Source organism: Pantoea sp. RIT-PI-b, from assembly GCF_001187905.1.
Taxonomy (GTDB): Bacteria; Pseudomonadota; Gammaproteobacteria; order Enterobacterales; family Enterobacteriaceae; genus Pantoea; species Pantoea nemavictus.
This window is the reverse complement of record NZ_LGIS01000028.1, coordinates 1-56,729: the sequence shown is the minus strand read 5'-3', so window position 1 is coordinate 56,729 and position 56,729 is coordinate 1. Positions and strand designations below refer to the sequence as shown.

The 56,729-nt window shown below is 50.2% G+C and carries 55 protein-coding genes and 6 pseudogenes; 34 read left to right on the top strand and 27 right to left on the bottom strand.

Features of this window, described 5'->3' with window-relative positions; genetic code table 11:
- Positions 1-827 precede the first annotated feature (827 nt).
- Positions 828-2,417, top strand: a complete 1,590-nt coding sequence (locus AC790_RS18620) for a diguanylate cyclase (RefSeq protein WP_049852729.1) — start codon at positions 828-830, stop codon at positions 2,415-2,417.
- Positions 2,418-2,536: 119 nt separating this feature from the next.
- Positions 2,537-2,725, top strand: coding sequence for a biofilm development regulator YmgB/AriR family protein (locus tag AC790_RS18615; RefSeq protein WP_072093451.1), 189 nt, complete (start codon positions 2,537-2,539; stop codon positions 2,723-2,725).
- 305 nt (positions 2,726-3,030) lie between these two features.
- Here the strand turns inward: AC790_RS18615 and AC790_RS18610 are convergent, their stop codons facing one another.
- Positions 3,031-4,812: a sensor domain-containing phosphodiesterase gene (locus AC790_RS18610; RefSeq protein ID WP_049852728.1), complete on the bottom strand. Its 1,782-nt coding sequence runs from the start codon at positions 4,810-4,812 to the stop codon at positions 3,031-3,033.
- A 340-nt stretch (positions 4,813-5,152) separates the two neighbouring features.
- Between AC790_RS18610 and AC790_RS18605 the strand changes: the two are divergent.
- Positions 5,153-6,614 (top strand): annotated as a pseudogene (locus AC790_RS18605) (methyl-accepting chemotaxis protein).
- Here the strand turns inward: AC790_RS18605 and AC790_RS18600 are convergent.
- Complete coding sequence (locus AC790_RS18600) at positions 6,611-6,817, bottom strand: DUF3606 domain-containing protein (RefSeq protein WP_049852727.1); 207 nt, start codon at positions 6,815-6,817, stop codon at positions 6,611-6,613. The pseudogene AC790_RS18605 and the gene AC790_RS18600 sit on opposite strands and share 4 nt — an antisense overlap.
- A gap of 354 nt (positions 6,818-7,171) precedes the next feature.
- Here AC790_RS18600 and AC790_RS18595 point away from each other — a divergent pair, with 354 nt between their 5' ends.
- The 4 genes from AC790_RS18595 to AC790_RS18575 all read left to right on the top strand — a co-directional run bounded on the left by AC790_RS18595 (position 7,172) and on the right by AC790_RS18575 (position 13,687).
- Complete coding sequence (locus tag AC790_RS18595; RefSeq protein ID WP_049852809.1) at positions 7,172-7,411, top strand: antitoxin Xre-like helix-turn-helix domain-containing protein; 240 nt, start codon at positions 7,172-7,174, stop codon at positions 7,409-7,411.
- Between the two features lie 395 nt (positions 7,412-7,806).
- Positions 7,807-9,993 carry a bifunctional diguanylate cyclase/phosphodiesterase gene (locus AC790_RS18590; protein ID WP_082204296.1) on the top strand — a complete coding sequence of 729 codons (2,187 nt, stop codon included), beginning with the start codon at positions 7,807-7,809 and terminating at the stop codon, positions 9,991-9,993.
- Positions 9,994-11,294: 1,301 nt separating this feature from the next.
- Positions 11,295-11,480, top strand: a complete 186-nt coding sequence (locus AC790_RS18585) for a hypothetical protein (RefSeq protein ID WP_049852726.1) — start codon at positions 11,295-11,297, stop codon at positions 11,478-11,480.
- A 2,003-nt stretch (positions 11,481-13,483) separates the two neighbouring features.
- The gene (locus tag AC790_RS18575; RefSeq protein ID WP_049852724.1) at positions 13,484-13,687 is read left to right on the top strand and encodes a hypothetical protein; all 204 of its coding nucleotides are present in this window, start codon (positions 13,484-13,486) and stop codon (positions 13,685-13,687) included.
- 51 nt (positions 13,688-13,738) lie between these two features.
- On the opposite strand, the gene AC790_RS18570 is transcribed toward AC790_RS18575, so the two are convergent.
- Positions 13,739-14,236, bottom strand: a complete 498-nt coding sequence (locus AC790_RS18570) for a hypothetical protein (RefSeq protein ID WP_049852723.1) — start codon at positions 14,234-14,236, stop codon at positions 13,739-13,741.
- Positions 14,237-14,827, bottom strand: coding sequence for a hypothetical protein (locus AC790_RS18565; protein WP_152929145.1), 591 nt, complete (start codon positions 14,825-14,827; stop codon positions 14,237-14,239).
- A 1,191-nt stretch (positions 14,828-16,018) separates the two neighbouring features.
- On the opposite strand from AC790_RS18565, the gene AC790_RS18560 reads away from it, so the two are divergent.
- Together AC790_RS18560 and AC790_RS18555 are read left to right on the top strand one after the other, a co-directional pair.
- Positions 16,019-16,240: a hypothetical protein gene (locus AC790_RS18560; protein WP_049852721.1), complete on the top strand. Its 222-nt coding sequence runs from the start codon at positions 16,019-16,021 to the stop codon at positions 16,238-16,240.
- Positions 16,241-16,754: 514 nt separating this feature from the next.
- The gene (locus AC790_RS18555) at positions 16,755-16,961 is read left to right on the top strand and encodes a DUF2767 family protein (RefSeq protein ID WP_369817624.1); all 207 of its coding nucleotides are present in this window, start codon (positions 16,755-16,757) and stop codon (positions 16,959-16,961) included.
- 673 nt (positions 16,962-17,634) lie between these two features.
- On the opposite strand, the gene AC790_RS24390 is transcribed toward AC790_RS18555, so the two are convergent.
- Complete coding sequence (locus AC790_RS24390) at positions 17,635-17,820, bottom strand: general stress protein (RefSeq protein ID WP_072093450.1); 186 nt, start codon at positions 17,818-17,820, stop codon at positions 17,635-17,637.
- Between the two features lie 397 nt (positions 17,821-18,217).
- Here AC790_RS24390 and AC790_RS18550 point away from each other — a divergent pair, with 397 nt between their 5' ends.
- From AC790_RS18550 to AC790_RS18540, 4 genes are all read left to right on the top strand, one after another.
- Positions 18,218-18,820, top strand: coding sequence for a DUF2913 family protein (locus tag AC790_RS18550; protein WP_049852720.1), 603 nt, complete (start codon positions 18,218-18,220; stop codon positions 18,818-18,820).
- A gap of 632 nt (positions 18,821-19,452) precedes the next feature.
- Positions 19,453-19,740, top strand: coding sequence for an N-acetyltransferase (locus AC790_RS24580; RefSeq protein WP_235440750.1), 288 nt, complete (start codon positions 19,453-19,455; stop codon positions 19,738-19,740).
- Positions 19,741-19,944: 204 nt separating this feature from the next.
- The gene (locus AC790_RS18545; protein WP_082204291.1) at positions 19,945-20,265 is read left to right on the top strand and encodes an ASCH domain-containing protein; all 321 of its coding nucleotides are present in this window, start codon (positions 19,945-19,947) and stop codon (positions 20,263-20,265) included.
- Between the two features lie 264 nt (positions 20,266-20,529).
- The gene (locus AC790_RS18540) at positions 20,530-21,147 is read left to right on the top strand and encodes a TetR/AcrR family transcriptional regulator (RefSeq protein WP_049852805.1); all 618 of its coding nucleotides are present in this window, start codon (positions 20,530-20,532) and stop codon (positions 21,145-21,147) included.
- Between the two features lie 321 nt (positions 21,148-21,468).
- Here AC790_RS18540 and AC790_RS18535 read toward each other — a convergent pair whose 3' ends face one another.
- The 3 genes from AC790_RS18535 to AC790_RS18525 form a co-directional block, all read right to left on the bottom strand.
- Positions 21,469-21,771: a hypothetical protein gene (locus tag AC790_RS18535; RefSeq protein WP_235440749.1), complete on the bottom strand. Its 303-nt coding sequence runs from the start codon at positions 21,769-21,771 to the stop codon at positions 21,469-21,471.
- Positions 21,772-21,849: 78 nt separating this feature from the next.
- The gene (locus tag AC790_RS18530) at positions 21,850-22,140 is read right to left on the bottom strand and encodes a hypothetical protein (protein ID WP_049852718.1); all 291 of its coding nucleotides are present in this window, start codon (positions 22,138-22,140) and stop codon (positions 21,850-21,852) included.
- Between the two features lie 82 nt (positions 22,141-22,222).
- Entirely contained in the window at positions 22,223-22,699 is a 477-nt protein-coding gene (locus tag AC790_RS18525) for a hypothetical protein (RefSeq protein WP_049852717.1), read from the bottom strand.
- Between the two features lie 121 nt (positions 22,700-22,820).
- Here AC790_RS18525 and AC790_RS18520 point away from each other — a divergent pair, with 121 nt between their 5' ends.
- Positions 22,821-23,489, top strand: a complete 669-nt coding sequence (locus AC790_RS18520; protein ID WP_049852716.1) for a DUF3313 domain-containing protein — start codon at positions 22,821-22,823, stop codon at positions 23,487-23,489.
- Between the two features lie 206 nt (positions 23,490-23,695).
- Here AC790_RS18520 and AC790_RS18515 read toward each other — a convergent pair whose 3' ends face one another.
- Complete coding sequence (locus tag AC790_RS18515; protein WP_049852715.1) at positions 23,696-24,115, bottom strand: VOC family protein; 420 nt, start codon at positions 24,113-24,115, stop codon at positions 23,696-23,698.
- Between the two features lie 186 nt (positions 24,116-24,301).
- Positions 24,302-24,805 (bottom strand): DUF1543 domain-containing protein, encoded by a 504-nt coding sequence (locus AC790_RS18510; RefSeq protein WP_049852714.1) that lies wholly within the window; start codon positions 24,803-24,805, stop codon positions 24,302-24,304.
- Positions 24,806-25,030: 225 nt separating this feature from the next.
- On the opposite strand from AC790_RS18510, the gene AC790_RS18505 reads away from it, so the two are divergent.
- Positions 25,031-25,633, top strand: coding sequence for a site-specific integrase (locus AC790_RS18505; RefSeq protein WP_049852713.1), 603 nt, complete (start codon positions 25,031-25,033; stop codon positions 25,631-25,633).
- A gap of 77 nt (positions 25,634-25,710) precedes the next feature.
- Here the strand turns inward: AC790_RS18505 and AC790_RS18500 are convergent, their stop codons facing one another.
- Entirely contained in the window at positions 25,711-26,076 is a 366-nt protein-coding gene (locus AC790_RS18500) for a VOC family protein (RefSeq protein ID WP_072093449.1), read from the bottom strand.
- Between the two features lie 57 nt (positions 26,077-26,133).
- Here AC790_RS18500 and AC790_RS18495 point away from each other — a divergent pair, with 57 nt between their 5' ends.
- Entirely contained in the window at positions 26,134-26,850 is a 717-nt protein-coding gene (locus AC790_RS18495; protein ID WP_049852711.1) for a YafY family protein, read from the top strand.
- Between the two features lie 564 nt (positions 26,851-27,414).
- On the top strand, positions 27,415-27,675 hold the full coding sequence (locus tag AC790_RS18490) for a hypothetical protein (protein ID WP_049852710.1): 261 nt from the start codon (positions 27,415-27,417) through the stop codon (positions 27,673-27,675).
- A gap of 309 nt (positions 27,676-27,984) precedes the next feature.
- Here the strand turns inward: AC790_RS18490 and AC790_RS18485 are convergent, their stop codons facing one another.
- From AC790_RS18485 to ycgZ (AC790_RS24385), 3 genes are all read right to left on the bottom strand, one after another.
- Positions 27,985-28,236: a biofilm/acid-resistance regulator YmgB/AriR gene (locus tag AC790_RS18485; protein ID WP_049852709.1), complete on the bottom strand. Its 252-nt coding sequence runs from the start codon at positions 28,234-28,236 to the stop codon at positions 27,985-27,987.
- 61 nt (positions 28,237-28,297) lie between these two features.
- Complete coding sequence (locus AC790_RS18480; protein WP_049852708.1) at positions 28,298-28,582, bottom strand: hypothetical protein; 285 nt, start codon at positions 28,580-28,582, stop codon at positions 28,298-28,300.
- Between the two features lie 34 nt (positions 28,583-28,616).
- Positions 28,617-28,859: a regulatory protein YcgZ gene (ycgZ, locus tag AC790_RS24385; protein ID WP_072093448.1), complete on the bottom strand. Its 243-nt coding sequence runs from the start codon at positions 28,857-28,859 to the stop codon at positions 28,617-28,619.
- Positions 28,860-30,213: 1,354 nt separating this feature from the next.
- Between ycgZ (AC790_RS24385) and AC790_RS25185 the strand changes: the two are divergent.
- Positions 30,214-30,408, top strand: a pseudogene (locus tag AC790_RS25185) (DUF6434 domain-containing protein); the annotation flags it as partial.
- A 195-nt stretch (positions 30,409-30,603) separates the two neighbouring features.
- On the opposite strand, the gene AC790_RS18465 reads toward AC790_RS25185, so the two are convergent.
- Positions 30,604-31,056: an Lrp/AsnC family transcriptional regulator gene (locus tag AC790_RS18465; RefSeq protein WP_049852705.1), complete on the bottom strand. Its 453-nt coding sequence runs from the start codon at positions 31,054-31,056 to the stop codon at positions 30,604-30,606.
- Positions 31,057-31,237: 181 nt separating this feature from the next.
- Between AC790_RS18465 and AC790_RS18460 the strand changes: the two genes are divergently transcribed.
- From AC790_RS18460 to AC790_RS25180, 6 genes and pseudogenes are all read left to right on the top strand, one after another.
- Entirely contained in the window at positions 31,238-31,852 is a 615-nt protein-coding gene (locus AC790_RS18460; protein WP_049852704.1) for a LysE family translocator, read from the top strand.
- A gap of 65 nt (positions 31,853-31,917) precedes the next feature.
- Positions 31,918-33,228 (top strand): annotated as a pseudogene (brnQ, locus tag AC790_RS18455) (branched-chain amino acid transport system II carrier protein).
- Positions 33,225-33,557: a hypothetical protein gene (locus AC790_RS18450; RefSeq protein WP_049852703.1), complete on the top strand. Its 333-nt coding sequence runs from the start codon at positions 33,225-33,227 to the stop codon at positions 33,555-33,557. The pseudogene brnQ and the gene AC790_RS18450 overlap by 4 nt, the downstream one beginning before the upstream one ends.
- Positions 33,558-33,628: 71 nt before the next feature.
- A complete protein-coding gene (gene panB / locus AC790_RS18445; RefSeq protein ID WP_049852702.1) occupies positions 33,629-34,429 on the top strand; it encodes a 3-methyl-2-oxobutanoate hydroxymethyltransferase in 801 nt (266 codons plus the stop codon).
- A gap of 373 nt (positions 34,430-34,802) precedes the next feature.
- Complete coding sequence (locus AC790_RS18440) at positions 34,803-35,741, top strand: alpha/beta hydrolase (RefSeq protein WP_049852701.1); 939 nt, start codon at positions 34,803-34,805, stop codon at positions 35,739-35,741.
- 114 nt (positions 35,742-35,855) lie between these two features.
- Positions 35,856-36,257: a hypothetical protein gene (locus AC790_RS25180; protein ID WP_235440747.1), complete on the top strand. Its 402-nt coding sequence runs from the start codon at positions 35,856-35,858 to the stop codon at positions 36,255-36,257.
- A gap of 244 nt (positions 36,258-36,501) precedes the next feature.
- On the opposite strand, the gene AC790_RS18425 is transcribed toward AC790_RS25180, so the two are convergent.
- The 3 genes from AC790_RS18425 to AC790_RS25175 all read right to left on the bottom strand — a co-directional run bounded on the left by AC790_RS18425 (position 36,502) and on the right by AC790_RS25175 (position 38,736).
- Positions 36,502-37,452 (bottom strand): bifunctional helix-turn-helix transcriptional regulator/GNAT family N-acetyltransferase, encoded by a 951-nt coding sequence (locus AC790_RS18425; RefSeq protein ID WP_049852699.1) that lies wholly within the window; start codon positions 37,450-37,452, stop codon positions 36,502-36,504.
- A 154-nt stretch (positions 37,453-37,606) separates the two neighbouring features.
- Complete coding sequence (locus AC790_RS18420; RefSeq protein ID WP_049852698.1) at positions 37,607-38,209, bottom strand: LysE family translocator; 603 nt, start codon at positions 38,207-38,209, stop codon at positions 37,607-37,609.
- 236 nt (positions 38,210-38,445) lie between these two features.
- Complete coding sequence (locus AC790_RS25175) at positions 38,446-38,736, bottom strand: hypothetical protein (RefSeq protein ID WP_049852697.1); 291 nt, start codon at positions 38,734-38,736, stop codon at positions 38,446-38,448.
- A 231-nt stretch (positions 38,737-38,967) separates the two neighbouring features.
- On the opposite strand from AC790_RS25175, the gene AC790_RS18410 reads away from it, so the two are divergent.
- The 3 genes from AC790_RS18410 to AC790_RS18400 all read left to right on the top strand — a co-directional run bounded on the left by AC790_RS18410 (position 38,968) and on the right by AC790_RS18400 (position 41,714).
- On the top strand, positions 38,968-39,216 hold the full coding sequence (locus AC790_RS18410) for a hypothetical protein (RefSeq protein ID WP_049852804.1): 249 nt from the start codon (positions 38,968-38,970) through the stop codon (positions 39,214-39,216).
- A gap of 256 nt (positions 39,217-39,472) precedes the next feature.
- Entirely contained in the window at positions 39,473-41,020 is a 1,548-nt protein-coding gene (locus AC790_RS18405) for a methyl-accepting chemotaxis protein (protein WP_049852696.1), read from the top strand.
- A 379-nt stretch (positions 41,021-41,399) separates the two neighbouring features.
- Positions 41,400-41,714: a hypothetical protein gene (locus tag AC790_RS18400; protein ID WP_049852695.1), complete on the top strand. Its 315-nt coding sequence runs from the start codon at positions 41,400-41,402 to the stop codon at positions 41,712-41,714.
- Here the strand turns inward: AC790_RS18400 and AC790_RS18395 are convergent.
- Complete coding sequence (locus AC790_RS18395; protein WP_049852694.1) at positions 41,704-41,943, bottom strand: hypothetical protein; 240 nt, start codon at positions 41,941-41,943, stop codon at positions 41,704-41,706. The two genes, AC790_RS18400 and AC790_RS18395, sit on opposite strands and share 11 nt — an antisense overlap.
- A 1,073-nt stretch (positions 41,944-43,016) precedes the next feature.
- On the opposite strand from AC790_RS18395, the pseudogene AC790_RS25170 reads away from it, so the two are divergent.
- The 5 genes and pseudogenes from AC790_RS25170 to AC790_RS18370 all read left to right on the top strand — a co-directional run bounded on the left by AC790_RS25170 (position 43,017) and on the right by AC790_RS18370 (position 45,221).
- Positions 43,017-43,200: pseudogene (locus AC790_RS25170) on the top strand (general stress protein).
- A gap of 464 nt (positions 43,201-43,664) precedes the next feature.
- A complete protein-coding gene (locus AC790_RS18385; RefSeq protein ID WP_049852692.1) occupies positions 43,665-43,919 on the top strand; it encodes a hypothetical protein in 255 nt (84 codons plus the stop codon).
- Positions 43,920-44,204: 285 nt separating this feature from the next.
- Positions 44,205-44,447 (top strand): regulatory protein YcgZ, encoded by a 243-nt coding sequence (ycgZ, locus tag AC790_RS18380; RefSeq protein WP_049852691.1) that lies wholly within the window; start codon positions 44,205-44,207, stop codon positions 44,445-44,447.
- A gap of 102 nt (positions 44,448-44,549) precedes the next feature.
- A complete protein-coding gene (locus AC790_RS18375; RefSeq protein WP_049852690.1) occupies positions 44,550-44,822 on the top strand; it encodes a hypothetical protein in 273 nt (90 codons plus the stop codon).
- A 132-nt stretch (positions 44,823-44,954) separates the two neighbouring features.
- On the top strand, positions 44,955-45,221 hold the full coding sequence (locus AC790_RS18370; protein WP_049852689.1) for a biofilm development regulator YmgB/AriR family protein: 267 nt from the start codon (positions 44,955-44,957) through the stop codon (positions 45,219-45,221).
- 218 nt (positions 45,222-45,439) lie between these two features.
- Here AC790_RS18370 and AC790_RS18365 read toward each other — a convergent pair whose 3' ends face one another.
- The 3 genes from AC790_RS18365 to AC790_RS24905 form a co-directional block, all read right to left on the bottom strand.
- Positions 45,440-45,637 (bottom strand): hypothetical protein, encoded by a 198-nt coding sequence (locus tag AC790_RS18365; RefSeq protein ID WP_049852688.1) that lies wholly within the window; start codon positions 45,635-45,637, stop codon positions 45,440-45,442.
- Between the two features lie 81 nt (positions 45,638-45,718).
- Entirely contained in the window at positions 45,719-45,979 is a 261-nt protein-coding gene (locus AC790_RS18360; RefSeq protein WP_049852687.1) for a hypothetical protein, read from the bottom strand.
- Positions 45,980-46,210: 231 nt separating this feature from the next.
- On the bottom strand, positions 46,211-46,375 hold the full coding sequence (locus tag AC790_RS24905) for a hypothetical protein (RefSeq protein WP_161804883.1): 165 nt from the start codon (positions 46,373-46,375) through the stop codon (positions 46,211-46,213).
- Between the two features lie 315 nt (positions 46,376-46,690).
- On the opposite strand from AC790_RS24905, the gene AC790_RS18355 reads away from it, so the two are divergent.
- The gene (locus AC790_RS18355; protein ID WP_152929144.1) at positions 46,691-46,975 is read left to right on the top strand and encodes a hypothetical protein; all 285 of its coding nucleotides are present in this window, start codon (positions 46,691-46,693) and stop codon (positions 46,973-46,975) included.
- Between the two features lie 38 nt (positions 46,976-47,013).
- On the opposite strand, the gene AC790_RS18350 is transcribed toward AC790_RS18355, so the two are convergent.
- The gene (locus AC790_RS18350) at positions 47,014-48,174 is read right to left on the bottom strand and encodes a diguanylate phosphodiesterase (protein ID WP_049852685.1); all 1,161 of its coding nucleotides are present in this window, start codon (positions 48,172-48,174) and stop codon (positions 47,014-47,016) included.
- A 673-nt stretch (positions 48,175-48,847) separates the two neighbouring features.
- Here AC790_RS18350 and AC790_RS25165 point away from each other — a divergent pair.
- Positions 48,848-49,137: pseudogene (locus tag AC790_RS25165) on the top strand (resolvase); the annotation flags it as partial.
- Positions 49,138-49,580: 443 nt separating this feature from the next.
- Here AC790_RS25165 and AC790_RS24345 read toward each other — a convergent pair.
- The 4 genes and pseudogenes from AC790_RS24345 to AC790_RS18335 all read right to left on the bottom strand — a co-directional run.
- Positions 49,581-49,769, bottom strand: a complete 189-nt coding sequence (locus tag AC790_RS24345; protein WP_072093446.1) for a general stress protein — start codon at positions 49,767-49,769, stop codon at positions 49,581-49,583.
- A 604-nt stretch (positions 49,770-50,373) separates the two neighbouring features.
- On the bottom strand, positions 50,374-52,032 hold the full coding sequence (locus AC790_RS18345; protein WP_049852684.1) for a methyl-accepting chemotaxis protein: 1,659 nt from the start codon (positions 52,030-52,032) through the stop codon (positions 50,374-50,376).
- 1,746 nt (positions 52,033-53,778) lie between these two features.
- Positions 53,779-54,960, bottom strand: coding sequence for a PAS domain-containing protein (locus AC790_RS25290; RefSeq protein WP_049852683.1), 1,182 nt, complete (start codon positions 54,958-54,960; stop codon positions 53,779-53,781).
- 421 nt (positions 54,961-55,381) lie between these two features.
- Positions 55,382-56,584: pseudogene (locus AC790_RS18335) on the bottom strand (ISNCY family transposase); the annotation flags it as partial.
- Positions 56,585-56,729 lie beyond the last annotated feature (145 nt).

Sequence of the window (56,729 nt, the reverse complement as noted above, 5' to 3'; positions counted from 1 at the left end):
AGGCGTTTACAGTTCTGATTATCTCATCATCTTCTACGATAAATTTGTCGGTTGTCTTCTGCTTTTGCGTGAAAACCAACGATGACCCTCCCGACTTCTTAACGCGCCCTGCTACTTAACGTAAACGTTACTGCTGGTAGCAAGGCGAACTTTATCAGCGCACTTAATTGTTTTGGCTGGTTTCACTGACATACTTTTAACAGATAAATACTGATTCAGAACTCTTTATGAGATGAAAATGCCTGGCAAATCGTTATTCACGCAACCTGTTCGTTAAATGCGTAACCCACGGGTTTGTGAGGCTGTGAAAGTAATTCGTTTGACAAAACGATTGGCAGAAGATTGTCAGACGTAATTGCGTCTCATTTGAGCCCGGAATAGTTTTGGTCACAGGCATTTTACATCCGTGTGGTATAAAAGTACTTACTTTCCAGTCACCAGATGTATGCATGCAAAGCAGATTTGTTTATTAATTCAACAGTGTCAGGTTAACTCATTTTTAAAAGCATTTCTGACAAGATATTGATTTTTAACCATTGTTCTAAAAAAATGCCCGTAAGCTATAACGGGCTAATCGTTGATTTGTACCGTGGTGAGACGATACCACTCTTTGATAATCTTTTTTCTGCATTAAATCTACAAAAATCTCATAACAGCAGCGAGTTATAATGCAAAATTGAGTTAAGGGAGAAAAGGTACTCTAAAGTGGTAATGCGAGGTCTGACCCAATCGCCCAGCGTGATGTATTTATTGCGCGCTGCTCTTCCCTTCGGCTGCGTCTCATGAAGGTAAGATCTGATGACACCTTTACCCGGGCCCTTAACGCCATGCTTCTGAAAAAACTCCGCCTCCGCACGCTTCTGATGTCACTTTCCATCGGGGGCGTCGTCCTTACCTCAGGCCTGCTTCTGGGTACGCTGCTATTTTTTCAGAAGGCTAACATTGAGGACAGCCTGCTGGAAGGCAATATTGCCTATGCGCGCAAGCTCGCGGACACTACCGACCGTTACCTCGCTACGGCGCAGCGTGAGCTGGCCTGGAGCGCCACGCAGATAAAGGGGCTGACCGACCCGGCACTGCTGCGGGATGAGACAGAGCGTCTGCGGCTGCAGTCCGGTTTTTTTAATACGGTCGTGGTGGTGAACCGGGATGCGGTTATTGCTGCCACCTCGCCGGAAAGCCTGAGTCTGGTCGGCCTGAAACTGCACTCCGACGCGAGTCAGCAGGCTATTGCCACGCAGAAACCTTTCATTTCTTCACCGTTTACTTCGGCGTCGGGCAACTACGTGGTGTTTTTGTCACAGCCTCTTTTTGCGGCGGACGGCAGTTATCTTGGATACATAGGTGGCACCATTTACCTTAAAAAGCAGAGCATGCTGAGCGACATACTCAGCCAGCACTTTTATGCCAGAGGGGCGGCGGTGAGCATTGTCAGCAATGACGGCCTGATTGTCTTCAGCCATGATGCTTCCCGCGTAGGTGAGCAAATGGTGCTAAGCCCGGCGCTTCTTAAGCGGCTTGCCGCTACCGACAGTGGGCGATTCAGCACCGAAAGCGGCGGCCAGCAGTTCCTCACTGGCTACGCGAGCTTGCACCGCACCGACTGGAACATCTTTATCACCGGTACATCGGAAACGGTCCGGCACATCCTGCTGCACACGGTAGAAAATGCACTGTGGTTTTTGCTGGGAATCATTACCATTACGGCCGCCGCAATGGCCCTCCTGGCAGGACGCATCGCTTCTCCGCTGGAGAGGCTCGCCGACATGGTACGTAATGGAGGCAGCGACGTAGAGCCCGTACCGCTTACCTTGGTGCAGGCCTGGTATTATGAAGCAGACCGACTGAAAGAAGCCGTTCAGGAATACCGGCAGGGTGTAGCAGGGCGCATGGCCGCGCTCAGCGATGAGGCCATGACCGATCCGTTGACAGGGCTTTGTAACCGCCGCGGTTTTAATGTGCTGGCCGACCAGATAAATGACGTTCAGGATCAGTGCATGATTGCCATTGATATCGATTACTTCAAGAAAATCAATGACTGGTACGGGCATGACGCCGGAGACGCGGTGCTGGTAAGCCTCGCTGCCTTGCTGCGTCAGGCATGCCGTGCAGGGGACGTGGTCAGCCGGTTTGGCGGCGAGGAATTCATCCTGCTTTTACCGGCGACGGAACTGAACGATGCGGCGCGGACGGCGGAGCGGATCCGCGAGACCGTAAGCACCACTGTATTTCCGTTCGTGGGCACCATGACGGTGTCCACGGGCGTGGCGGCACTGAGGGACTGTGAGGGTAGCCGGGATGAGCTGCTGCGCCGCGCGGATGAGGCGCTTTACGAGGCTAAAGGAGCAGGACGCAACGTTGTCATTATCGCTGGCCCGGACGGTTTCAGCCGGTACGCCAGCCCTGAATTATCATAATGTGTCCTGAGCCACTTCGGATTGCCCCGCGTGAGGCCGGTCCTCTGCTGTCGCACGTACGTTGCGCCCGGTGCCATCCGGCTTCCGTTCGCGTCTTTTTACCCATCCGGAAGAGCATTATGCAGCAAAATACCGAAGAAGAAATCCCTCATATCCTCCGAGAGAGAAGTGAGCTGTTTGCACCTGAGGCCGAAATTATCAGCGCAGTGTTCGCGTGTCTCTGGTCAGACCTGGATCGCGTACTGCGTAAAGACATTATCCTCAGCCTGATAGCTGAGCTGGAAAGCACTTCAGACGTGGTGCGATAGGATGTGCCTCGCGGGGCTGGGAGATACTCCGGAGCTGAAAGATAATCGGACACCCGGATTGACTCTCCCCTGCAGGCATTACCGCACGGGGCGACCTGACGTCTCCTGACTGGAAAATATTAAGCAAAATGGTACTCTCAGAAGGCCGCTGGGTTCTCCTCCTTTGCGGCTCTTACCTCATGATGTCAATTAAGGCCTTTCTTGCGGTTGCCTGCGCCTGGCACTCCCCGTGCCAGGTTTTTTTACGGTAAGGCAGAGCCGGACCTGACAATGGGGCTGCTCTGACCTGAGCAGGCCGTGCGTTTTCAGCACTGCCCCCGCAGCTTCCATTCGAGCCATTCGTCGAGTTCTGTTTCCGGTAACGCCTTAGAATAGAAAAAGCCCTGAGCCTGGTCGCAGCCGTACTCGGTCAGCGCCGTAACGGTCCGTTCATCCTCTACACCTTCAGCAAGTACCGTGTAGTCGAGGTCTTTGAGCATAGCAATAATGCTGCGCGCAATTATGCGTGAGGCGGTATCAGACGATAATTCACTGATAAGCGAGCGGTCAAGCTTGATTACATCAAGCGGCATACGGCGAAGATAGCTGATGTTGCTGTAGCCGGTGCCGAAATCATCCAGCGAAATGCCAAAGCCCCTGAGCTTGAGCATCTCCAGTCCCCGCATTGCTGCAGGGCTTTCAAGAATGCGTTCCGTCTCAAGACACTCGATGCCCAGTAGCGAAGTTGGAAGCCTGGCCCTGATCATTTTCGTCTCAAGCGCATCGGCAAACCCCTCACGGGCAAAGTCGTGGCTGCTGACGTTGATGGTCACCGGGAGCTGGACGCAGTTGTTACGCAGCCGGGCAAGCCGTTTAATAACGCGATCTGTCACCCAGGTCGTCAGCTCGCTGAGCAGTTCGGTCTGTTCAGCCAGAGGCACAAAGTGTGCCGGGGAGAGTTCACCACGTTGCGGGTGCCGCCAGCGGATTAACGCTTCCAGTCCCACGGGACGGCCGCTTTGCAGACAGATTTTGGGCTGGTAAGCAAGCCAGAGCCCGTGATCCCCCCTCATAGCGGAGGCCAGCTCGTGCACCAAGGTAAAATCCTGCGTATGACGCGCGTCGGTGCCCTGACTGAAGCGCATTGAGGGAAGCCCGCGTCCGATGGCCTCATGCAGCGCGCTCACCGCGCGGCGTAGCGCCTCCTGAGCGGGAATTTCTCCAAGGGTGAAGGTGACTTCGCCGGTGTGCGTTGTGAGTGCAACGGCGATGCCTTCGCCAAGATCCGCGCTGATGCCCTCCAGCCTCCCCGCCACCCAGTCCGCGGTAAGGTGGCTATCATCCCGCGTCAGAAGCGCAAAGCGACCGGTGGCGACAGTGTAAAGCATTTCGCCCGAAGCCGGGCGCAGGCGCAGCGGCAGCAGCGTGGCAACGTCGTTAAGCAGACTCTCCACCGGACCCATGCCCATAGAGCGGGCAAGTTCGTAAGCACGCGGCATATCGATGCAGTCTATCAGTACCAGTCGTCGGGGGGTACTATCCCCCGACGCCGCCAGGAACTGCAGGTCACGGATAAGGCGCTGGCGGTTGGGCAGGCCAGTGACCGGGTCAGCAAAGCCGGCCGAGTGCCAGGCCTCCAGAAACGCCATCACCAGCGCAGCCAGTAGCTTAAGCGTGGTGACCTGTTCGGCACTGAACGAATGAGGTTCGGTATCGGTGACGCACAGCGTACCCAGCACGATACCCTCCCGGTTTTTCAGCGGGGCGCCGGCGTAAAAGCGAATGTAGGGCGCACCCGTGATGAGGGGGTGCGTAACGAACCGGGCGTCCAGCCACGTATCAGGGACTACCACCGCGCAGTCGCTGTCCACCGCGTGCCTGCAGAGCGACTCTTCCCGTGAAGACTGGCGGAGCGCAAAGTTATGCGCGGCCTGCACGTGCTGTTGCTCATCGTCGATCACGGAGATGAAGCTTCCCGGTATGCCCAGCGCCTGGCTGGCCAGCCGGACAAATTTTCGCAGCACGTCGTCGCGGCTTTCGTCGGTACTGCGCAGCGCTTTCAGCGCCTGCGCGCGGCGATCATGGTCGCCGGATAGGTTCATCAGCATGGGTTCCTCCGCCCCGGCCTGGTTCCGGAACGAAATTAAAAAGAGAAAATGTACAGTAGCGGACCGTAAAATGCGCGATTTCTGCGAAAGGATAAAACAATTGAAGCTTTATTATGTGGCTTATAATAGGCGTATAGTGGTCTGATGTCATTTTTATTTTCTTTAACGAAATCCTTACGCGACGACGATTCTTTAATTTAATCGAGCGAAAGTTTTATCTTTTTAATTAACATGTCAGACTATTTAGTCACAAAGCATCGCACGCAGATTAATTACGCGCGAATTCGAAAGAAGAAAATAATAATTATTATTAACTAATAACCGCCCCGGGGAAAACCTTATGCAGTTACTCAGACACTTTACCATCCGCCGCGTCGTACTATGGATGATGATCTTTTCACTGGCGATAGTGGCGCTCGCCGGCGGATACGGGACGGTGACCCTGCGGGATATGAACCGGCACGCGGACCGCGCTGACGCAGCAGCTGACTTTTCTGACGCGCAGCGGCATCGTGATGCAGAGCGGCACGGCGGCTGAAAAAAATGCGCTGATGGCCGCCGTACCCGACGGTGCCGACTGGGGTCGCTTTCGCTTTGCGCTGACGGCCGGGCCGGCTGAGTATGGACCCGCCGCGGGTGAACGCCTTGCCGCGCTGACGCAGCAACTGGCGGCCGATGACGCGCCCGTCATGGCAGACCGCCACCGCCTCGAAATTATCCTCATCGCGGCGTTGCTGGCCGCCGGCGGCCTGCTGGTTTTCTGCGACCGCTACCTGGTAGCCCATCTCGTGCGTCCGGTGGCTACGATCCGCGCGCACCTTAAGACCATCGCGGACGGCGACCTCACGCGAGAGCCTGAAGACCTGGGCCGTAACTGCGTGGGTCAGCTGGTGCCGCTGGTAAAGGAGATGCAGCACAGCCTGCTCGATGCGGTGCAGGCCATCCGCGATAACGCAAGCGTTCTTCACCGTGAGGCAGGCGACATTGGGGCCGGTAATGCGGATTTGGCGGACCGCACCTCTACGCAGGCCGCGGCGCTCGAGCAGACTGCGGCCAGCATGGAAGAAATTACCGCCACCGTCAGCCATAACGCTGAAAACGCACGTGAAGCACGGGAGCTGGCCGTCAGGACAGCGGTTACTACTCAGGAAGGGGCGGAGCTGGTGCGCTCGGTTATGACGGCCATGGGCAGTATTGCCGAAGGCTCCGAAAAAATCCGTCAGTTCACGGCCACCATTAACGGTATTGCTTTCCAGACTAACATTCTGGCGCTGAACGCCGCCGTTGAGGCCGCCCGCGCCGGCGAGCAGGGGCGCGGTTTTGCGGTGGTGGCCGCAGAGGTGCGCTCGCTGGCGCAGCGCAGCGCAGCCGCCTCGAAGGAGATTGAGGCGCTGATTGCGGATACCGTGGCCCGTGTCAGCGACGGTCGCAGAGCCGCGAACAGTGCTGGCACCACCATGGATGAGGTGCTACACGGTGTCGGCGGGGTGAACGAGCTGATTGGGCAGATTGCGATGGCCTCTGAAGAGCAGAGTAAAGGCATCGCGCAGGTCACGCTGGCCGTAGCAGAGCTTGACCGCGTGACGCAGCAGAATGCAGCGCTGGTTCAGCAGGTTTCTGCGACGACTAATAGCCTCAGTGGGCAGACTGCGGCCCTCGGCGATGTAATTACCCGCTTCACGCTGCCGCAGGCTGCACAGGCCGAGGGAGTGGCGGCTGTAAACCCGGCGGCGCAGCCTCCCCGTAATATGCGTGCCGCACCCGCGAAACAGGGCGGCTGGGTTGCCTTCGGCCGTCATTAGCGGGATGCACGCGGAGGAGGGTTTTTCTCCAGCCATTCGCGAACGCGGTCAGCTTCCGGGCCAGCCTCCCGCACGGCACGGACAAGACGCTCCTGCGTGGTGCATAGCTCCTGCGTCCAGAATGTTATCTGCCACTGCTCGCGAATGTCCACGCGGCTGAGATCGCCAGGCACGCGACGCTGAATATAATCGCGGTGTTTCATCAGGTTATCCTTTATATTTTTCAGGGTAGGGCGATGATTAAATGTCGCCCCATAATCCCCACCATTCCCCCATAAATGAGCGGCCGGTATATACCGGAATAATCTTTGTGTTGCGGAATCACTTAAAAAGGAGATAAATCCTGGATGCGGTATTGCCCCCCTGTTTGCCTATTCCAAACATGATTTAGAAAGAGGGAGCCAGATTAATTTCGTTTAATTCTCTCACACTGCCATTTTCTGAACACCGTCGTCTTGACTGGGCAGGTTTACAGTTAAGATAATGTAATGATTAAAGGCGATACAAAGGCCACTTCGGCATTGGCCCTCACTGAGGGGGGCAACAGGAGGTTATTTCTGGGAAATCAGCGATTACAGCAGTCCGTCAGCGTACAGTCCAACGTCCGTGAACTCCGGCTCGCCGCCGGCCTGTCCCAGGAACGCGCCGCTGAACGATTTGGCCTCAGCCTGCGCGTCTGGCAGACGAAGGAGGCGGCAAAGAATCCGGCCCCTCTCAGCCAGGCCGAATATGAGCTGCTGTTGCTGCTCGCCGGTCAGCATCCGTACTTTGCACTTATCCCGCAGAAAAAAAAATAAGAAGCGCCGTTTACGCCGGAGCTGAAGTTCAGGTGAGATATGCCGATACAGGGATTTAATGCCATGAGAGGAAGTGTTGTTTCACCGATCGGTCGGCCCGGGGCGCGCAATATTTCGGTTGCGTCCCTAACGCGGGGTGTAACATCTCTGCAGCAATGAATGCCGGCCAGGAATGCTCCGGAAAATCCACTTCATGGTCACTTCAATGGTCATGAGCTTATGTTTTTCAGACCGGCCTTTTCCAACGGGCAGATGCCGGGCTTCAGGGCTCTGAGCGTGCGGGCCCACGGATGGGCCTTTCTTCCGGCTGCGGGGCGGCAGCAAAGTTTGTGCGGCTCCGTCTGATTGAACGTGTCCCCTTTATGCTGTGTCATGCCGGCCACAGTAAACCAAACATGAGGGGACAGCCCCTGAAACGCCTGACTGATATCCGCGAGGCGGCCCGCCTCGACGCGCTGGCACAGTACCAGCATACAGGCGCCCTGCCAGCAGATGCGCTTGACCGACTTACCACGCTCGCCGCCCGCCTTTTTCGCGTGCCGGTAGCCTTTGTCTCGCTGATTGACGATCAGCGCCAGTTCTTCACGTCACGGTACGGGTTAAACATTTCCGGCACGGCCAGAGAGGTCGCTTTCTGCGATCATACGCTGGCGCAGGGTGATATTCTCTGCGTGCCCGATACCCTTATCGACCCGCGCTTTCGCGATAATCCTCTGGTGCTGGGCTATCCGCACATCCGCTTTTATGCGGGCGTCCCGCTCTCCACCCCGGACGGGCACCACATCGGCACTGTCTGCCTGACCGACACACAGCCACGCCCTCCGCTGACGGATGCAGACAGGCAACACCTGGCCGATATCGCCGCGCTGGTAATGGACCGTATGGAGGTGCACCGGCTTGAGCTGCTGCGACATGCCAGCCAGCAGCGACTGCAGGCAATATCGGCCACTTCACCGGACGCCATCATCTGTACCGACCTGCGCCGCGGCATCACCTTCTGGAACCCGGCCGCCAGCGCCCTCTTTGGATATGACGCGAATGAGATGTCAGGGCAGTACGTGGCCGGACTCATTCCTGAAAGATGTCAGACTGATTACCGTAATGAGCTTGAGCGGTTGAGCGCGGACGAGGCCGCCATTTCCCGTCCGCGCACGCTGCAGATTTGGGGGCTCAGGCGTGATGGACGTGAATTTCCCGCCGAAGTGTCATTTTCGGGCTGGCGGGAAAACGATGAGCGACTGGTCGGCATGATTATCCGCGACGTCACCGCCCGTCACGAAAGCGAGGCCCGGCTCTGCGAGCTTGCCTCTCTTGATATGCTGACCCGTCTTGCCAGTCGGAGTGCGTTTATGCAGCAGCTCGGCCAGCTGACTGAGGCTGGCGTACCATATACGCTGTTAATGACCGATCTCGACGGATTTAAGGAGGTGAACGATACACTCGGTCACGCCGCCGGCGATGCGTTACTGTGTCACGTCGCCGATCAGATACGCGCGGTGTGCGCCAGCGCGGTCACCGCTGCACGGCTAGGTGGGGATGAGTTTATTATTCTGCTGCCAGGTGGCAGTACCGAGGCATCCCTCACCGCTGAGCGCCTGATTGCTGCTGTACAAACGCCGTTCCGTTACCATGACTCCCCGGTTATTATCGGTGCCAGTACGGGCATCGCTTCCTATCCCGATCACGGGGAAGATCCGTCGGCAATGATGTCCGCCGCCGACCTTGCCCTCTACCGTGCCAAGGCATCAGGGAAAGGCTGCAGTGTGCTTTTCCTGCCGGCGTTTCGCGAAGCGGAGCAGCAGCGCCGGCGCTTTGAGCGAGAGCTGGAGGCCGCAGTCCGCCAGCAGCAGTTTGTTCTGCACTATCAGCCACGCTACGACGTGCAGAATGCACGCCTGATTGGCTGTGAAGCCTTTATACGCTGGCAGCACCCTGCACGCGGGCTGTTGCTGCCGGCCGAATTTATCAGCATGCTGGTGAAAAATCCCTTGTCCCTGACGCTCGGTGAGTGGATTATTCGCAGCGCACTGGCTCAGGTCAGGCAGTGGCACGTGCGCTGCCCCGGGCTCCGGGTCAGCATCAATCTCTTCCCCCGCCAGCTGGCAGGGCCAGGGCTTGAAAGCGTGCTCCGGGAATGTGCTGGTTGCGAAGCGGGTTTTGTAGATCTGGAGGTTGATGAACCTCTGCTGACTGTTCTGATCCAGGACGCGCCGGCGCGGTTTGAAGCCGTTAGAAAAACGGGTGCGTCATTCGTCATTGACCATTACGGAAAAACGCTTGGCGCGATCAACCTTCTTCGGCACGGCTTTGTAAGCGGTTTTAAAATCGATAAGTCGCTGACACACGAAATCGAAACGAGTATAAATGTGCGCATGATGTTCAGGGCAATTGCAGCGCTGGGTAAAAGCCTGGGTATTAGCGTGGCGGCGGAAGGCGTGGAGGATATGAAGCAGCAAGCGTTTATTACTGCGGCCCAGTGCGACATCATGCAGGGAAATGGATTATGCCCGCCGTTAAGCGCGGCCGAATTTGAATCACTGCTAGCGGCGGATGCTAACAGCCTGCCCCAATTGATCCCTTAAGTCACCTGGCAGCGAACACTATCAGGATAAAAATGCAGGGGCTGAGGATGTGACCCTTCCCCTGTCTGTATCACTCATGAACTATTGTCTGGCGGTTGCTGGACTTATTCTTAAGTAAAACAACCGATAAATGCTGGAGCGTTAATCGACTCTTTAGGGTTGATTCTGACTGTTATTCTTTCTTTAAAAAGTGACTGATTAATAACTGTCAGAATAAGAGGAACGAAAGTTTCCGCAAGCAATAATTACGATAGATAAACAACGGGATATCTTCTGTATTCATATATCCACGCTATTTTTAGCGTAAAATAAAAGATAAAAACCGCTTAAGAATATTTTCCAATATGGAATTAAAAAAAGTATCGGTGGCAGGAAGCGCCTTAATGAATTACTGACACAGCTTCCCAGGTTACCCGATGAACTACCGACCTTTTTAAAGATTCTTTTTCATTATGCACAAAATCATGAGATAAGTCGCTCTGGTGACGCTTTTGCATATCGCAATCCCCATGCATGGCCAGTAACACTGCTGTATCGAACTAAACTTTTAGCGCGTGACCCATTGGTGGTTTTGCACATATGTGTTCCGTCATTAGACAGACTGGAAAACGCGGAAGTCCAGATAGGTCGTGTGCTGGAGAGCACTGGCGTCAGCGAATGGCTGCCCATGAATGGTTCGCTCTGCGCTTGTTGGGTTATGCGGTCTTAACCTTCGCCTGCTTCAGGCTCACGCGTCACTGATCTCGCACAAGCCGATATGGATGCTGATTACCGGCTTGAGTAAGCGCATCAGAAAAAAACCACGCTATTGCGAAAGTATACATTACAAAATAACAGGGTAACGATTGGCATTCCGCGTCTCACACACATGGGCGGGATGCGCACGGGGGCGGAATTAAGCCATCAGAAAATATGGCCCCTATTTTGCTACGGTAATGCCGGGGTAATAATCCTCAATGCAGTTCCCGCGGATTATATGTGTCCGAGAGTGCAAAGCATATCCTGTGAGTACTGCGTGAGGTGCTTAAAGTGGATATTCTGGCAAACGAGCTCAGAACCGGGTTTGCGAGTTCGATCTCGAATGTGAGTTCATCTGGAAGCATTCGTCTTTTGCGGCGGTCCGTTCGGCGGTACTCTGGCGCAGAGTAAGGGGGGCGGAGCCTGCCCGTGCGGTGCAGAAGATATAACTTAGCCCTTCACGAACCGCGACTTATGGGCGTGACGAGCGAGGTAAAGGAGAACGCTGTGCAGAACTTAGTGGCTCGGTCAGCGTCGCAGTCAGACTAGCTGAAGGAGATAAGATGATGAGAAAAGGCGCCACGCCTTATCGTGAATCCTTAATTCGCCTGGTGGCGCTGCGGCTGCGCTACCGGCGCGCATGCCGTAATCCATCGGCTGGCGTAACAGATCTTGCCGCGCTATTGTCGGAGGTGGAGGATGCGGAACGCGATGTTGAACGCTATGAACAGAAATACGCGCCCGGATGAATCCGCCGCCGCCGATGTGCGGGTAAGGTTTTGCCTATTGCTTAGAATAACTTAAGGCGCCGGGCTGTAAGCATCTGAGCGCCAAATGAACGCGATCCTGCGGGGCCTGAACGGGCTATTGCTTGACAGTTAAGCGCGGATCGGTCGCCATAAATAGTGCACCTGTATACATAGGCAATTTATTGCTTAAGTGAGCAGCATTTGGGCCTGTACAGGCCCTTTTTTTGGAGCCCTTTAAAGTGCACAAGTCAGGATGCTTGCAAAAGGCTGTCACGCATTCTGCCGGAGGTGGGACATACGTGTGAAGCAGGGAATGAGCACAACAGTGTTGAAGTGTGGCTTATATAACAAAATTACAGACGGGAGCAGGATTTTTCAGGGTTGTAGATCAAATTGAGCGTGAAGATGATGGGTGCAACATTGTAGTTGACAATAGTCACTTTTGTGGCGGTAACGGTCCCTGATATTTGCCCCTGTAAGGCTTCATAAAGCAATTGCTTCTTCGCCTGCCGTGTATCTTAACGAGAGCAATCGTCCGATGGGCTATAGCTTCACCTTGCCCTGAGGCGATAGATTGCCGGTACCCCGAAAGCCACTCGGCTTGGCGTCGTTTTTTTTCTAAGAATGCCCTTAATGTTTTCATCACCGCGCGCGCCGTGATGATGATCGTGAGCCATGTCGTAATTCTATTCGGCGGTATTACCCTGCGGTTACGCTCACGGCATAGTCCGCATCCACGCATCATTATGTGAAGAACCACGCATTTTTCCATTTTGCGCGGCGGTGTTCAGGGGACCTTGGTTCATATTAAGAATGGACCGAAATTGAATACTTTGCCCTTAGTCTGATTGAAGTCGTTGTGCGCTCGCTCGACTATGAAGTAAATGTGAGCAGGGAGGAAGTGATGAAACTGGCCCCGAAACATTTTCGGCTGCTGTCTATTTTAAAGGAAAGAGGCTCCGTCCCGGCATGGGTCAAGCCCATCGTACGCGAGGAACTTGTATCATCTGGGCTCGCTGAATACTTTCACTCTGAAGACTGGCTCAGGGAGAAAAATCGTTACCGCCTGACTGAGCAGGGCCATTCTTTAATTGAGGGGTATGATGAAAATGTGCGACAGGATAAATTGAGAGCGTCCTGTCAGGCCACGTTACGTAGGCCTCGGAAGAAGAAACTCAATGGGACTTGACCATGACCGATAGCATACTAAAATGTGCAGAATTCTAATGATTATAATCTTAAAAAACTCCTCATTGCTCCGCCGCGCCAGTCTGCGCGGCTTTTTTTTAGCTTACAAAAATAATTTTAATGAATGCTTTTTTTCTATTCAGTTAAAGTAAGCAGGCTGTTTGAAAGTTAAATGGGTTTATTTTATGGTTTAATTGACGAACCTGACAGTACTACCTCTGGTCACTATTCAAAATACCCAGGGAGTTAATCCTGTCACGTGGTTATAATGCCCCCCCTGAAGACCATATACCCTCCGTCATTATCGAAAAATAACGTTTTAAAATAATCTAAAAAACAATGGTGTATTTAGCACACAATGTGCCGGAGTCAGCATGAACCGAAATGCCATTGGCCTGAAAGGAAAGCGTCATAGCGCAAGGCCGCCACAAGTTGTTCACGGGAACAATGATACCCGCGGGGGAACCATAAATATACGCAGCAGCAAACGCAATGTCGGTTTATGGCCAGGGAAGACTCATTAATTTTTTGGCCAGTTCTTTATCAACATAAACGCAGCCGGGATAAATTTTGTAATACCTGCAAGGCTCCCGCTTTTATTATAAAAGTTTGACTTCAAACCGCACTCTACCAGACTAAATCATATTCGTTTGTAACTTTTATGCCTGCCGGCCTCACTGCTCCATGAGGCGTTTATACCGGATTACCAATTTTTTGAAATCGGCAACCAGAAAAATTCCTTAGTGGGAACTGACGTTTGGAGAGGTTACATTCTTAGCGTTAGAACCTATGCAATGCAACTTAAGGAACAGAACGTGCCGAATGCAAAGTGTGCACTTACCCATTTTCATGATATCCGTAAAGAAGCGATGAACGTTGAACATGCGCTCGGGCCGGGTGCTGCTCTTTTTGTTAATAACAAGCCTGCTAATATTGGCAGGCTGATTTTATTGCTTGTAACAACGTTACACCTGCTCTTAAGCGATGAACACTCTTCGCGGGTAATACTGGCTGAGTAAAAATGAAGTAATCAGAAAAGGTAATCATGACTGCTCTCCCTGTGTTATTGATTATTTGCATTTTCCCGCATGCCATCTTGCCCACTGCCTGACCCGCGTAGTGGGGAATTTAATCAACTCACCATCAACCCTGAGGCCCTGTAAGCTGAGCACCCCATGTCTGTCATAGAAGAGCTCAAGCATTAAAGTTGGTGTGTGCGCATAAAGTATATTTATATGCCCGCTAAGGGCGTCTCCTGATCGAATCCAGCCTCCTGAACTCTCGTGTGCACCATTTCTCACATCCTGGAGCTCTCCTGATGGCGCTTCGAGCGATACAATCAGCGCGGCATCATTGTCACAGGTTGCCCTTAACCAGTAATTATCCTCCATCGCCTTGACACTACAGACTGCTTCATTGAAATGGCATCGGTCTTCTGCTGAAGCATTAAATAACAGCAACTGAACCAGGAGTAAAACCGTGAACCACACTGGCAGCAGGCGGAGCACTTTACCAGCAACCTGATGCTGCATATAAGGGTGTCCACCGTTCAAGTCGTTAATAAGCATTCAGCGTCCATCGAGCCGCGATATTAACCACTCTGTGAAGTGGCTAAGCGCAAGAAACGGCAGTGAAACAACAAGTGTGATCAGGTGCAAAAAACTTCGCCCGATTATCATCCCCTGTATTAGATTGAAAAGATGAGGTTCCTCAGATTCTGGTTCTGGACTGAAGTTTTCCGTGCACGGGAGCGTTAAGAGCGCATAGTGCGGAACGCTTACAATAACTTTTTTTACCCATCGATAATTTTGAATCAGTGAGGTGACTGTCATACTCTCTGATACACGGGTACCATTCTCAAGTGCTTTGCCAAAACGGAATCCCGCACCTTCGAACAAAAGATCCTGCCTTATGAGATTGGACGGGTCATTCTCGATAAATACAGTCCGGATATGTTCTATCTGCGTGCGATCAGGCAGTGACGTGGCCCAGCATACCAGCTTCATCATGATCCAGGTGCCCATGCCTTGCCCTCGCAGGTGTGGTGTTAGTGACAGGCCTTCAGGAGCAATTTCCAGCTTGCCGGGGCGAAAGAAAGTTCCCGGGCGGTAAACTGCCGAGACCATGCCAGGCTTAAGCAGGTTATATCCCGGTACCATTATGTGCCAACGGATATTAAACGTGACTGCGGAAGGGGTCCATAAGTTCGAATGTCCATGTTCTAGCCATGACTCTACGAGGATGCGGGTTAGATTGGGTTGATCTTTGCCAGGCTCAGTTGAAGTCAACGTGAGTATTTGAGTTTTTATTCGGGAGCACTTAATCATTGTCAGAATCAGTTTCCTGGTAAAGGTTGGCAAAAGGTAGCACTGATTTTTTTATTATTTATTCCTTAACAAATAGCTTCTTTGGGAACCAACTGCCTCAATATTTTCTGAAAATTAACAAAAAATATGTGTCCCTGCAGTTATCCGGTACACATCAGTGTTTCTGTTTCCGCAGATGATCAAGTCAGAATCCTGAATAGCGGGCTTCTGCATTCAACGGCAGGCGTCCCCGATGATGGCAGAAGGGGCAGGGACAGGCTGATCCGGAACTGTTCGCCCTGCACCTCGGCGGGCGTGGGATGACCGGGACCTGCAGTTCCTCAGAACCTTTATGCAAGCCCGCGAGAAAGAAAACTTTTTAGAATTGACGCCCGCCAGCTACTGTGACTTTGTACCTTACCAGGTCGTAACGCCGGTGCGTAAAGCGGCCAATTATTCCATCCGCCCGGGCGCGAGGTCTCGGCCATAAGGCCATACCCGATTTACAACCAGGCAGAGAGCGTTACCTTCATGACCTCCGTAGCGTCAGGCAGTTTCTGAAGCAGGATGGTCCTTGCCTGACGGAGTAGCGCGTTATGTCAGCGCTCTGCCCCGACGCTCGATGTCATTCCTGACGCCATAAGCCAGCTCTTCCCCCGCAATTAAGGCCGCCGGTACCTGACCATGTAATGCAGGGCGGCAGTAGAACGGAGTTCATTTTACATATGGACGCTTTCGTAACAGGCATCAGGCGCCTGTCAGCCTTTCTATCGATAATTTTGATGATGGCACCGCGTGGCTTTCGCTTCTTGCGGAGAGAAACGTCGGGTTTTCACCGGTGCGCGTGCCGGTTTATCAGTGAAGAGGAATCGTTTTTTCATTCGATTTTTTCAGAGTAAATGCTTTGTCACTGATGCGATATGATCTTGATTTCTAGCTTTTTCATCTGAAATTGTCATCTTCCTGAACTATCCTTTATTGGGATTTGTCCTACTTCTGCCTATTTTACTGAAGGAGACATGGAGTGTGAGGGTCACGAGAAGAATGGCATGGATTACGGTTTTTTTATTTTGTCTTATTATTTGGGGGCTTATAGCTACAGGGGTCACCTATGCTACTAACAGCTTTACAGGAAAACCCAGAATCGAACCGGTTGAGAAACCTAAGGTTGTTGATATTGAAAAAATAAAAAAACTCGATCTTAATGACAAGCAGAAAAGGTTCATAGATTCACTTACCGAGCAACCGCAAAAGAAGTCTGATTAAGAAAAAGCTGCTTAGCGGCTTTTTTCCTCTAAAATCTAACTTGCCAACAGTAATCAGAAATTTAAAGCAAGGAAAACAGAAAGGTATAACTAACCAACAAACGGACGAGTCTGATTCTGGCAGGGAAAAAATTTGTGCTATAAACATTTTGTGAGTCCCTTACCAAGGGGAAGGGCTCCAGCCAATCTGCATAAGAAATATAACTATCATTATCACGATTGTCATAAAGGCTGGCAGCAATAGATAACGCATGGCAATTTCCCTTACGATATTCACTGAACGAATGATAATTATGAGCTTAGCTTTTAATAATTAGCAGTCAATCTGTAACGAATCGTCACCATTAAAGCGCAGAATATAAGAGGAGTTTGGGAGGGGAATTCTTCATCCTTTACGGATAAATGAGTATTTAAAGGATTATTTCTGTGGTCAGGTCCGCTAAGTTTTAATCAAATTGTGAATAAACTATTAATGTACTTTTTTAGTTAAATGAATAGTGATCGGGAGGTGGATTTTGAATTCAACGCAATTAGATGAGCTGTATAATGAGATGTGCCGTGTGGTTGGAGATCTTGTTTTCATACTCCATGATCATGGAGAAGAGTCAAAACAAATCGTTATCGCGGATGCATTAAGAGCCGCGTTAGCACAGAAACACCCCGAGCGGCCGGAGATACTCATCAAAGCAATGAAAGCTGCACTGGGTGTGTTGGATAAGTAAAATAATTATCGTCGTTGGCGCAAACGTATAGTTTCTTGGCGTTATGACGGATTGGTGACGGCTTCTTAGGCTTTAAATTTTGATAATTTTTTACTATTTAAAGCTTCAGTGAGCGTAACAAAAGAGCCTGCTAAAAGCAGGCTCAAAGTCTTTCAAATGGTAAAATCATCTCGTTAGCAACACGTTTGCTGTGTGTTCCGTCACTATAATAGCAATCTTAGTTAGTCTGGTAATAAATTTTTTGATGATAATCATTTGCTAAGATGATTTGGATTTTTGATGCAAAAAAAGCCCCGGCGACGGGGCAGCTGATTACCGCGTCCATCTATGCAGGCTACGGGGTAGATGATTTAATCTTAGTCACACAACACTTTCATGCACTATTAAAGTAGCTCTTACCTGGATACGTTTATAGAGTAAGTTCTGCGATTACCTGAATCATTTTTGCATCACATGGGCCGCTGGTCGGCGTTAGATTGCGAGTTCAGGTCAGGCATCTTAATTATTTTAAACAGGATCATGAATCATCTACGATGCATAACACCCCAAAAAGATGATTTTTATCAGAGAGATATTAGTGATGGGCATTGTTAGTAATGAAATAATACCGGTAAAAATTGACGGTGGTTTATTAAAACATGCCAATCCATGGCGAAAAAAATCCTAAGGCACCTTACTCAGACTTTTTTGGAGGACGTCGGCTTATTTGGCCACCTTTCCGACCCGCTTCAACGGCTCTTTCAGGATTATTTTTGAAATTACCACCACTGGCTTTGCCTCCTGCGCTTCCAGCTTCTTTAGCTCGTTCCGGATTGTTAGCAAAATTCCCTGCGCCGCCTCTGTAGCTCTGTTTGTTCATAGGAAGACCTCTTATCAATGTTCCATTAGATTTAAGGACTAGCTAGTCACATCACTAACTGTAGTAGGCCGTTACGGTTATGTCATTCAGGCAAAGACAGGTAAAGCTGTAAAAAAAACAGCTATCAGCAAGCATTAAGAGAAGAAAGCAGAAAATGGTTCGGAGCAATAAATATTCACAAATACCGGGAAAAATCCCGGAACAATTTCTGGGACATCATCAATACATAACTTAAAATCTTTCTGTTTCAATGTCTTCTTATCCTTTTTTTCTGCAGTTATCAGGATAGCAATCGTTTGCTTTAGTGCTGCAGCGGTTCAACCGATCACCATTACTGCTCTACAATGTTGAATAAAGCACGGTTAAATCATGCCGGTTCGGCATCAACAGGAAGAGCATGGATAAAGTTAACTTTAACGTCAGTCATTTTGCCTGGTGTGGACTGATAGCCCTTCATATTGCGCGCCGCGACGGCCTAGTCAACACGCCGGCGCAGGAAAACCTTTTTATATCGCGTTGGCTTGCTACCGCTGAAAAGCAGTGCCGCTTTCCGAAAGAACATGCGAACGACATCCGCTGGCTTCTGAAGGAGAGTCGTGAGAAGGGCCAGCAGGCGGACCTGGCAGGTAAGCTCGATTATCTCTGGCGCTCCGGCAGTGGCGAGCTTCGTGCACAGAATGACTTATTCCGATTGCAGCACGCACTTCAGGCGATGAAGCTCAATGGCTGGCTGTATATGCTGCTGAGCGAGTCTGAGTGGAACGGACGGCGACAGCTGCAACTAAGTACGTCCGTGCCCGGTATTTATGTTAATCGCAGGGTGCTGGATAACGGCTTCAGTGAATGGGGACAGCAGATACGCCCTCTGCCTGTACGCATAACAGGAGAGTTGAGTGTGATTGATACGCTGCTCCTGCGCTCAGGCTGGCGGCGAGAACCGGTAGTTGGGCCGGACCCGCTACTGTACCAGCTTATTTCGGAAAATCTTAACGCCGCGTAACAAAAATCTGAACGCATAATCCAGGAGCAGCATCCAGGTTTTCCTCTCCAAGGGAAGCATTATCGGTAGGTAGTTATGCTTTTTAAGATGGAATACATATACCAATAACCCATCTCAATAGATGCCTGCGTCGCTTACGCCATCGCGACAAAGCTCAGCGACGTCGCCAGGGAGTCACTAATATCGTGTTTTGTTCCTAACGCAACCGACAGTTGGCAGATGCGGGAGATTCTCAATTCTGAGAAAAAAAGAGGGCCAGGACGGCCCTTAAGAAATTCGGCATTGCAAACGTTCATCTAAATGGTGGCAGACTGTGGAGCAGTCGCTTTTTTGTTATCGGACTCAGATAGATAAACCTTTAGCTTTTTCTTATGTATAAATATTATGTGAATAATAAAAATTAAGATTCAGGATTTTCAGGTGCTAACAGCACGTAGTTCTGCGTGGTTTTTTTCACTCACCTTGCATCAAATCCCATCATGCTCCTAATAGCTGAAAGGTCAGTTACTCATTTCTTGCCCACATAACAAGTGTATATCTGTCCCGTAACCCTGTGGATAAATGTGGTTCTTCCTTACTACGGCAGGGGTTCAGGGGGGTTGTATGTTTTTTAATCAATCATAGCCCGGACCGTGTTTAATTTGGATGCGCGGTTTTACAGCTCAACCAGAGAGTTAACGTGCGTTTCAATTAGCGGGCTTGTCATCCTGATTGTCATCAAACACAACTGCTTGTATGTTGACGAGAAAAAGCGAGGCGTAGGAGCAGGAAAGTCGCTTATAGAAGCTATCCGGGACGAAGCTACGGAAAAATCATGGGCGAAAGTTTACTGGATCACTCGTGAATCCAATCCAACTCGAGCGCTCTACGATCGGTTGGCTGTTCTGGAGGATTTTGTCCGCTACACCATCAAGGTATGAAGTGGGCGTAAGCGATTCGCAACAGCGCTTTTATGTTAAAAAAGTGACGCATGTCAGGTACCAGGAAAAAAGATACCGGCTGCGCTTATGTGCCCGCTGAGAAGGCTGATAACGGTAGTGTGCCTCACCAGGGGTATACACTGATACTGCTGCTGTATGTGCTGAAGGCTCCCGCTGCGGGGAGCCTTTTTTTCGCCGGAGGTAATGTCATTGCAGAATCTTGAGATCGTGCCGCGTCTGCTGCCGGACGTTCGCGCAGGCAGGAAACTTCATACCATCCGCTGGCGGGAGCGCGAAATTGTGCCGGGCCCGATGCTTTACGTAAACGTGCGGGATGCCTCCGACACGGTCATGGTGTGGGTCACGCGCGTTGAAAGGATGCCGCTTTCTGACGTCGCTGCCAAAATTGGGAAAAGCACGGATTGGCCGGATGCCGAACTGCTGGAAGGGATGCGTGAGCACTACCCGCGCATAGAGATGGATTCCGAGGTCGTGGTCATCCACCATTTACCGCCTGAGGCGTAAGTTGGTGGCAGGGTTGTTAGTTTATTGTGGCAGAACCTACCTGTCGCCATAATTTGACGTCCGCCTATCGCTGTGAGCTCAAAGCGGACGTTGCCACGCGCGCATGTCGGCTCTGGGCCAGAAGCAGACGTTTGTAAGTCTGCATTCCATTAACTATGAGGCAGCTGTTCAAAGTCAGCAATTTGGATGCTGAAACTAAAAATGCGCGCCTTTAATGAACCGTGTGGTTCTGTTAATATTGGCTTGTTTACAGGGAGAAACCACATGCGAACACTGACTGAAAAGAAACGAACTGACATCCTGAATGCTGCAACGAAAGTCTTTCTCGAGCAGGGGTACGAACGAGCCTCAATGGAAGGAGTGGCCAGAACGGCAGAGTGCTCCAAGGCCACGCTCTATAACTACTTCAGTTCCAAGGAAAGCCTTCTTGACGCCGTCGTCAGGGCCTATGGCACCAACTTTCTGACGCGCGCTGCGGACGATCTTTACAGTCAGGACAGCCGTCATCTCCCCCTGCCTGAGAGGCTGCAGCGATTTGGTGAAGGCATGCTGGGCGCCATGACGTCGGACTGGAAGGGACTTCAGCTCTACCGCATGGTCATCGGCGAGGCGGGGCATTCCGGCATTGGTGATATTTTCTACGAGTCCGGCGTCCGGGAAAGCATGAACGCCCTGTCGGCGCTGATGGAGCAGCATATTGAAGCTGGTGACCTGCAGCCTGCACGCCCCGACCTGCGTGCGAAACAGTTTTCTGCGCTGGTGAAGGCCGAAGCGGACGAGCTATTTCTCCGGCACGATATGCCGGTTTACACCCGTGGGGATATCGTCGCTATGGTGCAAAGTGCCGTAGAGGTTTTCATGGCTGGCGCGTCACCGCGTTGACAGAGCGACCTCCGCCCTTAAGATTCAGCATATTCACTTGACTGTTTTTAATTCATATATAAACTGATACGTACAGTTTATATGTGAGCGAGGTGCGTTAATGCTTAATCGTTTTTTAGTGGTGGCCGCTGTTGCCGTGGGGTCGTTTGTGCTGAGCGGCTGCGTTTCTTTATTCTGAGGATCTGACATGCGTTTTGTTTACATTCTCGTGACCGGTATGGCCGTGCTGATGCTTTCCGGGTGTCTTACCATCGGCAGCCACATCTGAATCTCTCCAGCCCGCCCTCCGGCGGGCCTTTCACCCACTCCGCCTGAGCGAAGTCAGAATGACGCCCCTGTCAGCACGAGGACAATAAGGGCGCTGATGGCCAGAGCCACCAGGGTCTCAGCAATAAGCAGCGTCATCAGCGAGTTCTGGCGAACACCCCAGGCACCTTCGGCATATTTCCGTTCGCGGCGGGCCTTAACGCGCCGGATGTGGACGACTTGAGCAATGTTACTGATGACGCGCCACCACATAATCATGACGGTTATGACCAGGGTGCCAAATAAAATCAGGATGCTTATCATGCTCCAGTCCATCCAGGATACATTCCCGTTAATCTCTGACAGTTTCTCAATCACGTTGAGGCCCTCTTTTAAATTCCCGTTTTAGCGCTATGGCTTACGCTTCCGTATAAACTGATCCCGCCAAAGCTGTTCTCACCAGAGAGTGACGTCGTGGAGCGCCCGCAGAAGCAGCGCACACAGCGCGTCAGTGACAAGGCATTCCGCCACGAGGACTACCAGCAGCAGTTCTGATGAGGTCCCCCACACCCTGACGGCATAGTACCTGGCCCGTCGCTTCCCGAGCCGGCGCAATCGGTACATCTCCCTGAGGTTGCCAGCGGTTCTCAGCAGGGCGTACGTCAGGGCGGTCAGCATGAAGCCATACACAATCCACTGATGCGGCGGCGTATTTCCCAGCGACTCCGCTACCAGCCAGCCTTCCATCAGGCAAATCCGGCATCAAACGCGCTCAGAATCCCGCCGGCAATAAAGACAAGCGCCAGAATGGCCCTGAACAGTAATACCTTCATACCCGTGCCTCCGTCCCATACCGGCTCAGAAAATCAGCTGTTCTTCGCCGGACCTCTTTGCGCAGCAGCACTTTATCCTGCTGAACACCGGCCATAACGCTCCGTAACTCCCAGGTCACCATCAGGTAGGCGTGTGCCATTTCGTCAGAGGGCCGGCAGCGCAACTCTCCGCGCAACATTGCCGTATCAATGACGCTCCGGACATAGTCAGCCGCCGGCGTAAAAGCCTCCCAGCGGCGCTGGCTTCCGGCTTCACCGCATTTCTGCAGCATCAGCATCATTCTTATCAGCCTCCGCCGGACCGAAAAGCCGGAATAGCGGAGCGGCAGGCTCCAAGTAAAAACAGCACTTTCTGTTTTCCCCTGAATTACGAATACGGGCGCGTCATCCCTCTGCGCCCGGGAAATCACCTGCTGAGGACAGGTCTCGTTTGTTAAGCCTGTCGCTTGAAATCCTGGGTAAATGGAAAACATGCCGCGCTCCTGAGCTGAAATTTACGGACACGAACTGAAACATTTTCTTGACAGGGTCAGAATAAACCATATTAACTATACCGTACAGTTCATTATATTAAAAACAACCGGAGAAATATTCATGGCCCGTCTTTTCAGAAACCTGTCCCGCGCGCTGATCCTGACCGCCGTCGTTGCCACCGCGGGATGTTCATCCACCTCCCCGGTAAAATATTCCGGCATTGAAACCACATCCCGGATGACCCCCAATACGACTGATGACAGCGACCGCATCCCTTTCCGCTACACCACTCCGGTTGACTGGAGTAAATACCGGAGCATTATCATCGACCCCGTCGAAATCTACGGCGGCAGCGACGCGCAGTTTAACGACCTGCCTCAGGAGGACAGGCGCAATCTGGCAGACTACATGCAGAAGAAGTTTACCGAAGTGCTGGCGAAGAAGTTTACTGTTAATACCCATGCCGGAAGAGCCCCTTGCCTCCGTCTTAAGCTGACGCTCACCGGAGCGGACACCACGCCTCAGGTTGTGGGCACCTTCACAAAATTCGACCTCGCCGGCGGACCTTATAACATCGTTCAGTCAGTGCGCGGCGGCCGCGGCCTGATGAGCGGGTACGTTAACTATGCCGTGGAGGTAAAAGATGCCGCGACCGGCGAGCTGCTGCTGGCCTACGTGGCGGAGCAGTATCCTAATGCCATGAACGTGGGTGCAACGTTTGGCTCAATGAGCGCGGCAGAGACCGGAGTGGACAAAGGCGCAGAGCAGCTGCTGGAAAAACTGCGTTAAGGCGATAATAATAACATCACGGCCTGTGAGCAGAGGGCCCTGCCAGTGTATCTATCGCTGCACTGGCAGGATATGGATTAAGCCATTATTCACAACAGCGATCCTCTCGCCAAAAGGGGTGTGTTATGAATTATCAATGTCCGCTCCTCGCTCAAAGCGGACCTATTGCGCGCGTCCGCTTCGTGCCAAAAGCGGACATTGGCACTTCATTCAATATACTGGCTGAAGCGTAAGAGGTAGCCATCTGGATCCTGTACGAGAAACTCCCTTTGGCAGGCCGTCGTTTCTCCTATGTTATAGTGATTGTCGCGTAGCTCTCTGTACAACTTGAAGCCATTGGCTCGGACACGAGCAAGCACCGACTCGATATCTTCTACTTCTATCTGAAAATTAATGCCGCGACCCAGCGGTCTGACGAGTTCAGCCGTATTCCATCCTTCCGGATTATATTTCTCCAGCATCAGTTGTGCTTCGCCGAGACTGACGTAGGCAAAATCTGGCTCATTACGCCTTATCATGATGTTGAAACCAAGCACGTCAACATAGAAGTGTAGGGAGACAGAAAAATCCATTACGGTCAGTTCGGGAACCATGCGATTCCAGTAGGGAGCTTTCAGCTCAGTCATTGCTCAACTCCATTTTTTAACTGGCGTAGCATATATCAGATGGCTTGAAGAAGGTTCAAGTCCATGAACTCAGCGACACAATTGTCAGATGCATTGTGTTGATGTCAGTAGTTCGCTCATAGCGGACATTACTTAGCGTCAGCTAAGTGCCAGAAGCGGACATCGGCCGGATTTATGTTTACGGTTTTAGATACCTATCGGTTGATAACCTTGCCATTCTGGTTGATCACGTTTTCCTGAATCGCTGGGGGTCAAATCAATATAAAACTCACCTACCTTTTCAAGTAACAGACAATCGTCTACATCCTTTAGGTTGTCTTTATGCTGATGGTTGGCGCCGCAGAGCAGTGTCTTTAAGGCTTTACTTTTGGCCTGCTGAGCATTTTCGGCCACAAACAAATCGAACTCATGTAACTCAGCAAGTGTGTCAGGTCTGTACCCGCCAGCATTGACGAAAAATAACTTTTTTGTTGAACCTGATGGTTCAGAGGAAAGAGTGATGGAGTAACCATCAGCCCAAGTGATGCGGCTATAGCCATCAATATGAATTTTATCTTTATCGCCAAACCATACATCGCGAAGGATGGGCCAGGCGTCTTCTGGTTTTTCTGCAGCGACAAACTGAATATCGTGCACCTCAATATTGGATTTTCCTGCGTTACCACCGATATAAAACATATACAGGTTCATTAATTAATCTCTTTTAACGTAAAAATCGCTATGCATTTGACTATATAGCGAGTCCGGCTGCAACCTCAGAAAAAATAATGCTGAAATGGTACATCCGGGCTTTACTTATCCAGATAATATCTGCTTTTTACTGTTAGTCGCCTACATCGGCGGCATGCAGAAAGTCCGCTTTTCGCTCATACGCGACACTCATAATCACATCTCCTAACCCAATGGAGATTGAACATGACAACATACCCCTGGAACAAAAGCCGCATTATCGGCCAGAAACGGCCTCTTCAGATCTCTCATATCTGGGGAATTCGTATCCGTCTTGAGCTGGAAGGAAAAGTTCGTGATCTGGCTCTTTTTAACATGGCTCTGGATAGTAAACTTCGGGGCTGTGATTTGGTTAAGCTAAAAGTTTCTGATATAGCCTATGGGCACTCTGTTTCGGGCAGATCGACAGTGCTGCAGCAGAAAACGGGCAGCCCTGTTCAGTTTGAACTGACTAAGGGAACCAGAGAGGCTGTAGCCGCGTGGATCAAAATGGCTCAACTAAGTAATAGCGACTATCTCTTCCAGTCCCGCGTTGGTTCTTCAAGACACATCTCAACCAGACAATATAACCGCATTTTTCATGGATGGATTGGGAAGCTGGGTCTTGATGAGACGCTCTACAGTACGCACTCAATGCGCAGAACCAAGCCATATCTTATCTATAAAAAAACGAAGAACCTTCGGGTAATCCAGTTACTTTTGGGGCACAAAAAACTTGAAAGCACAGTACGTTACCTTGGCATTGAAGTAGATGATGCTCTGGAAATATCGGAGTCAATTGAAGTCTAGACTGTGAGGGCTGCAACAGCAGCCCTGTGCCAGAAGCGAATGCGTCAGGTTCAAAAATGAGAGGTAAGCGTTTTAACTTATTCGTCCGGGATACATACCCGGATACGGTGCCCGTCAGGATCAAGCGCAACGAACGTCTTGCCAAAAACAGCATGTTTGGGCTCCTGTTCTATCTGCACACCGCTCTCTGACCATTGCTGAAAAAGCACATCAACCTCTTGAATATCTTTCACCATAAAACTCAATTCAGTTCGGCTACCTACACCGCAGGATACAAAGTCACTCGCTGTCGTTGACCATAGTCCAAGGTTCAGGCCGTTATTAAAGGAAAAAGCCACCCACGTCGGAAGCATCACGTCTGGTTCTGTATTGAATAGCTTCTGGTAAAAACCACTGCTGACAATCGGATTATCAACATAAAGAATGATCAGGTTAGGTATCATGAGTCTCTCACGCCAAAAAGAATGAGACTTCACTATTGCAGGGAGCATTGACAAAACATGTCAGCATCAGGACCGAAACGAGCAGAACGCCTTCTCAATCTTCTGCAGATTTTTTATCAGCATCGCCATCCGATAAGCGGCCACAGTCTGGCTGAAGAACTTTCAATCAGTCTTCGTACACTTTACCGTGATATTGGCGCACTACGCGCTCAGGGTGCCGACATTCAGGGTGAGGCTGGCACAGGATATATCCTTTCCCGGAGCCATCATCTACCGCCGGTGATGTTTACCCCCGAACAGCTCGATGCACTGGCGCTCGGTTTACGCTGGGTAGCCACATATGGTGATAAGGGCATTGCTAAAGCGGCTTCAGAGGTAACGGGGAAAGTCCGCCACGGTCTTCCGCCACAGTTACAGACACTGTTTGATGACTCGACATTATTGGTGGGAAAGAGACAGGAAGCTCATCACTACTTTGAAAACCTGGGCGTTGTTCGAAGCGCCATCAGGTGGAGACGTAAAATCCGTGCAGGTTATACAGACAGGCTCGGTAATATGAGTGCAAGAACGATATGGCCTTTCGCGCTGGGTTACTTCTCCGGCGCTATTGTGCTTGCTGCATGGTGTGAAGAACGTAACGACTTCCGTCATTTCGACGTAACGCGATTAAAATCTCTTCAGTACCTGCAGGAAGGATATCCTCATTCCCGGCATAGCTTACTCCGTATATGGCGTAATGCAGGTCTGGATAACATCGTTCCCACGCGTAGCTGAAATGGATATGATTGCTCCAGAAAATCCGTGCTGTTCTTATCTATAAATATATCCGCTCTTCGCTCATAGCGGAATTTGCCCCACTCAATGTCTGCTTTGTGCCAGAAGCGGACATTTAAAAAATTTGTTTGCTGAACTGCAGACAGTTGTTTTGAGTGCATAACCATGAAGGTGCGTCAAAATCATCAGGCCATTTTTAAGTAAATCGAAAGAAACAGGTGCCGGAACAAACCGTTCCGCCGCAGTATCGAGATTAAGGCGTATGCGGGGGCCGGCCAGAAATTGTTATTTTTAACGTGGCACAACTGCCATGTTTTGATAATTCTTATATCCACTTTTCGCTATTAATAGGCCTTGATAGCTCGCCCGCCTTTTACCCAGTAAAAAGTGTATAATCTCTCACTCTTTTTAAATATTCATTGCTGAGAACATCCGGATAATTCCTGGAAGCACATCCGATATGAAAGCCCATTTGCTTTTCGGATTAAATGAAGTGCAAGCCAATGCTCAGAGTCTATAGTAATACATGAGGTTATTAAAATTCGTACTAATGGAGGAAATTCTGTGTTATTTCAAAACAACGAGAAAGGCCATGCCATTATTGGCGAAGCGGCATTTAGCCTGGCGTTGGGTGAAAAAGAGATTAGTATTGGCTCATTGTTCACTCAACTTGGCTACATGGCAAAATCGGAGACTGATAGCGTCAGGTTGAAGGATATCTTTAATGCCAGAGAATGGCTGAAGAGTTTCCATTCAGACGAGGTCGCCGAGAAGCAGGTACCGTACCTGCAGACCCTTATAGGCCTGAACCGAGATCTGAATTAACTATTAAAGAAATGATGCCTTAGGAAGTAATCCGGCTCCGGCCGGGAAACGACGAAGCGAATAACCTCAGCGGTAACGTGAAAACGGGTACCGGCCGGAGAAACTGTCAGGGACGACACTCTCCATATAAACGCATTTATGTGTAAAAAAATTTTTAGTTAAATTTTGGATAAACAAATTTTGCAGATAGTAGTCTTTTGGTGACATTGGTTAACAGTTAAAATCTCACACCAGTTTTGTTCGTTATCACACCGACAAACAACTGGCGAAGTTATCCGGTTTCAAATTCCCACCAGATTCAAGAACGGTTTAACCCTCATCGTCAGCCGTTTGTCCTACCACAATTTCAAGGCAGTTACGAAGCACATCAAGTTGCTCAATGTCAGTTGTGCATTCCAGTTCTTCAATAAGGCGCAAAATGATTGCCTTATTCGTTACGCGCCCTTTTTCAGCTATGAGTGATTTAACTATGATACCAATCACTTCTTTTTCTGAGGTAAACTGGTCCCCTGTACTTTCCAGGTACGACTGAAGATCTGATTCGGTAATATTTTGCTGCATACATTTCCCTTATGCGGTTCGTTTACGTACTGATTTCCAGTTCTTTACGGATTAGCCGTGATCAGTGTCGGGTTGTATTGTCGTGATCATAACTTTCGATGGTTAACGTTGTTGCACTTTTACCACCGTCCATTCGGCTTGATTCACTCTGCGTCTTTTCAGACTTTACGTTTTGAATAGCCCGTAATATTGTACAGACTCGCTCGGGATCCTGTTCTGACTCGAGCATATTCTTAAGCTTTAACAGAATCGCCTTTCGGGAAATCCCGACTTTTTCGCGAAGCAATGAAAATACCGCCTCGCCGATGAGAATGTCACTAAGTTGTTCTTCATCGCTATTGTTCATAAGACTCTCTGCCCTGATTGGGCCATAAGGCAATTCAGCCCCGAGCAAAAAGGAGCGCTATCAGTTGATGATAGTGATGAGCTTCTTCAGGCGAGGATGCATGCTCAAGCCGTGATACAAGTTTTGTGCAGATCGCTTTTCGGTTCAGATTGCGTCCTGAACGAAGAATTTCTACCACTATGCTACCCAGCGTTTCCTGCTGAGAAGGAAGAGATGCACGGCTAAAGTAGGCTGCAATGTCACTTACTGAGTTAGGTATGCCAACGGATTGCTGCATGAATTAACCTCGAATGTCGTTAATTAAATCAGGAAAAGTGACACAAACTTATACAGAGTTAGTGCCTTTGTACAGCTTTGCATCTTCCATTTAGGAAATATTTAATACCTAATAAATTAAGGTGCTATAAATCATGAGGTTACATGAGGTTACTTGAGTTAGTGTTTTGCATTTTTCTCTTTGATTTACAGCATAATGAAGGATCAGAGCGTCGATAAGAGGCCCACTGCCTGGTAAAAAATTACCCCTGGAAGTGGAAATCCCTTACGCTTCCAGAGGCGATGCAAAGCATCATTCGTTACGTGCGGAGAGTTCCGCCGGGTCAATTTATACGAGAATTGATATAAAGCATGCATTTATTTCTTAAGATCACGATGATTCGAACAGTTATAATGAAAACGAGATAAATGAAACCGCTTCGTTTATTTCAAAGCAGCCTTGTGAAGAAAAAATTCTACAGTATTCACTTCCCATTCTTTCAGTACCAGTCTAATCTAGATAGAAAGAAGCGCTGCCAGTATAAACTCACCACCATTTCGTCAATTATTTTTATGAGTAAAGAGGTAAATATTAGCATTCACGTAGAGAGTTACTAACCATGAATGAAATCAACATAAATAGTCATGTTAGAGAAATAAGGCGATTAGCCGCAAAGCATCAGGCAGGAACATCTTTATTGGAAATAAAATCACAAGTAGATAATGTTATACAATCAATGCGGGATTCTCTTATAAACGATAAAGATTATCAGTTTACAATATGGTCAGCTATGTTGACCGCTTTAGAACAATACATCACTAATATGGCCGACCCGAAATGGCTGGACGTAATCTCCCACGCTCGAAGCAGAGTTAAGAGCAGACGAAATTCGCTTTTAGCTTACAATAAAACTAAGGCTGTTAAATCGACTAAGACTTTATCGACAATATTATAGCTCTTCCTCAAAAAGATTTAACAATATATCAAAAACGAAACAGTTGTTATAGGTTGGGTTTATTAACAGCACTCTGCGCGAGAAAACTAAAATCTCTTGATAATCTTACGGTGTAAAAATTTTTCTATTAATAATGCATGGTGACGTGATCAAACTCAAATTTTCGATTAATATCTACCTGCTTTGCCTTTGACGTTCTGCTTTGTATTTCGCAAACCATAAACTGTCATACATGTCATGATTTTTACATGAAATTACCCCCTTCCCTAAATCATGTAGTTTATATCTATCTCTTCTTAAAAAGAAATGCGATGATTAATGTCTAATTAGTACCAGAAGTGAGCATTTTAAGTCAGCGTGTAAGATATGAACCCTGCTATTGCTTTTCAAAACAGGAGTTAACAAGTGAAGATCGACTAGCATAGTTCTTCATTAACACGTTCTATGACCGTTGATAAAGACTATAGAAATACATTAAACGTTCGCCGTTTCATGCTTCATGAGTGCGGCCCAGATTTCCGGTTTGATCGCGAATTTATGGCCTGGATACGAAATGACATACCAAAAAATCTGGGAGATGTCGTTGATGAGTGGAAGCGCAGGCATCCACTTTAAGGTAGGAACGTCCGCTCCTCGCTCATAGCCGCCGTGGTAAGAAAGAACGTTACCGCGTCGGCGGACCACACCCATCTGAATAACCGCGGGCGTTCCAATTTTTTACAATGCCTCCCTGGCACGCCATTGTTGCACTTAGATGACAAAAGTGTTTTACCTGAATACGAAAAAAATGAATTTTTTCCTGCGTTGACATCAGACTGGCAGGGCACGATCTTTTACCACCGTTTTCATTATCAGCGTTGAGGTAAGCCGCTGCACTCCCGCCAGACAAGAAATTTTTTCATCGTAGAGCATCTGAAAAGCTGGCAAATCATGTGTGATTACATAAAGCAGATAATCCGGATCGCCAAACAGACGCTGCGCCTGAATAATTTGCGGTATTTCTTTTACGGCAGCCTCGAAGTTGCTGACCGCCTGCCGGTCTCCTTCGCGCAGGGTGACGAAGACAATAGCTGAAAAGTTGAGACCGAAGCTTGCCGGGTCAAGATTCGCCTGGTAGCCGATAATAACGCCGTCCTGCTCCAGAGATTTGACCCGCCGCTGGCAGGATGACAGGCTTATCCCCACCCGTTCAGCCAGTTCAGTTAGCGAAAGTCGTCCGTCCTGCTGAAGCTCAGCAAGAATATTGCAGTCTGTCTTGTTCAAACCTTAAAACCTCCCGATTCATATTAGTTTAAAGACTATAAATGAAAGCACATTCCGCATACAAAGCGATATTCTTTCTTCATCTTAAAACGTATCAGTCCGGTAGGGGTTTTCAATACATGCAGGTTTCAGACAACGATAAAGATTCGGTCAGAAATGGGGTCTTTAAGGGTAACGTCGAATGTCTCTGAATATGTTCGCTGCGTTCTGGGCCGTTTCCGTGCTTTTCGTGATTACGCCCGGTGCCGACTGGGCTTACGCTATTTCAGCCGGCATCCGGGGACGTCGTGTGCTACCGGCGGTTGCCGGCATGCTGATCGGCCATCTTATCGCAACGCTTATAGTGGCCGCCGGCGTCGGCTCGGTAATAGCGGGCGTTCCGGGCGTACTGTCCGCGCTGACGATTGCCGGGGCTGGTTATCTGCTCTGGCTTGGCGTTGGCATGCTCCGTCAACCGCCAGAACCGTTGGCGGGTCAGGAAGAGGATGCCGGATCGCCACTGAAATGGGCACTCAAGGGGTTCTGCATCAGCGGACTTAATCCAAAGGTATTTCTGTTGTTTTTAGCCCTTTTGCCTCAGTTCACCGACGTCAATGCCGGCTGGCCGCTTCCGCTGCAGATGACAGCGCTTGGATTGGTTCACGTATTCAGCTGCGGAGTTGTCTACCTGCTCGTTGGGTACGGCTCAGGCACCATGCTCAGGACGCGCCCGCGCGCGGCGCAAAACGTCAGCCGGATTTCGGGCGGCCTGATGATCATTATTGCGGTCCTGCTGCTGGCAGAGCAATTTTTCTGACAAGCAGTCCATCAGTATTCAGGCATCAAAGCTGACAAAAATTAAACTTCTCTGGCAGGTTCACTATGAATAAACTCAGCGTCAGGGATACGTTCGCCCTGGGCTTTATGGCGTTTGCGCTATTTCTCGGTGCGGGCAACATCATCTTCCCTCCCTTCATCGGACTTCAGGCCGGCAGTCACGTCTGGACGGCAGCGGCAGGATTTCTGGTCACCTCCGTTGGACTGCCGGTACTCTCGGTCGTCGCGCTGGCAAAAGCGGGGTGAGAAATGGGCAACATCATCAGCCCGGTAGGAAAGATAGCGGGCAACGTGCTTATCGTGGCCTGCTATCTATTTATTGGCCCGCTGTTTGCCTCTCCGCGCACTGCCACCGTTTCGTATGAGCTTGGCCTGGCGGCTTATACCGGCCATTCGGGAAATGCGCTGTATTATTACAGCCTGGTTTACTTTGCGGTTGTAGCCCTGATTTCATTTTTCCCTGGCAGGCTGCTGGAGTCGGTCGGGAAAATTCTTGCGCCACTGAAAATCATCTCCCTTATCGTGCTTGGTGTCGCGGTCCTGCAACTTCCCGCCGTTCCGGTGCAGACACCGGTTGCCGGCTACGTTGCGTCCCCGCTTTCCAGCGGGATCGTTAACGGCTACCTGACGATGGATACGCTGGCGGGACTGGCCTTTGGTCTGGTTGTGGTAAACGCGGTTCGCGCGAGGGGCATGGCGTCACCGGCTCACATAACACGCTATACCACCAAGGCGGGCATCATTGCCGGAGTGGGTCTGGCGCTGGTATATCTGAGCCTGTTCATGCTGGGCATGAAAAGCACCGCACTTGTACCAGATGCCACGAACGGTGCGGACGTACTGCGCGCGTTCGTTCAGCATGCCTTCGGCGATCGCGGCCCGCTGTTCCTGGGCGTGCTCATTACCCTGGCGTGTCTGGTCACGGCTATCGGCCTGACATGCTCCTGCGCAGGCTACTTCAGCACCCTCACGCCTTTTGGCTACCGGCCTCTGGTGCTGTTTTTCGCCGCCCTGTCCTTTGCCATTTCCTGCGCGGGACTGGACACCCTCATCCGGATTTCCGTTCCGGTACTGATAGCGGTTTACCCGCCCTTTATCATCCTGATCGTTATGAGCTTCATGCGTCACCGGCTAAGCCGGCCGGTACGCGTTATTGCTCCGGCCACGGCAGTGGCGTTTCTCTGCGGCGTGTTTGATGGACTGGCCGCTGCAGGGCTGGAGCGCTTCGTGCCGTCTGTGTATACCACGCTGCCCCTGCACGGCCAGCAAATGGCCTGGCTGTTTCCGGCCGGCATCGTGCTGTTGCTGAGCTTCAGCGTATCCCGCCTGAACCGGACCGCGCAGGCTGCATCATGAACAGACCGCTACCTGATGCAGCAGCGACCCGTTCCGCAGAAGAGAAAACAACACTGAAAGCTGTTCTGATCCCCTGTGTTATTTGCGTACTGTTCATTACTTTTGCGAGCGCGGAAAACCTGCTCTGGCACACGACCGGCTATTATCCGGAGGCGCTCGGCCGGGTAAGATACGTCAATGACGCTTCGCTGCTGACACCTGCCGCCGTCAGGGAAATATGCCATACCCCGCTGATGCAGCCCGAACTCAGCATAAAAAGCGGTTCGCTGTATCTGCGTTGCGGTACGCCGGGGCTTGAAGGGGTCTGGCGAATTGAAAAATTTCATTAAGCGGTGCCGGAAAGCGGTATTATCGCACCCGCATTACCCATCATTAACGTAACGATATAGCTGAGAACACTATGCCATCAATCACTCTGACACACCTGAAAAAACTCAAGCAGCGCGGCGAAAAGATCACCATGCTCACCTGCTATGACGCGACATTTTCGCATGAGCTGAGCACGGCGGGCGTTGAAATGCTTCTCATCGGCGATACGCTGGGTATGATCCTGCAGGGCCATGACAGCACTCTGCCGGTCACTCTGGAAGATATGGTTTATCACACGGCCTGCGTTAAGCGCGGTAATAACGGCGGTTTCATCATCGCCGACCTTTCCTTTATGACTTGCTCCTCGCCCGAACAGGCACTGCACAGCTCCGCGCAGCTTATGCAGGCCGGTGCACAGATGGTCAAGATTGAAGGGGGAGAATGGCTGAACGACACCGTGCGTCAGCTGACCCGCAACGGCATCCCGGTCTGCGCCCACATTGGTCTGACCCCGCAGTCGGTTAACGTACTTGGCGGATTTAAGGTTCAGGGCCGTGACAGCAAGCAGGCGGAAACCCTGATTGATACGGCTAAGAAATTTGAAGAAGCCGGTGCCGCAATGGTGCTGGTTGAAGCGGTCCCTGCCTCACTGGGAAAAACACTGAGCGAATCTGTATCCATCCCGGTTATCGGCATTGGTGCCGGTCCTGATACAGATGGACAGGTTTTGGTGCTCCACGACATGCTTGGCCTGGGCATTACCGGCAGAGCCCCAAAATTCGTGAAAAACTTTATGAAGGGACATGACGACATTCAGGAAGCGGTTAAAAATTATATCTCTGCCGTTAAAGACGGCAGTTTCCCTGCACCGGAACACTGCTATTCAGAATAAATTAGGTACTACCGCCGCTTATTTTAAGCGGCTCTGACACTTTGCCCAAGCATCTTTAGCGGACTTCATTTTTGACCTGCCATTTTTATGCATCTGAAACCTTAACTTACTTAAGCCTTTACCTCAACGATACGTTTGGAAGTGAAAAAGAATCTGGCCTACCGGAATAATAACATTAACTAATTCTTATATAATATTTTTTTGTAAAATATAAAAAATTATTAATATTAGCGCTGCGTTATGCGTCAGCACAGGATGGTCTCTTAGGGTATAAAATTACCGGTGTCAACATATAATGAAAGACGTCTGGTTGCGATCGTTCTTACTCTGAATTTCAATTACTAAAAATCTTAAGTGCCAAAGGAATATATAAATGTCAAAAAAAAGGTTAATGGTTTCAATTTTCATGATCTTATCAGTTACTGCATCGGTCTCAAACGGCAACGGACTTCCTGAAATGATAAGAGTGAAACCTCCAGCTGAGCCAGCAGCCCTGCCACTTCGTCCTGAACACGTTGCGGGAAAAAACAAAGAAATATGGTATAAGGCTGGCGGAACCTACATTGTTCGTAATGTTACGCAGGCCACTCTTACCCCCGTGCTACCCGCACCAGGCAAGGCTACTGGTGCAGCTGTTATCGTCGCACCCGGCGGGGCATACATGATCCTTCCTGTAGAGCATGAAGGCTGGCAAATAGCTAAAAAGCTCGCTGAAAATGGCATCACCGCATTTGTACTGAAATACCGAATCAGCAAAACCCCTGTGGATGAAAAAGAATTTGCAGCCTATGCCCGGTCACGGGGCCAGCTTATTGCTAAAAGTCTTTCCGATGGTACTCCCATGCCGGAAGAGCCACGGGCTACTGAGGATGCCCTCGCGGCTGTAAAAATGGTCAGGGAAAATGCCGGGAAATGGCACATCGATCCATCAAGAGTGGGTGTGATGGGCTTCTCTGCCGGGGCCGTGACAGCCATTAAAGTAGCTGTTTCCTCAGACGCCAGCGCACGGCCAGACTTTATAGCCTCTTTTTATCCCTCTCTCGCCTCAGAATCGGTTCCTCATGACGCGCCGCCGATGTTCCTGGCCATAGCTTTTGACGATCCCCTTTTTGGTAAACAGCAAATGGATATCGTTGAGGCATGGCGTAAAGCTGGACGTAAGGTAGAGTTTCATGGCTATGAAAGCGGCGGTCATGGGTTTGGATTTGGCATGCCTGAGACGACAACCTCACTTGTTTTCGAACAGTTCATGCTGTGGATGCGTTTTAACGGTTATCTGAAACAGACTCATGAGAATGACAAATTGAGATAACGGTTGTCGTAAACTCTTTTCTCTGAAAACCAACAAATGATAGTGCATGTGAAATGTTCTCAACCTGCCAGCTGATCGTGCAGTTATTTTGCGGATGTCATCTGATGTCTACATATGCTGGCAGCATATAACGGATTATTGACTTACAGAGTGATGACAGCACTGTTGGGCGAAGTATCAGGAGAGAGCAACGACTTAATGTCATTGAGGCTGAGAATCAGGCAACCTCAATGCTCCGCCGGTATGAGGTCTTCAACTTTTTCGGCGCAGCTTGAAAATAGGCATCAAGCTATTTCTGATGACCATTGTAATCTTCTCCTTGCTCGCGCTTCAAACGAGCAGCAGCAAGGCTTTGTCGGCAACCAGAGCGGCGGGCGGATATTTCTGTTCGTGCAGACCGTCGACTTCTGGCGAGACTACAATGCCAAGAGGGTAAACGGAGTCTACTTCTGCCTGGATCCGCAGGAGGAGTACGGGATGGTCGTAGTGTTTGAAGACATCCACGGCAACGGATAGGATGTCTATCAGAACGCGTAGCCCTGACAGCTATCTGTCTGCACACATAAGGTGCGTTGACTGGATGTTTATTTCATCGTAATGAGTCGCCATTAGTAATGTCTGCTGTTCACTCATAGCGCACATCAGCCCGATGGCAGTCCGCTTCGTGCCAGAAGCGGACATCACCATTGAGGAATAGATGACTGATCGAAGTAATTTCTCCAAAAATATCATGCCCAAAGCCATAAGTTGTTAATGATATTTAGAGAATTTTTCGAGTGAATTGTTGCTCAGTAATAGTACTGCCCCACTGATCGCCTTCCCATTCTTTCGACAATTCAAATCCGAATGATTCGTACAATCGTCTTGCCGCGGTAAGCTTATTAAACGTCCATAATTGTACTGATGCGAACTTCTGCTCATCACAAAAACGCATTGCTTCTGCAATGAGTTTTCTGCCCAGTCCACTGCCACGACAGCCATCATCAAGGATGAACCAGCGAAGATGCGCCTCATTATCTCCCAGATCCTCACCGTCAATAGCAACTGAGCCGACTATGCGCTCGTTCACCATCGCCAGCCAGATCTGATTACATGGCTTATCTACTCGCGCCGAAAAATCAGCAAGACCTGCGGCAACCTTCGCTTCAAAAAAATTACCGAAGTCATACTCTCTGGCGTAATAGCTGCCATGCATTTCAGTAATGCGGCCAATCATCCCTGCATGATAACCCGAGACTACTTTGAAGCTGTTTTGCACTTCACCAGTAGAGTTTTCGCGACAGGCTTTTAACGCGAAGGCATATGAAGAAAGGTGCTTTGATACGGCCTTATGGGTAAACGGATCGAGTTTGGCGAGTGCTGCGGATACGCGTTGGTCAGCGTAAGTATTTATGCTCTGTACCGTCTCTCTGCCCTTATCGGTAAGTCTTAGTAGCTTAGTCCTGGCATCGTCTGCGGAAGGGGTTTCTTCAAGTTCTCCAGCCTCGACAAGTTTAGCGAGCATACGACTGATGCTGGACTTCTCCAGCCCCAAAATCTGTACCAGTTGAGCGGCTGTCATTGCTCCATGAGTTTCAACTTCAAGCATAGAGTGCACAGCTGAGGGAGGATAATTAGTTGCAGCTAGATTTTGGTTCATGAAACCCAATTCACGCACCATTAAACGTGAAGCCGCGCGTATGTTTTTTATGGTCTGTAGTTCTGAAGTCATTAGCTTAACCCGATAGATTAGTTGTACAATACAACCATTTGGCCGCCGGGTCTGTCAATCATTTACTTCATGTCTGCTGTTCGCTCATAGCGGACATTGGACTGGCGCCGTCCGCTTTGTGCCAGAAGCGGACCTGGTGGCTCTGGCTGAGTAGTTAATAGATAAGGCTGTGCAGAGAAAAAGCAATGAGCATCATCCCGCCGACAAGGTTGACATATTTTTTCAGTATTAATGGGTTAGTTTTTTTTGCTGAGAATATTAGCGTTTGAGTTATTGCAAGAAGCCAGATGCTCATAACCACTATATGAACTGATGCCAGTATAAGGTAGTTGCAAACGCCGCCCTCCGCGCCTGCGAACTGTGAAACGACTGTTAGATAAAAAAGAATGGCTTTAGGGTTGAGAACATTAGCCAGCCAGGCCTCTTTTAACGTCACGGAATGCCTTACACCAGTAAACCCATCTGAATGTACTGTTATCCCACCCCAGATGAGCATCGCACCTAACCAAAGCAGATAGAAAGTTCCGGTTATTTTAAGCACAGCAAACGCTGCTGGCGACGAGATGAGCACAGCCGTGATACCAAGCCCTATAAAAATTGCATGGGTATATATGCCCAGAGCTGTTCCGGCGAGAGTTCTGAATAAACCTTTGTTACCTCCTGCCAGAGCACTATTCATAACGAGAGTAAAGCTCGCTCCGGGGGACAGTGCAACAGGGAGTAGTGCTGGCATAAAGCCAAAAATATTCACATCCATAGATTCTAGATAGTAATTGGCACTCTTTGAAATTACCAGTCCAGGAGTTTCGCATATAGGTAATGTTCAGCTAAGCAACAACAGGGAATCGTCATGAATCAAACGTCCGCTTCTCGCTCAAAGCAGCCGGTCAGATAAAGGCACTTTTTCGATACTCTGGTTATTTTGACTGCAGCCGTGAAATGGTCAGTCAGCAGGATTCACCCTCGCTGTCGCTGTTTAAAACTTCATTCAGACTAATCCCGTACCTCAATGTGAATAACAGTTACCGGCTCACCGTGGCTGCCGGTGGTGTAGTGGCGCTCCGCTGTACGGATTAAGGTGCTGCGTTGCTCCAGCAAATCAGCGATTTCACGGAGCTTTTCTGCCAGGCAGGGAGGTGAAAACGGGAGGTAGGTCGGGGGAAGGGCTCTGGCCATTTGTTGTGTTCCGCAATTATCGGGTGTGTACATCATATCTTCGGCTGCCGGCAGCGTTTCATGAGCGCCGTCATAAAGGGTGCCTGATTGCTCCCTTAAAAAGTGCATGCAACCTCCCTCCCTGCCGTCGGGCGGCGCCGTGACTTCACCTTAGCCGGGCCGCTTCGTCCGAAAGGTAGGCTTCGCCTCGTAACTCACCCGTCCCCCGCCGGTCGCGGGACATTCAGTCCGCTCCGGCGGCGCGTGCGGCTTCGTCCCTTGACCCTGCGTACTGCGCACTGGCCCGGCTGGCGTGACGTCACGGCGCTGATGCCGTGCAACCTGCAAACCGGAGTGACCATGAATCAACCTCATACAACTGGCCAGCTGGCCGAACAGCTGCAGCGCTTTGCGCCAGATACACCCTGCGTGGTGCACCTGTGGGTATCCGATGACTTCGACGACGTGGCGCCGGAGCTGACGCACGGGGAGGTGCTGGCCACGATCGCGCTGGCCGACGCCACGCTCGATGCAGACGTCAGTCTCAGCTGGTATTTCCTGCGACACTGCGCCGACACCATTCTGGCCGCAAGGGAGGAACGCTGCTGAAGGGAGCCGCCCCCGTGCGGCCTTTCCCGTGCTGACGCACGTAATAAGGCTGTCGCTGCGCTCCGCATTATGGCCGTCTCCTCTACTGCGCGCCGGCAACGGCGGGCATAAGCGCCGTGCCCTCACGGTAGCCGGGCGGCCTCGCAAACAAGCAACTGTGCTGAGAGAGGTAGTAACAGTTCGTAACTCATCAAAGCTACTAGTATCTGGCTCCATGCCGATAAAGAAGTTGTTCTCCCGCCCACAAGGAAAAAAAATGAAAATATCGGTTCGTCTTTTCTCAGGCTACGGTTTTTTGGTTGTCTGCTTTTTAATCTGTACCGGCCTGTCTCTGCACGCGCTCAGGGAATCCCGGCAAGGCATGGACGATACAGTAAATTACAAAATGAGGCGCCTTACGCTTGTCCTGAACATGCGTGCTGCAGTTAATAACATGGCAGTTTCAGTCAGAGACATCGTTCTTCTCAGAGACCCTAAGCAGGAGAAAAATGAATGGCAAAAGGTCAGTGATTTACATGAAAAGTATCTTCAGGAACGCGAACAACTGGTTGCCAGCATGATGCATAACGATTCCCCTGAAGGAAAATCAGCGTTAGACCGTATTCTGTCCTCAGACAGTGCCGCTCTGAATACACTGACAGTTGCAGGAAAAATGGGGATGGACAATGACCAGTCAGAAATAGCCGCTGACTATCTGCTGAATACGGCGCGCCCGGCTCAGAAGGCTCTGTCCGATGCCCTGGATGGGCTTACCGATGTACAGAATAAGCTTAGCCGGGATACGGTAGCAGTTAATAGCGCATCTGTACGTGAGGCTTCCATTTTACTTCTCTCACTCACGACTCTTTCAGTCCTGTTCTCTCTTCTGACCATTTTTATGATAGTCAGGACGTTGATGCGCCAGTTAGGCGGGGAACCAAAAGATGCTGAGATACTCGCAGCAGCAATTGCTTCTGGCGACTTGACGAGTCAGGTAATTCTGCGAGGTAATGATAAAACAAGCTTGTTGGCTTCACTGGATGGTATGCAGGCAAACCTGCGGAGGCTTATTTCTCAGATAAAGGATTCCGCCAGCTCCGTGGCGCTTGCTGCGGATGAAATTTCGCAGGGTAATACCGAACTCTCTTCCCGCACCGAGCAGCAGGCGGCCGCGCTGCAGGAAACGGCCGCCAGCATGGAGCAGCTTACCGCTACAGTGAAAAGTAATACTGCGGGTGCACAGCAGACAGCGGGTTCAGCCCGTGAAGCAGCGCAAGTTGCCCGTTCAGGCGGTACAGATGTACAGCGCATGTCAGACACAATGAATGCCATATCTGTTAGCGCTGCGAAGGTGCGAGATATCACATCCGTAATTGAAAGTATCGCCTTCCAGACAAATATTCTGGCCTTAAACGCTGCAGTGGAGGCCGCCCGGGCAGGTGAAGAAGGGCGGGGATTTGCCGTGGTGGCGGGTGAAGTCAGGACGCTTGCACAGCGCAGTGCGAATGCCGCGCATGACATCAAACAACTGATGGCGGAGGCAGTAAGTGTTGTTGACAGCGGCGTGGTCGCAGCCGCAGATGCAGGGCACAGTATAATGAAAATTGTCGGTATGGTGGGCGAGCTGGCTGAGGCCATGGATAACATTTCACTGGCTTCATCCGAACAGATGCAGGGTATATCCCAGGTCAGCATTGCCGTCAGTCAGATGGATGGTGTAACCCAGAATAACGCCGCGCTGGTTGAGGAATCCTCGTCTGCCTCACAGTCACTGTCTGAGCAGGCACACGCGCTGCGCGGAATGGTTGAGGCCTTCAGGGTATAAGGTCAGTGGCAATAGGGTGTGGGGATAATTATAGGCTGCTGTTTAATCGGACACTTTGCTACGCTACATAAGGGAAGGGGCTGAGCAGAATTCAACTCTTATGACAAGACTGGTGATGCAACGCAAAATGAAATTGAATACAAAATCTAAAAATGAATGTCCGCTGTTCGCAAGTAGTGGACATTAGCCTGACGTTAGTAAATAAAAGCTGACTAGCAGTTATGCTCTTAATATGGTGAATCCCTTTATACGACAGGGCCAGGCTACACAGGTATAGCAGAAACAAAGGCGCAATTCAGATGATAGCCTTCCTGAATCACCGGGAGGTACCCGGCGCCGTACTTTTACAGAAGAATGAAGATGCGCTGCGGAGGTGGCCATGCTGTGGATGGAAGAGGGTATGTATCTCAGGGTAGAAGAGCTGCCGGGCGGCCCGCGGCCATTGCCGCTGCTGAGCGGGTTCAGCCTAACGACGGCCTACCGGGCGCTGGGGTGCTTTAACCCGTCGGAAACGTCTGACGCCTATTTCATTCTTTCCAACGACCGCGACGAAGTCTGGTTTATCTGTAACCGCCATCTGCGGACCGTGTATTTACAGCGGGACAGCACGGCATTCCGTTTGCCGCTCTCTTCTTTCGACGGACAATCATTAACCGGTGCCGCGCCGGCACTCCGCTCCGGATTCAGCGATTAAACAGCATCCGGAGCAGCGCCGTAAGGTGTGCCGCCTCGGCCTCATCGCCGGTACAGTCCAGGCGCGCAATCAGCTTAAGGCAAAGCGCTGTGCGCTTCAGACGCCGTTCCTGACGCAGGATATCGACGGTGATTCGTCCCAGCAGCGCAATCTGGCCGGGGTGGGTGACCTGGCTGAAGTAGCCAGTCAGCCCGGCATCTTTTTCCGGCGGTAGTCCGTCCTGTCGCATGAAATACCCGTGCATAAAGAATGAGGTCGGGCGCAAAGTAACCGATGTACCGGCGCGTGTACAGCAGTAATCCACCGGTGCACCATCCTTTAAACAGCGCCACCAGTTATTGCAGACAATTCAGCGATAAAATTAACGCTCCGGTTATCAGGGAGGCTCAGTGAACAGAAAAATACCGGCGGACGACAGCATGCCCATTACCCTGCCCGATACCTGCTTCAGTTAGGTACTGAATCCGGAAGACACCAACCGGGCCGACACCCGCGCATTTCTTTCCCGCGACGTGGAGCCGTTTACGCTGCCCGGGTTTGTGACGCCGTTCGGCTACACCCTATGGCAGAACAGAGCAGAGCGACAGTTCAGGCTTATAACGCAGGAGCCAGAGCCGGAGACCGCATATGCAGTGAGGCTGGAAGAAGCCGAAGACTTTACCTCGCCGGAGCGCGCCTGCATACAGGTCATGGTATGGCGCACCCGCCAGCCGCTGCACGAGGTGGCGGTGCACGGCCTGGCGCGCCGGTTTTTCTGACATTTTCTTCATCGCTGGTCGATCATCATTACCGACAGCGCGCAGACCAACGCGGCAAAAGTGATGTGGGAAGGGATGGTTGCCTGGGCGCTGCGCGACCCGGAGCACTACGTATACGTGTGGGACGGCACAGGCGAGTCGGGCTGCCTGCACCCGGTGCGCAGCTGGCTGGCGTTCTGCGGCCACTGGGCCGCCTTCTGCTGGGGCGCCGAGCCAGGAAGCCACCTGAGACGACGGGTTGTCATCAGTACGCACCCCCTTAACGCTGCGCAGAAATAATACGGATGCGGAACGACGCGGCTGCAGAACAACTCTCCACCGGAGGGATGTCACATGCCGTTCAGCCCACATAGCCTGGCGTATATCGCCGGAGTAGCAAGCCGGGGGGCTCATAACGCCCGCATTTCAGATTAAGGCGTCCTGCAGCACGTGTCCGCCGTCGTATCTACGAAAAAATGTGCGCGGCGGACAGTGAATATCAACCAGACCTGCAGGATTTCACTGCCTGATACAAAGGACATTTTTTTATCTGGAGAAAGATATCATGACAACAGTAAGGCGCAGTGGTGCCGGAAACTTCGCGGCCGACCCGGCACGCGCCTCTCCGGACGGGCAGCAAAGGCGGTACAGCCAGCGGAGGCAACTTCAAACACCGCCCCGGTCGCGCACGCGTGGCTGGCCGTAAGGGCGGACTTATCAGCCGCCGGGGCCCTAAACCTGAAATTTAATTAAGGCAAACAGATTCGCACCGGCGGTTAAATTTTATCCCGGCGATCTCAATTAGGAAATTAATATTACCTAACTTTCCCTGGGGTCGGCAGAGATTAATTATAACGAATTATCGCATGGTTTTTTCTAGCCCGCTGCGCATTTCTACAGGCAATATCTCTCTAAGAAGGCCTGCAATATTTTCAAATCGTGTTAAATCCATTCCTGAGATTAAATCCCATATGACTTTAACTTTTAAAGATGAAAACGATTTCAGTGACCACATAAGGTTTATTCAGTTTTTTCTGAGCTTTATCCCTGATAATCTGTCAGGATTATGAATTTAAGGCGTTTTTTTCTTAACGGGACTGAATTTATTTCGCATTAAGGAAGCGCTACGCTGAAAATAACCATTCCGGACCGTACTTCAGCTCATTAAACCGCTACACTGAAATACCGTAATAAGGCTGATGGAGAGTGGAGCATGCCTGATTACTATCACAACGAAAATCAGCTGATTATTGGCGAAGCTGTGATTCATCTGGCGCTAAATAATGCGGATATTACTGTTGACTCGCTTGTAAGGGCGCTGGCTGAGATGGCTGCCATCGAGGAAAATCCTGCGCGCTGCGTGCAGATAAGAGAGGCGAAACACTGGCTCCGCGGGTTCATGCCAGCTTCAGGTAACCGTGACGAGCTCAGATGGGTTACCGGAGCGGGTCAGGGCTCAGTTCACTGAAGGGTTTACGCCCGTTCGGGACAAAAACCGGGCGGACCTCTTTCCAGCTTCTCTCGCAACACGCAGGCCAGCCATAGCTTTCTTAATGCTGTACAACCCTTTTATTATCGCACTCATCATTCGCGCGCTGATAGTCACGTAAGCTACTGTTTAGTAAAGGCTAGCACTTTTTGCACAAAAAAAGATAACTTGTACAGTATCACAATTACTGTACAATTTTGATTTGATTGTATAACTTTATGGACAGACAGGGTCGACTACATTTTAACCATTGAGGGGTTCACCATGCGTCAGAATGTCACGAAATTACCGGATGCCGCGAGCGACATTGCACACTACTTCAGCAAGGCGTCGGCGCCGACCCAACAGGAAACCCTTGGGCAGATTGTCGGCGAAATCCTGCGCTCGGGCAAGAACCTCAACCGTAAGGCCATCTGCACCAAGCTGTTACGCCGCCTTGAAGCGGCATCAAGTCAGGAAGAAGAGCGTCATTATCAGACGCTTATCGGTATGTTGTTCGAGCGTTAAGTTTTAATTTCCAGGTGAAACGCCCCGCAGCATGCATACAAGGGCCGTCCGGACTGGGCGACCGGCACTTTGTCCGGAGGACAGGCACCATAAGGCGCGGGTATGCAAAGAAGTAAACCAGAAAGACTCGTTGACGCTGTTTTAGGAGATGCTGTCATAGCTATGCTTGATGGCGACGATGACATCAGTACTGTAAGGCTGATTGGCGTGCTTAAGTCCATGACTCAGACTGAACAGGATGCTGAGCGACGGGAAGCAGTAATGATGGCTATTCAGGAAGTTGAAGCTACTCTTCCACGATTAAGTAACACTCGTGATGCAGCAATACTGGCTTTTAATGATGGGCCCTCACCTGACAGTGGTCGTAAGCACTGAGCCTCAGCTGAGATTTCCGTTTATAGCGGATAGTGGCAGGACGCCCGCAGGACGCGGCTACCGGAGGGTGGCCGTTTTTATTTCAGGCATTTGCCTGGCCACATTAGCCCGCAGGGCCTGACGGATAACATCATGCAAGTTAATGAGAAACTTAACACTTCTGAAGCATACATCATCCAGCACTTCCGCAGCGGCGGCGACGCATTGGCCGCTGAAACCGCCGTGCTGGACGCTGTCATCCGCGATATCGTTATCCACGGTAAAAAGGTGACCAGCAAAGCGATCATCCTTTACCTGATTGCCGAGCTCGAAAGCACCTCAGACATGGACGAGCTTGACGTGCTGCGCAGCGCGCTGGAAATCGTGGTGGGTAAAACGCCCGACGATGAAGCCTTATGAGATTAATTGTGCTGCGCAGCCTGCGCGGCATTCAGCGCAGGCGGAGAGTCGAATCCTCCCTGCGAAGCCCACAAGGAGCAGGTGACTGCGGCGGCGAGGGTTACGGCAATCCAGACTTTCACAGGCACCTCCCGGTTTAAAAGATTTCACTTTTAACAGTGTGGCACGCCACAGTTATTGCGCGAGGGAAACGCGTCATAACGGGATAAATCTGAAGGTCAGTGCATCTGCTGAGCCAGTAGTCTGACCGCGCGTTCGCAATTTTCGCGCAATGCGGCAGCGCCAGCCGACTCGCCCATGCTGTGCAAGGCGCTGGTGATTTCGTGCAGGGTGAGGTACTGGTCCGGCTTAAGAAGGCGCGCCACGACCGTTCCGATAACGGCGTAGATATCTTCGGCGGTGGTGTCATCGTTCATATGACCTCCGTCCGTAAGGTGGATAAGCGTACAGTATAACTGAAAGGCGCCGCAGCAGATACAGCGGCGGCCCGGGTGACTTCAGTGAAGCTTCTGCGATGACAGATTGTCAGCGCTGGCGACCCCGGTCTTCTCATCGGCGCGAATGTGCATTTCCCGCCGGACCTCTTCGATAGCGCGCAGGCCCGCGCGAACGCGGTCTTCATCCGTTTCATGCTCAATCGCCGCGCGCAGGCGGTCTGTCAGGACAGCCCAGCTGATGGCCACGTCCTCATCCAGCAGCGCTGTTACGGCCTCGCCAATCATGATGTCGGCCATTTTTTCTTCAAAGTCATTTTTCATGGGGTTATCCGGCAGCAGGTTTCGGGCGCAGAGCTTACCACAGCACACCTGGCCTGGACATGAACGGGTAATCTGTCCGCATAAAACTTTTTCACCGCAGTGTAAATACGCGCCACGATAACGCTGCCAGGGAGGGAGGTATCCTGCTCTGACGGTGCCTCACTCCTGCGCGGACATTTTCTTGCTGCGTCCGCGCTGCTTTGCTGCTGGAGGTGCGGGCTCCGCCACCGGTTAAGGCTTCTCCAGGCGATACAGGCAGACGTCGCCGCGCTCCGCCAGGCTCGCCGGCCAGATCATGGCCGCATTCCAGTCCTCAACGTAAAGTTCGCCCAGCGGCTGTACCACGGCCCAGGGCATTCCCAGCGTGCGACGCAGCTGCAGGAGTTCCTGCGCCATCGCCACGGCCTCTGCGTCATGATTTTCCGGATTACCGGCGATTTGAGTAAGCCTGTGTTAGCTAAGCATTGCTGCGTCTCCTGTGCGTTAAACCCTGTTGCAGCGATAGCCTGCCGGCGGATTGCCGGACATCTCCCGCTGGCGCATGCTGGAGGTACCTCCGTCGCTGAAAACAGGGGGATTACGAAACCTTTACGCTTAATGTCTTGTTGGCCACTTGCAGAGTTTGCAACCAGTTCTACACTGGGCGGACCAGTGTAGAGAGTACCGGTTTTAAAACAATAAGAGGTAAAAAAAATGATTTTAGGTGAGTTTATGCTGAAGGTGAACCGCTGGCCTCAGATGCATTTCACAGCAATTGAAAGCGAGCAGCGCGACGCCGGCATCGAGATTTATGCCATCGACTGCACAAACCAGACCAAAAGCCGGTTGCTGATTTACTGCACGCCGGACGCGCAGCACGCGGCGGTCATGACGACGCATTTCCGCACCTGGCTTGAAAAGGCCAACCGCGGCAGAACGCTGCGGCAGGAAAAGGCTGAAGCGCCGGCGGCCGTTATGGCCGCGCAGCACCCGCCTCAGCGTGCCGCAGCCTGTTAATCATCCGGGGCCCACGGGCCCCTTTCTGTTCCCGTGCCTCAGACGGCTTCCCGTGTTTCCGGCCAGGCGACGGCCGCGCCTTCAGCGGTGAACAGCGCGCCCTGAAAATCAGTGACCCCCGCCGCCTCCAGCCACATCCACTCCTCCGGCTGCTCAATGCCCGCCGCGATCACGTTAATTTCCAGCGCCGAACAGCAGCGCAGCACGGCGTGTACTACCGCCTGACGGGGGCCGCTGCGGTGAATATTGCGAACGATCCCGGCGCCGATGCGCACGCGGTCAGGCTGCACGTGCGCCAGCAGCGACAGTCCGGCTGAGCCGTCACCAAAGTTATCGATGGACAGGCTGATGCCGGCCTGCTTCAGCTGGCGCACCGCCTGAGAAAATGCTTCCAGCTGAGAAATGACCTCCGTCTCGCTAACACCCAGTATGATCTGCTGCGGCACCATCCCGGCGCTGTCGATGGCGCTGACGAGCCGGCTGACGGCGTCCGGAACATAAACCAGCGTCATAGGCAGAATGCTGAGGTACAGCATGATGTCGTCAGGGCATGACCTGCCGGCCCTGTGCAGCGCTCCGATGACCGCATCGAGATTATGCTCGTACAGCGCCTCGCCGGAGCCCCCCGCCGGCGCGTCATCGGGCAGGGCCTCAAGGGCCGTGACCTTACGGCCGAGCGGATCGACCACCGGGCGGAAGGTAACGCCCGCTGCCGCAGCCGGTGACCCATTGTCATCCGGCACGAAGTCCCAGTAGTCGGCGGGCAGGACCTCAAAGTAGTTTTCTTTCTCACGTGCTTCCACGAAGGTTCGCAGGAACTGCAGGCCGCGGTCGTCATAGGTCAGACGATATTTAGACGTGCCGCGGTCAAGCACCGCCTGCAGCACGCTGCCGCTGTCGTGATGGCGCAGGTCGAACAGCTCCATGCCGTGGTTGCCAAAGCGGCGCGACGGTGAATAGTCGCGCATCAGCTCAACCACGTTGTGGTGGCGCCGGTCGGCGCAGATGCGGCCGTAAATGTCCAGTACGCCTTCCTCCGGCCCCTCCAGAATCTGAAAGAAGTGCGTGCCGTTAAAGAGTAGGATCCCCGTGACCTGATGTCGGGCGTTCAGCAGGCTGGCCTTCTCCACCATGCCCGGCAGAACGCTGACGGGTACCTCATTAGCGAGGTGGCTCCGGTAAATTATTGTTGTAAGCATTTCAGGCTCCGTATTGCCACAGATTGTCACGGGCACCATAGCAGCCAGCCGCCATTTCTCAAACCGGACCGGCAACGGACATGATGAGACGCTGAATAAACATTCAGAAAGTCTGAAACGATAGTTTTTAACGCACTCGTAGCCTTGTAATCAAAATAAATTATTGCGGAATAGTGGTTTTTCAGAACATCCTTCGGGGGCTTTATTCAGCGGTGTCAAAAGTGTGGCGTGAGGCTGTCATCAACGTAAAACAGAGGTAATAAATTTGTCTATTCAACAATACGGGAAAAGGCGCGTCATTATTGACGAAGCGGCACTGAGTCTTGCTCCGGGCGAAAGGGAAATAAGCGTGCATTCGCTTATTTCCGAACTCGGACGCATGGCTGAGACTGGCAGCAGCGATAAGCGGCTTACAGAAATATCCGAAGCCAGATGCTGGCTGAAGAGCTTACACGAGCCGGGGCAGGCCTGAACGACGAGAAGAACTGACGCCAAAGGACTTAGTCCAGCTCTGACCGGAACACGACTAAGAAGAGATCCTCACCGGTCGCGCGCAGGCGTGTACAGGCCGGAGACCCTGTCAGGTACGAAACCCTCCGCTTTTCCCGCGCTTAAATCGCATCAGAAATTAATTCCACCCCTATATACTCGGGCATACAGTGGCAGCTTTGAAAGGACGCTTGCGCTGCGTAGTGCTAATGCCGCGCATGACATCATGCAACTGATGACGGAGGCAGTAAGTGTTGTTGATAGCGGTGTGGTCGCAGGGGCAGGTGCAGGTGCAGGTGCAGCATACTGAAAATTGTCGGTATGGTGGGCGAAGTGGCCGAGGCCATGGATAATATTTCGCTGGCTTCATCCTAACAGATGCAGGGCATCTCTCAGGTCAGCATTGCCGTCAGCCAGATCGACGGGGGAACGCAGAATAATGCAGCTCTGATGGAATAATCCTCGTCCGCCTAACAGTCACTTTCAGAACAGGCACAGCGCGGAATGGTGGAGACATTCAAGGTTTAAGCCATATTTGTATACTGCGGACGCGTTGAACTCAGGGTCATGGCTGCTTGTTTCTCTGGGGAGCATGTGAGGTATACATGTGCTCGTTCTTCAGTGCTACTGACTACTTCCGCGTAGTATCTGTAAAAAATGGATTACCGTATGGTTAAATCTGTATGCATGAAAAGTTTCAGCGCGTTAGAAATCAAGACATAAACGGATCTGCTGCTTATACAACTGAGAAGGGGATAATAAGGTTGCTGGTTACGTAATCCAATAATCTGGCACACCTAATTTTAACATCAGCAGACAGAGTTGGGATAACTTTGTTGAGAATATAATGACTACTAGCAAGAGAAAGTTACAAAGATTAAAGAAAGCCGCTGCAAGCGGCTTTTAAAAAAATTTATTTATTCTAAATGATCTTGTGACAACGGCTTGCGTTTACTGATGGTTCCTCCTTTACGCCCTGCCTCGACGGCGCGAGCCGGATCATTCCTAAAGTTACCACCACTTACGCGGCCGCCTTTTCGGCCAGCCTCAACTGCTCTTTCATGATTCTCAGCGAAATTACCTGCTCCACCACGATGTGTGACCATGTTAACTCCTGACGAGAGTGAATAAAAATTATTTAAAAACTTTAGTTATGAACACTAATAAACATTAGCAAGGAATAAAAAAAATTCAAATTTAGGTAATTTATGATACTAATTCTGAGTAATTTTCTTTCTAAAAAAAAGTGATGATGTTCGAGAATCTGGTTTTAATTGGCACTGCTTTTTCTCCTGACAAGAACTTTGATATAAATATTCTTTTGTATGAACAGCATTGATTGCAAATTGAGGTATCTATCAGTGGAATCGAGGTTTTTCATACTAAGGGAGGATGCAATGGCGTCAAATTGTTGGCAAGACCATTTAAAAATGGACCTGACTTTTATCAGAGTAGGCCATAAGTAACTAATGGACCTAAAAAATCCATGCTCCTCCTCAACCACGCTAAGTAATGTTAAACCATTGTAATAACAAGTTGAGCTGTGAAATATTTTGGAAATGGAGACTTGTGTTTTATATTTAGATTTTTACATGCCAAATATTTTTCACAGACATTTGATATTCTGAGACTTACAGCCAAGCGTAAAAAGTGAAAGCGCTGATTAAATAGCGCTTTCGTTGGGTAAATCGATGGTTAGAAAGTTAAGAACTAAAAGCTTTCCCAGTTTGCCTTACTCACCTCTGGAGCAATTAACGGAGTATTCTTTTGAAGTTGTAACGTTCTGGCTGTCTGTGCGTTAACTGCTACACCAACCTGAGCTGTGGATTCGTTTAAAATGAACGTAGAAACCAGCCTCGACAAGGTTTCAGCCTGCTCCTGCAAAGACTTAGATGCAGAGGAAGCTTCTTCAACCAAGGAAGCGTTCTGCTGTGTGACTTCGTCCATCTGTCCAATGGCAAGATGAACCTGCTCTATGCCTTTGCTTTGTTCAGAGGTTGCTGCAGCAATTTCATTAACCAGATCGGCAACCTGCTGGATAGCATTACTGACATTTTCTGTATTATTACCCACGTGCGTTGCCTGCTCAAGACCCTGTTCGACTTGAGCAACGGAAACTGAAATAAGCTCGTTTATCTCGCGAGCAGCAGTTGAGGAGCGCTGGGCCAGATTACGAACCTCAGAAGCAACGACTGCAAATCCTCTACCATGCTCACCAGCGCGCGCGGCCTCTACCGCAGCGTTAAGCGCAAGTATGTTGGTCTGGAATGCAATTCCTTCAATCAAACCTGTAATTTCGGAAATTTTTGAGGAACTTCCACGTATTTCTAACATTGTTTCCAGCATCTGACTGACTGCACTCCCGTTTCGCTGGGATAAATCGTTAGCATTATTCGCTAGCTCACTGGCCTGAACTGCACCATCAGCATTCTGACGAACGGTATCACTTAAAGTGGCCATACTTGCTGAGGTTTGCTCTAGCGAAGCTGCCTGCTGCTCAGTACGTGATGACAAGTCTTCGTTCCCTGCAGCTATCTGGGTGGAGCCTGTGCTGACTGATTGTGCCGCATGGTTAACAGACAAAAGTGTTGCCGAGACTTTTATCAACAAGTTGTTAAATGCTGATGCGGTTTGACCGATTTCATCATTTCTAAGTACTGGAGCTACTAGAGTAAGATCAAGGTTATTACTAACATCAGTCATAGTATTGGTCATACTATTCAAACTACGCTTAATGCCAAGGATAATACTGGTAGAAAATATACCGAGACCGATGATGACTAACACTGACACTCCGCTCATCATCCAAACAGTCTGTGTGTAGATTTTCTTGTTGATTTCTCTTAAACCAGCACCAATTTTTATATTCAAATCAATTTGCTTCGTGAACTCTGACTCCATTTTACGTGTTGCGGCGCCCACCCCATTTTCACCTTTTAGTAAAGCCAGAGAAAGCGTATTGTCTTGGCTTTTTGAGGCGTATAAAAAAGCCGGTAAGGCCTCACGAACCGCATCAATGTTATGAAAAGCCTGCTCGGTCATCGCTTTATCTTCATCACTGGAGATATCGTTTTCCATGTAATAATCCGTAAGCGACTTTAACGTATTCAGCAGATCTTTTATCCTTTCCTCAGCCTGGTTCAGGTCTTGACTACCTGAAGCGGTCTGATGGCGGTAGAGTGCAATGCCTAACTGATTAGTGTAACTAATTGATTTATTGAGATCCTTGATGCTGGGAATTGCATTGGCCTGAACATATTCAAAGCGAGACTGGAAGCCTGAGATTACCGAGAGTGAAACGGAAACAATCGCGAGAAGTGATAATGCCAGTAAAAAAAATACCAGCAACAAACGCTGTGTAATAGTCATATGAACCCTGATGTAAATGTTAAATATTGCAACAGAGCTTATCGACGTAGTTTTACCAAGCTTTAACTATTTATAAATAATATATTTTTCAAACAGGCTTGAAAGTTTCTTCAGATGTACTAGCACATCGTGTAAATAATTGATTATAGTTATCACCTTGTAAAGAAAGTAACAACTCGTTATCAACTTTCATAAGCTTCATATTCAATAAGGATGAGATAGATGAAAATTATTAAGAACTTTATCATTGGCATGGATTTCTAGGTCTGCCCGAGGAAGAAGAGCATCAGAGGTTATGGCTAACTTCTGCAGCTTCATTCGCACACTAAACTGAAATTTTACTATCCGCTCATTGCTAGCTTTCAGTTTTAGATTAAGCATTTGAACGTACATGATATTATCATATTTTCATGTATGCCTCTCACCAACCTCTAGTGGGTATGGATCATTGAGTGAAGTGACTTAAAAAATCGTCCCCATAATCAAGGTTTAAAGGTTCAGGTATTATTGCTTTTACTGACCCAAAATCAGTCAGTTTTTACTTTAACTGCATGGAACTTCAGTTGAGATATTTAGATTAAACATGCTGAAATTTTTCTAACATTCGACTGCCAAGGCTGATTATAACTAACAACGCATCCATTGCTGCCAAATCAGTTAAATATTAACAGAATAAAGCAATGCAAATCTCAGGGGAGTAATTTCATCAGGCTATCATGGCAGGTGAGAGATCATTTTTATATTTTTAAAAAAATGAGTGTCATGGGGTTAATGATAGTAAGAGGGTTTCTCCTTATGGAAATATACAGCGGTTCACGTTTGCTTATACGGCCTATTTATGCGAATCAACCCTGCTTAAGAGACAGCGGAATGAAGGTTTATTATTTTTATAGTCAAGAAATAATTGTTTTCCCTGGGGCCGACCTCATTTACTTGCTAGGATATGGCCATGAATGATCTATACCAAGAGATGAAAATATTCCGGTTGCGACAAAATAAATCAAAACTAACGCGAAGACAAGAATTGCAGACAATTCGATTACTTTAAATATATTACACTTTGCCATAGTTAACCTTCCTTCCATATGTGTGATTTAAGCCTCCTCATTAACATAGAGTGTTACCGGTAAAGCTCAAGCGAAAATCACATTGTGAAACACAAAAACAGACTTGCCGATCTTTGCAATTGAGGTTTTCGGATGGGTAGTGCTTTGACTAGTCTACTTGCTGCCGTACCGCTGACAAGTCCTCATAGTCGGCGTAGTAATCGGACCAATCCTCCTGCAGCAATCCAAGGTTCGGGCAGTGTGGCCATGATAGGGGATAGTATCAATCGCATGAATAGACGTTTTCTATGTCCGCCCAGATTATAGGGAGCAGATGCCGCATGACCAGTAATAAATGGGATTCATTACTTGGAATGATTACCAAAAAGCACCCAGATGAAAATGTTTATATAATGCGTTTTCTTGAATTTTGAAGAAAAATTTCTCTGCATTATAAAAGTTAGCTTTCCACTCATAGAGAGCATGTCTGCTATATGACACAGGCCGACAAATATGAAAAGGTAATAATATTCGGTTAAAAATGATAAAGGAGTCCCAGAACACGCTCGCATATAGGAATGTAAGACGTTCTGGGGGTTAATTTCATATGGCCGCGGTCAAGCTTTGGCCACATTAATCCAGAGACAGGCTTTACTCCGGAATAGATCTTGAGTCAGCCAGGAAAAACGTTGATGCATGCTCAATGCTTGTGAGGATTTTCTGTACTGCTGGCAAAATTCCTTATTCGCATTTGAAGACGAGAAATCTGTCCTGTAATATCTGCCGTTCTTTCCGCCAGCCCCCTGATAGCACTGGCGATAACGGAAAACCCTCGGCCATGTACACCTGCTCTTGCGGCTTCAATACTAGCGTTCAATGAAATGAGCTTAATCTGCGCCGCTATACTTGCGTTTTCAGAAACCAGCTCGGCAATTTCTTTTGCAGTTTCGGCTGTCTGAATATTTCGCCTGCCCTCGCTTTCCTCGTGGAGCAACCGATCCTTACGGCCCTGGATATCAATAAGCGCGCCTACCGCACGCAGAGGCGTACCATCAGATGCACGTTTAGTCTGGCCTCGAGCCTGAAACCACCGGTATTCACCGCTGCGCAATCTAAGACGATATTCAATATCAAAACCGGTTTTACCGCTGAAATCCATTAGGTGGCTGACGAAAGCATCGAGTGCAGCTTGTTTGTCATCCGGATGAAGGCGTGACGCCCAACTATCCATCACATCTGGAAATTCTTCAATAGTTTCAAAGCCAAGCAGCTTTCTGAACTGCGGTGACCACCAGAATACGTTGTCAGGGTTCAGCGGATTTCCGCCAATGATGTCTAGGTCCCAGAGTCCATCATTGAGCATTTCCCGAGATAGGTCAAAGCGCGTGGAAACAATTTCAAAAAGGCGAGACTGAGCGGTTTCTTCTTCAATATTTTCCATAACTGCCACGAGACGTGGCGGCGTAAACTCCTGACAGTATGATGCACTTATGCGAAACCACTGAAAATCATTTGCGTCAGTTTTGAAGAGGCAACGCACCGGTTTATTAACATCGCCGTGGTTGAGCGTATAATTTATTAAACGTCTAAAATCATCTCTGGAATCAGGATGTACCATCTGTGTAAGTGACGTCAGTCCTAGCACCCTTTGAAGAGGTAATGACAAAAGCTGGCGGGCTTCAGATGAAAAAAATACAGGCGCGTCACTTCCAAGAACCGGAGCCTCAACATACCAAAATCCTTTCTGACTGAGGCTCATAACACATTTCAGCAGAATGGTATCACTGTGGTCCACATCTAGCGCTTTATTGACTTGCTCTTCAGCGATATATGGCTGCGTCTGCTCTGCGGCGGACTGTTTACTGAATAAATTTCGAAACATTGTCTCTCCTGGTCAACAAGGATTGGCACAAAGTATGCCCTCAACACTTATCGGCGGAAATGTCTGAAAATTCAGTTAAGACTCAACAGGTTTTAGCTATGGCTGTAACAGCAATATTCAGTATTACAAGGGCTCTTTAGACAAGACGCGCCGTGCTTAAGATAAGTTCGAGAAGGCGGGCAGCTTAACGCTGCAGCAAAGTGTGGTCGTGAACGCGCTGAATGATGCCGAGCCGGTATAGATCTTTATCTGTCATAGTCACCAACATAAAGTCTGCATCCTGAGCTGAGCCTGTGGAGATTTAAGGCTAGTTCAGAGACGACATCGGTGAGTTGTTACGTACGACATCAGCGTTTTGGAGTAACAATCTGTGTTGAGGCTGGTTTTAAATATCCGGGTTTTAGCTAAATTGAAATGTCCGTCAGGTCTTGCCAAATATCTCCTGGCTGCGGGTCTGTAAGTCAGCAAGGGCTTCGAGCAAATTATTTTCATCTAAAGAGCGCTGTGACTTCTTCGCCGGGTCTTTTTTCTGTCCTCTGCGACTGGGGGCGCTGCCTGACGGGACCGAGAGTGAACGCGTGCTGTCGCGCTTTTCCTGAACCAGTTTAGCCACAGCCAGCGCGTGTCCCAGCCGCTTATTCTCAACGATGGCGCCCTGGTCGACTTCCGCCAGGCGGTCATAAGCAGAGCAGGGAAGTGCAGTACCATTTGCCCGCAGCTCAATTTTTCCATCCGGATAATGATAAATCTCGATATATTTCCCCATTACCTGACGACTTTTATCATTGTCTTCAAGCATATAAAGCGTTTTATCATACTGGACTGTAAGCGATTTAGAGACGCGCCTTGGCTCGCGCCAGGTGAATATCAGATCCAGATTATCGTCTGCATCAAGTGCCCGATGAACGTTGAAATCATGTCGCGGTTCTTTCGCTAAACGCCGGTTGTAGTCCGCCATGAACTCAGCGGTAAAGGCGTTGGCTGCTTCCGGCGTGCTGATTTTGCGCAGCCGCAGCTCCTTGACCAGCCTGTCCTGAAGCGTCAGATGTGCACGTTCAACACGGCCCTTGGCAGAACTGGTATTGGCACAGATGCCGCTGATGTTCAGCTCGTTCATCGCGCGCCCGAACTGCGTCTGGCCGTCACCGCCAGCCGCATTTTTGTTGGTAATGCGAAAAATGCTGGCTTTGTCGCTGTAGAATGCCAGCGGCATACCGTGCAGCTCCAGATAGCCGCGCGTGGCGTCAAAATAGGTGAACGTGGACTCAGATTTTACGAAGTGGAGCTGCATCAGGCGGCTGGTCGCGTCATCAACGTAGACCAGCAGCGTGCAGGCAGGACCACGTTCCTCAAACCAGCGGTGGTCGCAGCCGTCGATCTGTATCAGCTCGCCAACGCAGGCGCGACGATACCGCGGCTGCTGGATCCTCGGCGCACGAATTTTCCGGGGGATCCAGAGTCCGGCTCGTACCATCAGCTGACGCACGGTCTCTTTAGCCAGCACAACGTCATGGAGTTCGGCCAGCTTCTCGCAGGCGAGCGTCGGACCAAAGTCAGCATAATTATCGCTGATGATGCCCAGAGCAAGTTCAGCAAGGCCAGGAACAAGCTGGCGATTACCACGTTTTAGTCGTTACAATCAATGTTGAAGCTAAGCAGAGATGACCGGGTTCAGGCAAACCTGAGATGTCCGATTGTTGTCAGAGTAACTTTTAATAAAAGAGCTAACCCTCTGCTTTGAGGGCTAATTAGAATTAAAGTTTAGCTTT

Coding starts and splice junctions, on each gene's coding strand:
- AC790_RS18355 (WP_152929144.1), top strand. CDS start 46,691: ATGCTGAAGGTGAACCGCTGGCCTCAGATGCATTTCACAGCAATTGAA.
- ycgZ (WP_049852691.1), top strand. CDS start 44,205: ATGCGTCAGAATGTCACGAAATTACCGGATGCCGCGAGCGACATTGCA.
- AC790_RS18420 (WP_049852698.1), bottom strand. CDS start 38,209: ATGGATGTGAATATTTTTGGCTTTATGCCAGCACTACTCCCTGTTGCA.
- AC790_RS18520 (WP_049852716.1), top strand. CDS start 22,821: ATGGCCCGTCTTTTCAGAAACCTGTCCCGCGCGCTGATCCTGACCGCC.
- AC790_RS18410 (WP_049852804.1), top strand. CDS start 38,968: ATGAATCAACCTCATACAACTGGCCAGCTGGCCGAACAGCTGCAGCGC.
- AC790_RS18395 (WP_049852694.1), bottom strand. CDS start 41,943: ATGCGACAGGACGGACTACCGCCGGAAAAAGATGCCGGGCTGACTGGC.
- AC790_RS18450 (WP_049852703.1), top strand. CDS start 33,225: ATGAACAGACCGCTACCTGATGCAGCAGCGACCCGTTCCGCAGAAGAG.
- AC790_RS18480 (WP_049852708.1), bottom strand. CDS start 28,582: ATGAACAATAGCGATGAAGAACAACTTAGTGACATTCTCATCGGCGAG.
- AC790_RS25175 (WP_049852697.1), bottom strand. CDS start 38,736: ATGCACTTTTTAAGGGAGCAATCAGGCACCCTTTATGACGGCGCTCAT.
- AC790_RS18345 (WP_049852684.1), bottom strand. CDS start 52,032: ATGACTATTACACAGCGTTTGTTGCTGGTATTTTTTTTACTGGCATTA.
- AC790_RS18540 (WP_049852805.1), top strand. CDS start 20,530: ATGCGAACACTGACTGAAAAGAAACGAACTGACATCCTGAATGCTGCA.
- AC790_RS18515 (WP_049852715.1), bottom strand. CDS start 24,115: ATGACTGAGCTGAAAGCTCCCTACTGGAATCGCATGGTTCCCGAACTG.
- panB (WP_049852702.1), top strand. CDS start 33,629: ATGCCATCAATCACTCTGACACACCTGAAAAAACTCAAGCAGCGCGGC.
- AC790_RS24390 (WP_072093450.1), bottom strand. CDS start 17,820: ATGAACAAACAGAGCTACAGAGGCGGCGCAGGGAATTTTGCTAACAAT.
- AC790_RS25290 (WP_049852683.1), bottom strand. CDS start 54,960: ATGTTTCGAAATTTATTCAGTAAACAGTCCGCCGCAGAGCAGACGCAG.
- AC790_RS25180 (WP_235440747.1), top strand. CDS start 35,856: ATGCTGGCAGCATATAACGGATTATTGACTTACAGAGTGATGACAGCA.
- AC790_RS18440 (WP_049852701.1), top strand. CDS start 34,803: ATGTCAAAAAAAAGGTTAATGGTTTCAATTTTCATGATCTTATCAGTT.
- AC790_RS18505 (WP_049852713.1), top strand. CDS start 25,031: ATGACAACATACCCCTGGAACAAAAGCCGCATTATCGGCCAGAAACGG.
- AC790_RS18460 (WP_049852704.1), top strand. CDS start 31,238: ATGTCTCTGAATATGTTCGCTGCGTTCTGGGCCGTTTCCGTGCTTTTC.
- AC790_RS18375 (WP_049852690.1), top strand. CDS start 44,550: ATGCAAAGAAGTAAACCAGAAAGACTCGTTGACGCTGTTTTAGGAGAT.
- AC790_RS18560 (WP_049852721.1), top strand. CDS start 16,019: ATGGCATGGATTACGGTTTTTTTATTTTGTCTTATTATTTGGGGGCTT.
- AC790_RS18425 (WP_049852699.1), bottom strand. CDS start 37,452: ATGACTTCAGAACTACAGACCATAAAAAACATACGCGCGGCTTCACGT.
- AC790_RS18585 (WP_049852726.1), top strand. CDS start 11,295: ATGATGAGAAAAGGCGCCACGCCTTATCGTGAATCCTTAATTCGCCTG.
- AC790_RS18570 (WP_049852723.1), bottom strand. CDS start 14,236: ATGCTTATTAACGACTTGAACGGTGGACACCCTTATATGCAGCATCAG.
- AC790_RS18525 (WP_049852717.1), bottom strand. CDS start 22,699: ATGTTTTCCATTTACCCAGGATTTCAAGCGACAGGCTTAACAAACGAG.
- AC790_RS18620 (WP_049852729.1), top strand. CDS start 828: ATGCTTCTGAAAAAACTCCGCCTCCGCACGCTTCTGATGTCACTTTCC.
- AC790_RS24345 (WP_072093446.1), bottom strand. CDS start 49,769: ATGGTCACACATCGTGGTGGAGCAGGTAATTTCGCTGAGAATCATGAA.
- AC790_RS18350 (WP_049852685.1), bottom strand. CDS start 48,174: ATGCTTACAACAATAATTTACCGGAGCCACCTCGCTAATGAGGTACCC.
- AC790_RS18500 (WP_072093449.1), bottom strand. CDS start 26,076: ATGATACCTAACCTGATCATTCTTTATGTTGATAATCCGATTGTCAGC.
- AC790_RS18565 (WP_152929145.1), bottom strand. CDS start 14,827: ATGGTACCGGGATATAACCTGCTTAAGCCTGGCATGGTCTCGGCAGTT.
- AC790_RS18530 (WP_049852718.1), bottom strand. CDS start 22,140: ATGGAAGGCTGGCTGGTAGCGGAGTCGCTGGGAAATACGCCGCCGCAT.
- AC790_RS18600 (WP_049852727.1), bottom strand. CDS start 6,817: ATGAAACACCGCGATTATATTCAGCGTCGCGTGCCTGGCGATCTCAGC.
- AC790_RS18385 (WP_049852692.1), top strand. CDS start 43,665: ATGCCTGATTACTATCACAACGAAAATCAGCTGATTATTGGCGAAGCT.
- AC790_RS18405 (WP_049852696.1), top strand. CDS start 39,473: ATGAAAATATCGGTTCGTCTTTTCTCAGGCTACGGTTTTTTGGTTGTC.
- AC790_RS18545 (WP_082204291.1), top strand. CDS start 19,945: ATGTCATTGCAGAATCTTGAGATCGTGCCGCGTCTGCTGCCGGACGTT.
- AC790_RS18495 (WP_049852711.1), top strand. CDS start 26,134: ATGTCAGCATCAGGACCGAAACGAGCAGAACGCCTTCTCAATCTTCTG.
- AC790_RS18400 (WP_049852695.1), top strand. CDS start 41,400: ATGCTGTGGATGGAAGAGGGTATGTATCTCAGGGTAGAAGAGCTGCCG.
- AC790_RS18370 (WP_049852689.1), top strand. CDS start 44,955: ATGCAAGTTAATGAGAAACTTAACACTTCTGAAGCATACATCATCCAG.
- AC790_RS18590 (WP_082204296.1), top strand. CDS start 7,807: ATGAGGGGACAGCCCCTGAAACGCCTGACTGATATCCGCGAGGCGGCC.
- AC790_RS18615 (WP_072093451.1), top strand. CDS start 2,537: ATGCAGCAAAATACCGAAGAAGAAATCCCTCATATCCTCCGAGAGAGA.
- AC790_RS18610 (WP_049852728.1), bottom strand. CDS start 4,812: ATGCTGATGAACCTATCCGGCGACCATGATCGCCGCGCGCAGGCGCTG.
- AC790_RS18510 (WP_049852714.1), bottom strand. CDS start 24,805: ATGAACCTGTATATGTTTTATATCGGTGGTAACGCAGGAAAATCCAAT.
- AC790_RS24905 (WP_161804883.1), bottom strand. CDS start 46,375: ATGGCGCAGGAACTCCTGCAGCTGCGTCGCACGCTGGGAATGCCCTGG.
- AC790_RS18360 (WP_049852687.1), bottom strand. CDS start 45,979: ATGAAAAATGACTTTGAAGAAAAAATGGCCGACATCATGATTGGCGAG.
- AC790_RS18365 (WP_049852688.1), bottom strand. CDS start 45,637: ATGAACGATGACACCACCGCCGAAGATATCTACGCCGTTATCGGAACG.
- AC790_RS18550 (WP_049852720.1), top strand. CDS start 18,218: ATGGATAAAGTTAACTTTAACGTCAGTCATTTTGCCTGGTGTGGACTG.
- AC790_RS18485 (WP_049852709.1), bottom strand. CDS start 28,236: ATGCAGCAAAATATTACCGAATCAGATCTTCAGTCGTACCTGGAAAGT.
- ycgZ (WP_072093448.1), bottom strand. CDS start 28,859: ATGCAGCAATCCGTTGGCATACCTAACTCAGTAAGTGACATTGCAGCC.